Below are 43,977 nucleotides of genomic sequence, written 5' to 3'. Positions count from 1 at the left end.
ACCCCGCCAACCGTCCGGGCAACCCCGGGCGCATCCGCACCGGTCGTCGCTTCCCGCGACTCGACTACCCCGCCAACCGTCCGGGCAACCCCGGGCGCATCCGCACCGGTCGTCGCTTCCCGCGACTCGACTACCCCGCCAACCGTCCGGGCAACCCCGGGCACGGACACACCGGCCGTCGCTTCCCGCTACTCGTCTGCGCCTCGAGCCGTCGAGGCGACCTCAGGCGCGTCATGGCACGCGACCGTCGCGGCGAAGATGTCCCACTGCGCGGGCGGCGGGTGCGACGGCGAGCACAGCGCACTGCACGGCTGTGTGTTCATCTTGGCCGCCTCCATCGCGTTGGCCGCGTTGGTGCTGCTCCGCCGATTGGCGTTCGATCGCCCCGGCGGCGGTGCGGCACGACCGCGGCACTGGCGGGCGCGGCGTGCACGACCGCCGCCGTGGACCGTGCTCACCTTGGCCGAACTGGCGATTCTGCGGATCTGACAACTCCGTCGCCGCCGTGTGTCCGAACCACGGTGGCGGCGCAGTCCACTCCATCCTCAGACTTCGCACTTCGCAAGGAGCGACCCCATGTTCATCACTCGCACCCGATCGGCCCTCGTTCTCGCCGCGGCGGCCGCGGTGAGCCTCGCCGGATGCGGCGACGCCGACACCGGGCACACCACCGAGCACGGCACCTCGACCACCACCGCGGACGTCACGACCGCACCCGCCCGTGCGGCGCACAACGACGCGGACGTGATGTTCCTCCAGATGATGTATCCGCATCACGCCCAAGCCATCGAAATGGCGCGGCTGGTGCCGACGCACACCGACAACCAGCAGCTGCGTGCGCTCGCCACGCAGGTGGAGCAAGCACAGGCGCCGGAGATGCAGCAGATCACCACCCTCTTGCAGAGCTTCGGCAAACCGGCGCCCACCCCGAGCGAGGGGCACGGCGGCCACGAGATGCCCGGCATGATGTCCGCCGAACAGATGGCGGCGCTGGACGCGGCATCGGGTCCAGACTTCGACCGTCAATGGCTGACCATGATGATCGAGCATCACGCGGGCGCGATCGCCATGGCCCAGACCGAGCTGGCCGAGGGCGAGAACGCCGACGCGAAGGCGCTCGCTCAGCGGATCATCGCCGCCCAGCAGGCCGAAATAGCGCAGATGCGAGCCATGCTCGGCCAGAGCTGAACCGCTCCCCCGCGCCGATATCGGTTGGCCATCGTTATCGGCGCGGGCTCGGCGTGGCGGGTCCCCGCGACGTACCTTCGGATTGTCCGGCTCCGTTCATCCGTCCCGGCCGGACTTCCGAGGGGAGCGAGGGACCGACCATGCGACGACTCGAACGCGCGGGCCTGCTGGTGGCCGCCACGGCGGGCGCGGTGACCATCGGCGCCTGCGCACAGCAGATCTCCGGCACGGCGGAGGTCAACCGGACCGACCTGGCCGCGTACGCCTCCGAGGTCACCTCCTCCTCGGCCGCCGCCTCGTCGGCACGGGCCGCCGCGGCCGAACGCGCCACCAAGTCGGCCTGTGACGCCTTCCTGGCCGCGAACGGCAGCTCGGTACGCGCGTTCAACGACTACATCGATGCAAGCAACACGAAAGGCCGCGGCGATCCCGATACGAACGGCAAAGCCGACGCGGCTGTCACGACGCTGCGGAACAACGGGCGCTCGGTGGACCAGAGCGTGACCAGAGAAGTGCCGTCCGGGATCGCCACCCCGCTGCGCGCCTACCGCGACGACACCAACGCCTTGGCCGACACGCTGGCCCGCCGCGCCGACACCGACACTTTGAACGCCGCGATCGACCGGTTCAACGCCACGAAGAACACCGCGCTGACCGCCTGTCAGGGGCACGGCACCCGCTGAACCGTGCCGCTCGGGCTCACGCGCGTGCCAACGGCTCGCGGCACGCGCCGCCGTTCGACCGGAGCGGTATCGCCTTCTCATCGTTGAGGAATCCCGCCGTGCGGCTGTAGCATCTGGCCGTTTACTGCCACGCGGAACGGGACGATTACATGACCAGCGGTATCCGGGATACTCGTCCACCCGCCCGGAAAGGCCGCCGCCGCAGATCCGCCGAATCGGCCACGCCGACGTTCGCCGCGCTGCTGGCCGCCGCCGCGGAGCACAATCCCGACGGCGTCGCCGTGGTCTGCGACGACAGCGAGATCACCTACCGCGACCTCGACGCGCGCTCCTCGCGGCTGGCCCGCACGCTGATCGCCGCGGGCGCGGGCCCCGAAACAGCGGTGGCGGTGGCGCTGCCGCGTTCGCTCGATTCGGTGCTCGCGGTCTGGGCGATCGCGAAGTCCGGTGCGGCGTTCGTCCCTGTGGACCCGGCACTTCCCCTGTCCCGCATCAAGTTCCAGGTCATCGACAGCGGTGCCGCGCTGGGCCTGACCCAGGCCGCCCACGCGGCGACACTACCCACCGAGGTGCGCTGGCTCGCGCTGGACGATGCCGAAGTGATCGCACAGGTGGCGGCGAATCCCGCGAGCCCGATCGCGTATTTCGAACGCCCCGTTCGACTTCGCGCCACCCACGCGGCCTACGTGATCTACACATCGGGATCGACCGGACGCCCGAAAGGCGTCGCCGTGACCCATGCCGGGCTCGCCCCGCTGTGCGCCGAACTGGCCGCGCGGCAGGCGCTGGACAAAGACGCGCGGGTGCTGCACTTCGCGTCACCGAGCTTCGACGCCTCGGTGCTGGAGTTGCTGCTCGCGATCTGCTCCGCCGCCACGCTGGTGATCGCCCCACCGACCCTGTACGGCGGCACCGCACTGGTGGAACTGCTCGCACGGCAGGCGATCACCCACGCCTTCCTCACTCCGTCAGCGCTGGCCACCATCGAGCCGACCGGACTGCCCGCCCTGCGTTCGGTCATGGTCGGCGGCGAGCCGTGCCCGCCGATGTTGCCCCGGCACTGGGCGGCCGACGGCCGTCTGTTCCAGAATGCCTACGGCCCCACGGAATCCACCATCATGGCGACGCTGAGCCCGCCGTTGTCACCGGACGCACCGGGCACCATCGGGTCGGCTGTGCCGGGTATGCGCTGCCAGGTACTCGATCACCGGTTGCGCCCGGTCGGCGTCGGCGTCGTCGGCGAGCTGTACGTGTCCGGGCCCGGGGTGGCGCGGGGGTACCACGGACGCCCGGATCTGACCGGACAGCGGTTCCTCGCCGACCCGTTCGGACCGCCCGGCTCGCGGATGTACCGCACCGGCGACCTCGTCCGGCGCACCACCTCGGGCCATCTGGACTATTTCGGCCGGGCCGACGACCAGGTCAAGGTCAGGGGTTTCCGGATCGAACTCGGCGAGATCGACGCCATCCTGTCGACACAGCCCGGCGTCCGGCTGGCCGTGACCGTCGACCGCAAGACCGCCGCGGGCGAGACCACGCTGGCCGCCTTCGTCCAACCGGAACCGGGCCATGCCCCTGACCCCGCCACGCTGGCCGACGCGCTGGCCGCGCTGCTGCCGAAGTACATGGTGCCCAACACGATCACGGTCGTGGATCGGATCCCACGCACCCCGACGGGCAAGGCCGATCGGCCCGCGCTGCGCGTGCGCGCCCTGGACGAGCCGGACTACCGGCCCGCCGTCGACCTCGGCGAGGAAACGGTCGCCGAGGTCTTCGCACGCGTGCTGCGCCGAGAGCGGTTCAGCGCGGACGCCGATTTCTTCGCGGCGGGCGGCAACTCGCTGCTGGCGACGCAGGTCGCCGCGCGCCTGAGCGAAACATGGCGGCTGCGCATCCCACCCCGGCTGGTGTTCGACCATCCGACAGTCACCACCTTGTCCAAGGCGATCCGCTCGCAGCAATTCGACACCGCACGCCCGGTGTTGCGCGCACGGACCAGGCCGGAGCGTATCCCGCTGTCGCCGGCCCAGCTGCGGTTCTGGCTGCGCAACCAGTTCGACACGACGTCCTCGGTGGACAACATCGGCTTCGCGCTGCGGCTGTCGGAGCTGGATATTCCCGCCTTGCGCGCGGCATTCGCCGACACGGTCGAGCGGCACGAGTCGCTGCGTACGAGATATCCCGCCGACGCGAACGGACCGCGGCAACTCATCCTCGGCACCGAGCAGGTGGTAGACGATTTCGCGGTGGAGGAACTGTCCGACGACGCGGTACCCGACCGCGTCCGCGCCATCCTGCGGCACGGGTTCGACGTGTCGGCCGAGGTGCCGCTGCGCGTCCGGCTGCTGCGCACCCCCACCGAGTACGTCCTGGTCTGCGCCCTTCACCACATCTGCGCCGACGGATCCTCGCTGGCGCCGCTGGCCCGCGACGTCGCTTTGGCCTACGCCGCCCGTAGCGCGGGAGCCGCCCCGGCCTGGCTGCCACCGGATGTGCAGTACGCCGACTATGCCCTGTGGCAGCAGGATCTGCTCGGTTCCCGCGACGACCCCGATTCACCGCTGTCGCGGCAACTGGCGTACTGGACCGGCGAGCTGGCCGGTCTGCCCGACGAACTCGACCTGCCCGCCGACCGGCCGCGCCCGCCGGTGGCCACACTGCGCGGCTCGGCCACTCAGCGGACGGTGCCCGCGACCTTGCACCGCGACCTGCTCACCGTCGCGCGCGCCCACCGATCGACGCTGTTCATGGTGATGCGCTCGGCGCTCGCCGTGCTGCTGGCCCGCCTGTCCGGAAGCTACGACATCGCGATCGGCGTGCCGATGACCAACCGGGCCGAGCCCGCGCTCGCGGATGTCGTCGGCATGTTCGTCAACACCACCGTCTCCCGGACCAGGATCGAGCCCGCGGAGAGTTTCACCGCTCTGCTGCACCGCACCAGGGAACGGGATCTGGTCAACTTCGCGCACTCCGAGGTGCCGTTCGAGCACGTGGTCGACGCCGTCGATCCGACCCGATCACCCGGACGCCACCCGCTCTACCAGGTCGGCTTCGCCTTCCAGAATTTCACGCAGGCCACCTTGGACCTGTCCGGGCCCAGCGTGTCGTTCCTCGACGTGGACGCCGACACGGCGAAAACCGATCTGCACATCGGCGTGGTCGACATCCGCGACGACGACGGCGAGCCCGGCGAGATCATCATCCGATTCGGTTACAGCACAGACCTGTTCGACGAGCACACGGTGCAGCGCTTCCTCGACGGCTACATCCGCACCCTGCTGCGGGTCGCGGCCGAGCCCGACGCCGTGGTCGGCGACATCGACATCATGGACCCGGTCGAGCACAAACGCATCCGCTCCTGGGGCGCCGGAGCCGAGCACGACGTGCGGGCCGAGCCGCTCACCGCCGCGACGGCGCGGCAGGCCGCGGCGACGCCGGACGCGATCGCGGTGGTCTGCGGATCCGAGACGCTCACTTACGCGCGACTGCTCGAACGATCCGCGCGGCTGGCTCGCTGGCTGATCGAACGAGGCGTGGGTGCGGAGACCGTCGTCGCGGTGGCGATGCGGCGGTCGATCCAGCAGGTCGTCGCGCTGCACGCGATCGTGGCGGCGGGCGCGGCCTGGGTGCCGATCGACCCGGGACACCCGGCCGAGCGCATCCGGTACGTGCTCGAATCGGCGGCGCCCCGGTGCGTGCTGACCACCGCGGCGGACGGTTTCACCGCGGCCGAGGCTTACGACATCGACACCCTGGACCTCGACCGCTTCGGCGCGGAACCCGTGCTCGACGCCGAGCGCCGGACACCGTGGCACGCCGACCACCCCGCCTATCTCATCTACACCTCCGGGTCGACCGGCCGCCCCAAGGGCGTGGCGATCAGCCATCGGGCGATCGTGCACCAGCTCGCTTGGATGCAGGCGGAATACGCTGTCGACGCCACCGACGTCTATCTGCACAAAACTCCCGCGACCTTCGACGTGTCCCTGTGGGGCTACTTCCTGCCGCTGCGCGCGGGCGCGCGGATGGTGCTGGCCGGACCGGACGAGCATCGCGACCCGGCGGCGCTGTCCCGGCTGATCGCCGAGCACCGGGTGACGCTCACCGATTTCGTTCCCGCGATGCTCACGGTATTCGCCCAGCAGGCAACGGCGGACGAACTGTCCTCGCTACGAGCTGTTTTCGTCATCGGAGAGGCGCTGCCGCCGGAAACCGCGCGTGCCTTCGCGAACGTGACCACGGCCGAGTTGCACAACCTGTACGGACCTACCGAGGCCGCGGTGAGTATCACGCGACACGCGGTCTCGGCCGCCGATCGCACCGCGGCCGGCGTTCCCATCGGTGTGCCGGAATGGAATTCGCGCTGCCACGTGCTGGACGACCGGTTGCGGCCGGTTCCGGTGGGAGTGGCGGGCGAGCTCTACCTCGGTGGCATTCAGCTGGCCCGCGGTTACCATGGCGCGCCGGGTCTGACCGCGGCCCGGTTCGTCGCCGATCCGCTCCACCCGGGCGAACGGATGTACCGGACCGGTGACCTCGTGCGCTGGCACCGCATCGGTACCCTGGACTATCTGGGCCGCACGGATTTCCAGGTCAAGGTCCGCGGCCACCGCATCGAACTCGGTGAGATCGAAGCGGCTTTGCTGGCCGACCCTGCGGTGGGCCGGGCCGCGGTGGCGGTCAAGGGCTCCGATGCCGGTGACCGGCTGGTCGGCTACGTCGTCGCGGCGCCGGGGGCCACGGTCGACCCGGATGTCGTGCGTCAGTCGGTCGCTCGCGTGCTGCCCGGTTACATGGTGCCGTCGGCGGTGCTGGCGCTCGACGCGTTGCCGGTGAACACCAGCGGGAAGCTCGACCGCGCCGCGCTACCCCAGCCGGTATTCGCCGCACGCACCGGTGCGCAGCCCGGCACCGCACTGGAGCGCGCGGTCGCGGACGTCTTCGCCGACGTGCTCGGCGTGTCCCCGATCGGGGTGGCCGACGACTTCTTCGAACTCGGCGGGTCGTCACTACTCGCGTTCACATTGCACCAGCGGCTGTCGGAGCGGCTCCGCCGCGACGTGCCGATGTCGGCGATCCTCGCGACCCCGACCGTCGGCGGCCTCGCGGCGCGACTAGCGGGCGGGTCCGCCCCCACCGCGGCGACGCCCGAACGCGACGCCGTGCTGGAGCCGGAGATCGGCATCGGCGGATGCGAGCCCGCGCACACCGGTCCGCCACAGGAGATCCTGCTGACCGGCGCGACCGGCTTTCTCGGCGTACACCTGCTGCAAGCCCTGCTGGATCGCACCGAGGCGAGGGTGTGGTGCGTGGTGCGCGCCGCCGACGCCGAGGAAGGCATCGACCGAATCCTCGGTGCGCTGAGCCACTACCGGCTCTCCGGAACCACCGCCGCGGAGCGGATCGTCGTCGTCGCGGGCGACCTCACCGCACCGCGCCTCGGCCTCGACCCGGCCGATTACGACCGATTGGCCGACAGCATCGACGTGATCTATCACAACGGCGCGCGCGTCAATCACGTCGATCCTTATGCCCGGCTACGGCAGGCCAACGTCGAGGGCACCCGCGAGTTGTTGCGGCTGGCGACGGCGCGGCGGGTCAAGCCGTTCCACCTGGTCTCCACCATGGGCGCGGCCGTCGCCGCGACGCCGGATTCGCCGGTGGTCACCGAGGACATCCGCCTACCCGCGGGGCAGGTGTCCGGCAACGGCTACCTCGCCTCCAAATGGGCCGCCGAGGAACTGGTCCGCCAAGCAGGCGAACGTGGTGTGCCCATCGCCATCTACCGTCCGAGCACCATCTGCGGTTGCCCGGACATCGGCGTCAACAGCCCGCAGGATTCGCTGTGGAACATGGTGCGAGCCGCCGCGATGCTCGGCATGGCGCCCGACGTGGGCGAGGCGACCGTTTCCTTGGTTCCGGTGAGCTATGTGGCGGGCGCGATCGTGGAGATCTCGGCTCGTCCGCGCTCGGAAACCGTCTATCACCTGGTCAATCGGGCCCCGGTAGCGGTCGGGGAGATCCTCGCCAGTCTGCGCGCGCACGGTTTGCCGGTGGCGACGATGCCGGAGGACACGGTGCGCGCGGGCCTGGCCAGGGAAGCGCGGCGGCGCGACGCGCTCGGCGACGATTCGCTGGTGCGCGCGGCCCTGCTGAGCCACGACTTCGCCGGACTCGCCGGTCACCTCGACTGGGCCGACGAACACACCCGCGCCGCGCTCGCGGACACCGGCATGGCCTGCCCGGAGATCGACCGTGCGGTAGTGGACACCTTCGTCCGGGAGTTCATCGAGTCGGGTTTCCTGCCCCGGGATTGACGCTCCTCAGTACCCCGGCGGCACGGTGGCCCGTTCGGCGGGCGGTGCGGCGTGCCTGCGGGCCCGCACCTGCTCCAGCACGATCAGGCCCACCCCGATCAGCAGGAAGACGACCGTGATGATCGCGGCCACGACCGAGAGCCTGCCGAACCCCCAGCCGGCGAGCACCGCCGCGGTTATCGCACCCGCCGCGGCGACCAGCAGCAACCCGTACCCCGGCCAGTTCCTGGTGTCGGCCATCGTCGCTCCCGGCGGCGGCGCGGAGTCGCGCGCGATATCCGGGGCGTCATCGATCGGAGGGATCTCCCATGGGCCGTCGTCCGCTGTCACTGGTCGTTCCTCCCGCCGCGATACCGGCCGTTGTTCCGGTATCTGATGCGAAGAGGGTGCCCGGATCCTCTCCACCGAAACGCTAGCGGCGATCCGCCCCGGGTTCAGTTGTAGGACTTGGTTACTCCGTCGAGCAGGTGCTCCAGGGTGTCGTAGGTCGGGGTGGCGACGACGTCCAGCAGGTCCGGGGCCACCGGGACGTTGCGTTCGGCGACGACCTTCGCGAACTGGGCGCCGTCGTTGGTGCGGAAGCCGTGCTCGGCGGCCAGGCGCTGCAATTCCGGGTCGGTGGACAGCAGGCGCCCGAGCCGGTCACCCGCCGCGCCGAACGGCACCAGCGTGTGCCGGGACAACACCGTCGGTGACGGGTACAGCAGCGTCATCTCGGGTTTGATCTGGCCGCGCACGGTCGCCTCGACGTACTGCGCCTCGTAGATCCAGGCCATCGGCGTCGGGCCCATACCCGTGGCGAGGTAGTTGTTGAACGGGCCCTCGGTGGTGTTCTCGGTGTAACCCTGGCCCACGAAAAGCCGCGACACCGCGGGGAGGACGGCCTGCTCGGCGTTCTGCCCCTGCACGATCGTGTTGTTGTTCGCGACATAGCTCGCCGCGGCCAGATACATGGCCGCGGAGTTGGAGCTGCGCGGGTCGGTGGTGGAGATCAGGATGTTCTTGCGCACCGGGTAGGCGGTGTTGTCGGGCAGTTCGTCCCAGCGGGTGCCGTTGCGCACCAGCTCGAGGTAGCGGCGCAGGTCGAGCGTCGGCACCTGGCCGGGGCGCACCGCTCCCGCCCGGGTGAGCAGCTCGGTGATCGGCGCGAACGTCGCGACGGCCATCGGCGAGGAGAACGGCGTGTATTTCGCGGTCACGTTGCGCTGCCGCTGGATTCGCTCGGCGGCCGGTTCGCTGGACGGGAAGGCGAAATCGAATTTCGTGAGATCGATGGACGTGGCGATCTGCCGCGAACCGGCGGGCTCGACCTCGACGCGCACGCCGTTGCGCGCCAGCGCGTCGATCACCTTGGGGTCGGAGAAGAACGGCATCTTCTCCGAGCCGACCACACCGTGGACGACCGTGAGCGCCGCGGCGGGCGCGGGAGCGGCGGCGGGCGCCTCCGGAGCGGGTTGCCGCACGGCGAGAACCACGGCGATCACCGTCAGAACGACGACGGCGCCCACGGCGTACGGTGCGAAACGCTTCTTGGACGACAAAAGCTCACGGATCTCCGACAGTTTCCCGGGAGCGGCGGCGGGGGCCTGCGGCGACTTGTCCATCGGGACCGTGGTGGGTTGCACTTCCGCCTCGGGAGACTTCTCCAATTCCCGCCGCACCAACCGCTCGATCAGAATCGGGACGAACTGCCGCACCGGGCGGCCCTCGAATTTCCGCCGCGCCGCACCGACGGCGCTCTCGATATGGTCCGGAGAATAAGTCTCGGTGTAGTTTTCGACCAGCCGCTCCGTCATCTGACGGATCGCCTGTTCCTCGCGGACGGTATCGACAACCACCACAATCTCCTCGGCGTCGGGGGTAACGCGGCAGCGTCTCCGGCCTGCACCGCGCCGGCCAACACTAGCCCCATCCCTCCACCGCCGACATCCGGAACGGCTTCCCTCCGGTGAACGATTTCGACTGCGCCGGTGCGCATCCCACGTCGCCATGCACACCCGTCCGCCCAGCTCACAGGCCCGCGAACCACGCGAGCGCGGCACACACGACAGCCCGCCGACGCCACGTCCGGGCTCGAACCCGCCATGCAGAATTCAATGGGCAATATCCGAGCCGCCACCACGTGTTGTACTCCCGTTTCCCACCGCCATTGGGCCGGGCGGGCATCGACGCCGCGTTCGTCGTGCGGTCGGCTCCGCAGCACATCGACGGCACCGAAGTTACTTTCTGGTAGCACAGAGCGAGAGCTGACGATATCGTCAGCATGTTGCCGTCGAAAAGGAGCGTTATGTCTCGCGTCGCTGTGGTCACCGGTGCGTCGTCCGGAATCGGGAAGGCTACGGCCGCCGCGCTGGCCGGGCGGGGGTATCGGGTGATCGGCACCAGCCGCAATCCCGACGCCATCGGTTCGGACGCCGTGCTGCCCGAGGTCGAGTACCGCGCGCTCGACCTCACCGATCCGGCTTCGATCGAGGCCTTCGCCGCCGGTCTGGACCACGTCGACGTGCTCGTGAACAACGCGGGCGAGAGCCAGGCGGGACCGCTGGCCGAGTTGCCCACCGACGCCGTCGAGCGACTGTTCCAGCTGAATGTGCTCGGCCCGATCGCCCTGACCAAGGCGGTGCTGCCCGGCATGCGGGATCGCCGCTACGGGCGCGTCGTCATGGTCGGGTCGATGCTCGCCAGCTTCCCCATGCCCTACCGCTCCTCCTATGTCGCCACCAAGGCGGCGCTGCGCGGCTTCGCGGTCGCCGCCCGCTTCGAGGAATCCCCCTTCGGCGTCTGGATCACCGCCGTCGAGCCCGGCCAGATCGACACCGGACTCCGCGAACGCCGCACCAAGTACCTCAGCGACGACTCCCCCCACACCGCCGATTTCACGACCTTCATGGCGAAACTCGACGAAAACCAGTCCAAGGGCATCACCCCCGAAAAGGTCGCCACCACGATCGTCAAAGCGATCGAAGCCCCGCGCCCCCAACCCCTCTACGCCGTAGGCAGCAACGCCCCCGCCCTCTTCACCCTCCGCCGCCTCCTCCCCCGCACCGCCATGGAACGCATCATCGCCCGCGCCCACGGACTTTCACGCTGACAGGTTGCGGGCCGGGTGGCCCGCAACTCACCGCCGTTACAGCTACGTCATGTCGCGATCGCCCACTGCCCGTGCCGTGCAGCCAGTAGCACCGATCACGAAGCCACAGGGCTTGCCGATCTGCAATATCCGTGGTGGCGCTCACAGTTGTACGCCGAGCCACGAGGCAAACCCGGTGAGGCTGTTGGTCTGTCTGCGCTGCGCTGCCGCGATGCCATACACCGTTTCACGGACCGACGGGTGCAATCGGGTCTGTTGCGGAGCGACGCGGCGGGCACGGTTCAGGGCGTCGAGCGCCTGGTCCGGCTTGCCGATCATCAGCCACGCGCGGCTCACATCCTGCCAGTGGTGCCCCGCTCGGGGCGGTGCAATTTTGCCAGGAAGCAGAAGAGCTGAGCCTTCGTGCGCTGCTTTGCCGGGGTCACCCGCTTCGAGCGCGACGGCAACGGAGTGGATACCGACGTTCGCAGGGCCGAACAGGGTGCCGTACAGGTCGGATTCACCGCGCATTGCCGGAGCAAGACGCCGCGCATGATCGATGTGCTCTGCGGCGATATCGGAACGGGCACTCCGCGCGGCCACGATCGCGCCGCACAGGTGCCCATAGCCGCGCACCGCATTGGAGGCTTCGTCGTCACCTTCGATCTCGTCGAGCGCACTCTCTACCAACCGAAGGCCGGTGTCGTTGGAGTCGTGGTACATGAGAATTCGCGCGCGTTTGATTTTGGCTTGAGCCGCGTAGCGAGGATCGTCCGCCGATGCGGCAGCCCATTCGAGCCGATCAAGTGCGGTCGGTGCCAGATGTATGAATCCGAAGCGCCTGCATAGCCGTTCAGTAGTCACGTAGGCGGCACACAACAGCGAGAACACCGCTCCACGCTCTCCGTGGGCAGTGTTATGCAGTGCTCCATACAGTCGTCGCAGCAAGTCCGGCATACGTGCAAGCGCGACCCGACCCTTGTCGTTCCGATACGCGAGGTCCACCGCGGCCATCTCTGCGGCGAGTGCCGCGAGCGAGGGCGGTTCGACAGGGCGCACGTACGCACCCTCGGCGAGCACGGCGCGTAATTCGGCCAGCCCCTCCAGCGGCCCGTCCTTCTCGATGAGGTCGCGGTACGGGATGCCGGTCAGCCGTTCGGGTTCCACGCGCAGCACCCGCGCGGCGGCGGCCAGAAACGCCGGGCTTGCTGGTTCACGTCCCTGCTCGACCGCCTTGACCATGGCCAGGCTGTAGTTGGCGCGGTCGGCCAGCTGGCGCTGGCTCAGGCCCGCGAGTTTCCGCTCGGCCGCGATCGCCTGTCCGGCATGTGTCGAAAGGCTCATGCCTTCAGGGTAAAAGGCTATTCCAGACCTAGCCCTTGGCAGCATGAACATTTAAGAGGCTCTTCGTCAACACCCGGTATCGGGGTGATGGCGATCGACCCCTCGATACCGGGTGTAACCAAGCCGGAATCAGGAGGGGCTAGTGACGGACCAACAGGGGCCAAGGCAGGCTGTAGCTCTGCTCCACAGTGACCACGATCCAACCGAGTTCGAAGCGCTGGTGCAGCGGCACAAGCTGAGAATCGTCTACACCGTGCACACAGACGCGCAAGCCGCGTTGGCGGCGCTGATCGCAGTCCAGTACGCGCTGGAGCACATGGCCGACGCGGTGGTTGTCCCTCACCTCGGCGTACTGAGACCCGATACGCCTTGGTGGGCCGTCACCGAGATGGCCGACCTGATCACCGGCACGCGGGAATACCCGCTGGGTTCGGCGCTGCGCACAGTAGTGGGGTGGGCACCCTGATCGCGCTGGGTTACATCGTCGCTATCGGTCTGCCGCTGGTCGTACTGGCACTCGTCATACTGTGGCCCGAGCACATTCCCCAGGACCGCACGGTGGACGCAATACGCCAGCGCATCGAAGGGGAGATCCACTCGCAGAACGAGTTCTGATCCGCCTGCGTGTCGAACGGGCTAGTGGCAACGTGCGTCCGGCCCGCCACACGACGCCGACGACGCAGGGCAGGAGGCGCGGCTCGGACACTAAGAGTCTGCGAATCAGTGGAACCGGTCGGCGTTGCGATGCGTCATATCCAGTGTGTCACCACATTTCTCCGCAGTGCACAGCGCGCAGCGAACGCCGAAAGTGGCGACGTCTCAACATATTTCTCGGGGTGGAAAACTATGAAGATTCATAAGTCTATTGTGGCGACACTCACCGTAGGCGCGTTTGCGGTGGCGGGAATGATCACGAACCCGGCCGCAGCGGCCGCCGGGTCGGGGGCGTGTGCCGGGAACTTCCATGTGATCAGGGCCGTGAACGGGTACATCGAATGGGGAGTGACGTCCCAGTGCACCGGTGATGACTGGCATCCGCACAAGGTCACCGTCCAGCTCGAGACGCAGGTCGGCGACTCGTGGGTACAGGTGTTACGCAGGAGCAACCCCGCTTTCGATGAAGGGAAGCAGGTGGTTGTCATGCAGTATCACAACGATCGCTGCCGGACGAACACCACCAACAGATACCGGGCGAAGGGCTGGATCAGCGCCGGTAAGCACGCAACTTCCGGGACCTCAGAGGTGGCCTCGCTGCCCTGCGGCGATGTTGAGGGTGGGTGATAACGCGGCTAGTGCGACGCGACCGGGTGATCGCCGTTCGGTCAGCCGGTCGCCGCAATTGCCGGGGAAGCCGACGCACAGCAGAAGCAGCCTGCGCGGCACTGTTACGTTGATCTAGGGGCGATCGCAGGGCCCGAACAGATCGTTCCGCCTCCGCCAACGCGATCCAGAGGAGCACAGCCGACGATGTCACCGAGCGAGCGCACTACCGATCGTGTACTGGCCGTGTGGGCGCCCCCGGAATTCGTGTCCGACGGCAGCAACGGAATTCTGAGTTGGGTCGGACCAGCGTTGCGTACGCCCACCGGGTTGCGGCTGTCCCTCGCGGCGGAAGTGGTCGGCGATGCCGCGCCGTCGTTGCGGAGTTACCAGGTCGGGGTGTCGGCACTGGCCAACGGTGTGGCCACCGACGTGGGCTGGGGAAGCAGCTCGTCCGACACCCACGCCGGCACGACCTTCACATTGCCCGACCTCGGCCCGGATACGACACCGCTCGATATCGAGCTGACCATCGACGACGTCACCACCGACGGTCCCTGGGTGAGGCGACTGTCTCGGCCGAACGACATCGTCTACTCAGCGCCGCTGGGCGATCCACGGGGCCGATTGGCCATGCTGACGAATCCAGCTTTCGTAACCGACGAGGATGGTCCGATCGAGGCCTGGATCGGACCGATCACGCTCGATCCCAACGGCATCGAGTTCCTCTACACCGCAACCGCGCTCGACGAACGCGCACCATCCATCTGGGACTACGAGGTCGATGCCGTCCTGCGCGCCAACTTCGGAACCTCGGAGGTGGTGGCCGGCGAATCGACCTCGGCGACACGAACGATCAGAACCTTCCAGGCCCCGATCCCGGACGACATCGCAGACACGCCCTGGGACTTCGAGCTGACCCTTACCGACCACACGGCAGGACTCACCTGGTCGACCGAATTCTCGTGGAATGGACCGATGTCCTAGCGCTCGCACTGCCAGCTCCCTGGTCCAGGTCGGCACAGTAGCTCGACCCGAGGACTGCAGACGGAGGGCGTCCGCATGGGTGCGAAGGGCAGCGAGAGAAGCGATCGACCTTCGGCTCAGTAAGTGCCCCCAGTCGGACTCGAACCGACACTTGGCGGATTTTAAGTCCGCTGCCTCTGCCAATTGGGCTATAGGGGCGTCCGGGACAGCGTACCGAGTCGTACGGCTGTACCGGAATTCCGACAATTTGTCGGGGTGGCGGGGCGTCGGCCGTGGCCGGGTGCCGGACGGCGCGGTCGGGTGACCGGTGCCGGTGGCGGTTGTTCGCAGCCCGGGTTGGCAGGCGTCCCAGAGAACTAGATCGGTGGCGGCGGGCTGGTGTTAGCGTCCGCGCGTCATCTCGGCGTGTCGGATGTTCGCGGCGGAGTGTCAGCGCCGGGGTGGCAGCGGGATCCTGGCGAGGTCGGTGGCTATGTGGATCTCGCCGGAGAAGTACTTCGCCGCTTCGGCCAAGTGCTCGTCGAGGTCGCGGTAGCGCTGGGAGAAGTGGGTGAGCACCAGGGTGCGAACGCCCGCGTCGGCGGCCACCCGGGCGGCTTGGCCCGCCGTGAGATGGCCGTATTCGAGGGCCAGCTGTTCGTCGGCGTCCAGGAACGTGGCTTCGATGACGAGCATGTCGACGTCGGCGGCCAGCTCCCCGATTCCGGGGCACAGCCGGGTGTCCATCACGAAGGCGAAGCTCTGACCGGAGCGCGGTTCGCTGATCTCCGCCAAAGTGATCGTGCGCCCCTCGAATTCGACACTGCCGCGCTGTTGCAGTTCGGAGATGATCGGGCCGCGCAATCCCAGGGCGCGCAAGCGGTCCGGCAGAATGCGCCGGCCGGGCGGCTCGCTGAGCCGATAGCCGAAGGTGTCCACCGGATGGGAGAGCCGCACCGCCGTCACCGTGAACGCCGCCTCGGGCAGGTCGACGGGACCTGGGGCGAGGATCGGGCGAGGCCGCAGCTCGGCGCGGTGATAGTACGACGTCGCGTTGACCAGGCGCTCGTAGTACGCCGCGCCGGACGCCGGGAAGCAGACGTCGACCGGATGCGGCACCCGGTCGAGATTGATCCGCTGCACCACTCCGGCCAGCCCGAGACTGTGGTCGCCGTGGAAATGGGTGATCGCGATCCGGGTGAGCCCGGTGACGGTCACACCGGCATAGGTCATCTGCCGTTGCGTGCCCTCACCGGGATCGAACAGGATCGCCTCGTCGTCCCACCGGAGCAGGTACCCGTTGTGGTTTCGCTGTTTCGTCGGCACCTGACTAGCGGTCCCGAGAACAACCAACTCACGCTGCGACACGGCGTCAGGCTATCCGCCGCCCCCCCACACCCGAACTCCGGCCGCGTCCTAGGTGACGGATGCCTTCCGGAGCACGGAGTTGTGCCGGGAGTAGGCGAAGTAGACGACGAACCCGATCACCATCCACACCAGGAACCGCAGCCAGGTCTCCACCGAGAGATTCAGCATCAGCCACACGCACGCCAGCACCGCCAGGATGGGGATCAGCGGTACCAGCGGAACCCGGAATCCACGCGGCAGGTCCGGACGCGTGCGTCGCAGGATGAGCACGCCGACCGACACCAGCACGAACGCGAACAGCGTCCCGATGTTGACCATCTCCTCCAGCGTGCCGAAATCCACGAACCCGGCCAGCAGCGCACACGCCACGCCGACGATGACGGTGACCCGCACCGGCGTGCCGTTCTTACCGGTGTGCGAGAGCTTGCGCGGCATCAGCCCGTCACGCGACATCGCGAACAGCACCCGGGTCTGCCCGAGATACATCACCATGACCACCGTGGTGAGCCCGGCGAGGGCGCCGATCGAGATGATGTTCTTCGCCCAGGTCACCCCGTGGATGCCGAACGCCGTGGCCAGTGTCGCGTCGCCATGGGACAACTCGGTGTAGGGCACCATGCCGGTGAGCACGAGCGACACCGCGACGTACAGGATCGTCACGATGAGCAGCGAGCCCAGGATGCCGCGGGGCACCGCCTTCTGCGGGTTGCGGGTCTCCTCCGCCGTCGTGGCGACGACGTCGAAGCCGATGAACGCGAAGAACACCAGGCTGGCCGCGGCGAGCAGGCCGTACCAGCCGAAGTTGCTGTGCCCGGCGCCGGTCAGGAAGGAGAACAGCGACTGCCGCAGCCCCTCGCCCCGCTCACCGGGCTGCGACGGCGGGATGTAGGGCGAGAGGTTCGAGGACTTGAAGTACGTGAGGCCGACGACCAGCACCAGCGCGATCACGCCCAGCTTGATGGCGACGGCGACCGCCGACACCCGCGAGGACACCTTGGTCCCGGTCGCGAGCAGCACGCCGAGCACCGTGATGAGCAGCACCGCGCCCCAGTCGAAGTTCACCGGGCCGAAGTGCGCGATCGGAGACGTGGTGCCGAGCACCTCGCCGAGGTATTGCGACCAACCCTTGGCCACCACCGCCACGGCGAGCGCGAACTCCAGGATCAGGTCCCAGCCGATGATCCAGGCGACGAGCTCGCCGAAGGTGGCGTAGGAGTAGGTGTAGGCACTGCCCGCCACCGGCACCGTGGAGGCGAACTCGGCGTAGCAGAGCGCGGTCAGTCCGCAGGCGATCGCGGCGAACACGAAGGCCAGCGAGACGGACGGACCCGCGACGGTGCCCGCGGTGCGCGCGGTGAGGGTGAAGATGCCCGCGCCGACCACGACGGCCACACCGAAGACGGTGAGGTCCCAGGCGGTCAAATCCTTGCGTAGCTTCGAGTCGGGTTCGTCGGTGTCGCGGATCGACTGTTCGACGGACTTGGTGCGGAACAGACCGCCCCACCGAGACGAGACATCACCCGCCGAATCGGCTTGTGGCCCGGGTTTCGTCACGCGTTCTCCTTAATTCGTGCCAATTGCTTGTGTTCTGTACCCAGACGGCGAGTCAATGCACGCCTGCCATGAATTTGCTGATCCATGGTGCGATGGCGGCGACGATCAGCCCCGCACACACCATGACCGTCCCGGTGATACCGAAATAGGCGAACTCGTGACCTGGGTCATAGAACCGAGCCAAACTACCCGACACCGACGTGCCGAGACCAACCGAGAAAAAAATACAATGCCATTGTCTGAGCCCGGAAAGCCTCCGGGGCGAGTCGAGTGCACGGCCGGCGCGATGTGCCCGGCCATGACCACGACGCCGCCGTAGAAGAGGGTGAGTTCCATCCCGGGCAAACGGTCGGCGATCCAGCCGCCCAGGACGGTGGGCAGAGAGACCAGGCCGACGTAGGCGCCGACGATGCCCGCGGCCGTGTCCTTGCCCAGGCCCAGACCGCCGTCGGTCGCCGAGTAGTGCAGGTAGTGCCCGAGGATGGTGACCATCCCGTAGAACGAGAAGCGCTCCCAGAGTTCGACGCCGAACAAGTTGGCCAGCCCGATCGGGTGGCCGAACACGGTTCGTGTCCCCACTGGTTCCCGCGATGTTTTCGCTTCGACCATGCTCCGAAGATCGCATCTCGAAGCGCGCCGGGGAGGATTCGTTTGTTCTGTTCAGGCGGGCCGCGGAACCTGGACGCGGCCGGTGGTTTGCCCCCGCACCTATCGGGCACCCCGCAATCGACAGGCAAACCGGCCCGCACCCAGAAAGCGTTGAGCTGATGGTCCACGTGGAAATCACCGTGCCGACTACACCGGAGCAGGTTTTCTCCGTCCTGGCCGACGGATGGCTGTTCGCCGCCTGGGTCGTCGGCGCCACGCACATTCGCGACGTCGACGACGAATGGCCCGGCGTCGGCGCGTCGCTGCACTACAGCGCGGGCGTATGGCCGTTCACCGTGAGCGACACCACGGAGGTCGTGTCGGTGGATCCGCCGCACATGCTCGAACTAGAGGCCAAGCTCTCGCCGTTCGGCGCCGCGTGGATCCGGCTGGAACTCGTCGAGACCGCGACCGACGAGACCCAGATCCGGATGTACGAGCACGCCGAACGCGGGTTGGGCCGGCTCATGCCCAACGCGCTGCAAGAACTCGTGCTGGTGCCGCGGAACATGGAATCGCTCTCCCGGCTCGCCGATATCGCCATCGGCAAGGCGCGCCGTGCGGGTCACGCCGGAATCGGAGTCCGCGCCGGAACCGAGACGCACGCCGAGGTGAAGCTGAACGGACACGTCCCACAGACCTGACCGCGGCCACGCGACCGAGCCGGATCAGGCGATCGACAGTGCGATGCCGTCGAGGATGTCGTGCTCACTGACGATCAGCTCGGAAATACCCGCGCGCCGGGACAACTCCTCCGCCAGTACTTCGGTGATGACCGCGCCGCCGCCGATCACGTCGACCCGGCCGGGGTGCATCGGCCCCAGCGCTGCGCGCTCATCGTGGTCCATGGCGATCAGCCGGTCGCAGACCTGATGCACCTGCTCCGAGGTCAAACGAGTGAGATGCACCCGCTCCGAGTCGTATTCGGGGAGATCGAGCGCGACCGCGGCGAGCGTGGTCATCGTGCCCGCCACGCCGACCCAGGTGTGCGCCCCTTCCACCGGGACGTGCGTGAACGCTTCGGTCAACCGCTCGGTGGCGAAGGCGCGGGCGGCGGCGATCTCCTCGGCGGTCGGCGGGTTGCCCGCCAGACACCGTTCGGTGATCCGGACGCAGCCGATGTCGGCGGAGAAGGCGGCGCGCACCCCCGCGCTGTCCCCGAACACCAGCTCGGTGGAACCGCCGCCCAGGTCGACGACGACGAATGGACCCGCCGCGCTGGACAATTCGCCGATGGCGCCGGCGAACGACAGGCGCGCCTCCTCGTCGCCGGTGATCACCTCGGCTTCCGCGCCCGCGACCACCGCGCCGAGTTCGGCACGCGCCATGGCGAAGAAATCCTCCCGGTTGGCGGCGTCCCGGGTGGCGGACGTCGCCACCATCCGCACCCGGCCGACGCCCGCCTCGCGCATCAGCGCGACGTAGTCGGCCAGGGCGGCGCGGGTGCGTTCGATCGCCTCCGGCGCCAGCGAGCCGGTCGCGTCGACGCCTTGGCCGAGGCGGACGATGCGCATCTCGCGGTGCACGTCGGCCAACCGCCCGTCGTCGAGCACGTCGGCGATCAGCAGTCGGATGGAGTTCGTGCCGCAATCCACGGCGGCTACCCGGTCACTCATCACTGTGCTCCAGTCTCTCGCGCGCTACTCGGCCGGGACGCGGGCCAGTCGGCCGGAATCGCGGTGCCGCGCAAGCCGTGTTCGGCGGCCAGCGCCACCGACTCGTCGCCGAGCGGATTCACGCCCGGCCCCTTGGCCAATGCGTGGGCGATCAGCACGTGCAGGCACTTGACCCGCTCGGGCATCCCGCCGCCGGTGAAATCCGTGCCGAGCGATTCGATTTCGTCGCGTTCGGCCAGATAGCTCTCGTGCGCGGCGCGGTAGGCGGCGGCCAGCTCCTCGTCCGCGGCGAGCCGCTCGGTCATCTCCCGCATCACGCCGGCCGATTCCTGCCTGCTCGCCTCCGCGGTGAGCCGGGGATCGGTGAGGTAGTAGAGGGTCGGGAAGGGGGTGCCGTCCGGCAACCGGGGCGCGGTCTTCACAACGGCCGGGATCCCGTCCGGGGTGCGGTAGGCGATGGCGAGCACGCCGCGCGGCGCACGGCCCAGCTGCTCGGCGATGATCGCGAGATCCTGGTCGGTGGGTGCGGTCACCTATGTCCTTCCGGTGCTCGAGGTGGTGGCGCGGCGGCCTAGGGCGTCGGCTGCGGCTCGGAGATGCTGCGCCACAAATCGGTGTACCAAGGCTGGGGGTCCCTGGCTCTGGTGGGCGCGGGCGGCGGCGCGGGCGCCTCGATGCCGGGCACCTGCACGATATACGGCGTCTCGCCTGGCATCACCAGACGCAGGCGGTCCCGCGCCTCGCTGCGGATGTAGGCCGGATCCTGTTGCTGCGCACGACGATCCCGCAGCCGGGCCAGATCCGTCTCGAGTTCCTCGCGCTGCTGCGCCAGCTGCGCCGCCTCCGCGCGCTGGGTGAAATACGTGCGCATCGGCACGGCGAGGGTGAGCGCGAGCCCACACACCACCATCGCGAGGATCACCGCCTTGCCGGTGGAGAGGCCGAGAAACGTGTGGTCGTGCCTGTCGCCGGCCGAACCAGTCTTGCGCGGTTTCGGCTTCTCCGCGGGCTCCGATCGCCTGCGACCGCGCTTGGCGGCGGAGTCGGCCGGGCGCGATCCGGCGGCACGCGACGTGCGGCGGTCCCCGCGTCCGGCCGGACTGGTCCCACGCGCACGTCGCTCCGTCATCTCACGCCTCGGTCTCTACTTCGCGGTACTCCCGGGGTTCGTGCCCCAGCTCAGCCTTCGAACGCGAAGCGGGGGAACGCGACGTCCCCCGCGTAGCGCGCCGAATCACCGAGCGCGTCCTCGATGCGCAGCAGCTGGTTGTACTTGGCGACCCGCTCGCTGCGCGCCGGGGCGCCGGTCTTGATCTGGCCGCTGCCCACCGCGACGGCGAGGTCGGCGATGGTGGTGTCCTCGGTCTCGCCGGAACGGTGCGACATCATCGTCTTGTAGCCGTTGCGATGCGCCAGCTCCACCGCGTCCAGGGTCTCGGTGAGGGTGCCGATCTGGTTCACCTTGACCAGCAGCGCGTTGGCGGCGCCCTTGGCGATGCCCTCCTCCAGGCGCTCCGGGTTGGTGACGAACAGGTCGTCGCCGACGAGCTGGATCTTCTCGCCGATCTGGTCGGTCAGGGTCACCCAGCCGTTCCAGTCGTCCTCCGACAGCGGGTCCTCGATGGACACCAGCGGGTAGGCGGCGATCAACTCGGCGTAGAACTGCGCCATCTCCTCGGCCGAACGCACCACACCTTCGAACTTGTAGCCGCTGCCGGAGGTGAAGAACTCGGTGGCGGCCACGTCCAGCGCCAGCGCCACGTCGCTGCCCAGCTTCAGGCCGGTCTTGGCGATGGCCTCACTGATCAGGTCGAGCGCCGCCTTGGTGCCCGCCACGTCGGGCGCGAAACCGCCTTCGTCACCGAGGCCGGTGGACAGGCCCTTGGCCTTCAGCACCGACTTCAGCGCGTGGTAGACCTCCGCGCCCCAGCGCAGCGACTCCTTGAAGGTGGGCGCGCCGATCGGGGCGACCATGAATTCCTGCACGTCGACGCCCGTGTCGGCGTGCGCGCCGCCGTTGAGGATGTTCATCATCGGGACGGGCAGCACGTGCGCGTTCGGGCCGCCGAGGTAGCGGAACAGTTCGAGGCCGGAGGACTCGGCGGCGGCGCGGGCCACCGCCAGCGAGACACCGAGCAGGGCGTTGGCGCCGAGCCGGGACTTGTCCTGGGTGCCGTCGAGGTCGAGCAGCACCTGGTCGACGGTGCGCTGCTCCACGGCGTCCAGGCCGATGACGGCGGGCGCGATCTCGTCGAGCACGCCCTCGACCGCCTTGCGCACGCCCTTGCCGCCGTAGCGCTCGCCGCCGTCGCGCAGTTCGACGGCCTCGTGCTCGCCGGTGGACGCGCCGGAGGGCACAGCCGCCCGGGTCAGGGTGCCGTCGTCGAGAGCGATCTCGACCTCGACGGTGGGGTTACCGCGCGAATCGAGGATCTCGCGAGCTCCGACCTGTTCGATGATGGCCACGAAAAAGACACTCCTTCGGCTGCTGACACGGTATGTCTCACGGGATGGGCCGTGCGCTGCGAGCCTATCGTCCCGGCGGCGAGGCGGGTAACCGGCACTCCGGCGACCGGGAGATCACACCCGGCGGCCGATGCTGTAGCTCGCGGCCCGGTCGCGCACGGTCAACAGGTAGCTGTGCGACTGGTTGTAGGTGAGCAACGCCCGCTGCCAGCCGTGCTCGGAGGTGAGGTCGCCGCCGCTGGCGCACAGATACCTGGCTGCGGTGAGCGCGGCGTCGTCGATGTTCTGCGGATCCGCGACGCCGTCTCCGTTGGCGTCGACGCCCCAGCGCTTCCAGGTCTCCGGGATGAACTGCAGCGGGCCGACGGCGCGATCGTGCTCCGGATCGCCGTCGAGCACGCCGCCGTCGGTGTCCCGCACCAACGCGACGCCCGGCGAGCCGTCCAGCGGGACTCCGATGATCGGCGGGCGGACCGAGCCGTCCGCGCCGAGCTGCGCCCCGCGATGGGTGCCGTGCTTGCTCTCCACGCTCGCGATGCCCGCGAGCGTCGTCCACGCGATGCCGCAGTCGGGACGGGCCCTGGTCATCACGGCCGCCGCGTAGCCGTACGCCTCCAGCGCGATCGGCGGTATGCCGAGCCCATCGGCCTGCTCATCGGCCCAGCCGCGCAACTGGACGGCGGTGCGACCGGGAGCGTCCAGGTCGATCACGGGCAGCGGGGCGCCCGGGCCGGGCGGGATGCCCTCCGGGATCGGGGTGCGGTCGGTCCCGCAACCGGCGAGCCCGAGGAGCACCACGATGGCGGCCGAGACGCCGGTCTTTCGCAACACCCTTCCATCATCCAGATGCCGGCGCGGGTCCGCGGCAAGCCGGTGACCGAGCGCACTGCGTGTCGAAAGCGCGTATGACCCGCACGGTCGCCGTGTCAGACCAGCAGTTCGCTGGTCGCGCTGTGCGTCGGCGCGGTGAGCACCGTTCCGGTGTCCCCGGATTCGACGACGCAACCCTGGTCGAGGACGATCAGCCGGGGACAGTATCCGGCGACCAAGGCCATGTCGTGTGTGATGACCAGCAAGGCGGTGTCACGTTCGGACCGGATCCGATCCAGCAGCGCCATGATCGCCGCCGCGGTGGTGTGGTCCAGCGCCGAAGTGATCTCGTCGCACAGGAGCACGGCGGGTTCGGCGGCGAGGGCGCGGGCCAGCGCGACTCGTTGCCGCTGGCCGCCGGACAGTTCGTGCGGATAGCGGGCGGCCAGGTCAGCGGAAAGCTCGACGGCGGCAAGAATTTCCTCGATCCGCCACGCGAGATCCCGGCGTGCGACCCGCCCGATCCGCCGCAAAGGGCGGCCGAGCGTTTGCGCCACGGTGCGGCGCGGGTTGAGCGCGGACCGGGGGTTTTGAGTGACCAATTGAATGCCGCCCGCGCCATGGTGAATTCGCCGGTTCGCCCCAACGGCGATCGGGTCGCCACGCAGTTCGAGCGATCCGGTCGCCGAATGGTGCAGCCCCGCGAGCACGCGAGCCAAGGTGGTCTTGCCCGCGCCCGACGCGCCCACCACCGCGAGCGCCGAGCCCGCCTTCAGCGCGAGGTCGATGTCGGCGAGCACCCGGTGTCCGTCGATCGAGGCGCTGATGTTCTCGGCGCGCAGCACGACGTCGGGCGGTCGGTTGTCCGTCGAGACGGCCGAAGGCTTGTGACAGTTGCGCGCTCGCTCTCCGGTCGAGGCGACGTCCGGCGGAGGGAGAGCACTTCGCCGTTCGGCACGCACCTGTGTACCGCCCGACGGAGACGGAGGCGGGGACGCCGGACGGACCGCGCCGAGTTCGACGATGTCGTCGGCGATCGAGTGCACGAGAGCGGTGTCGTGCCCGGACAGCAAGATCGCCGCCGAACGCTCGCGGGCGAGTGCCGCCAGCTGCCCGGCGATATCGGTGCGCAGTGCGCCGTGCAGCCCGGCCAGCGGCTCGTCCAGCACCAGCACGCCGGTCCGGCGGATCAGCGCCCTGGCGAGGGCGACGCGACGCTGCTGACCGCCGGACAATTCACCGGGGCGGCGGCGAAGGTAGTCCGGCGACAGACCGACCAGCGCGAGCGTGTCGATCAGGGTGGACTCGGGCGCGCGCGGCGCGACCTCGCGTAACAGGGCGCGCACGCGCAGCAGCGGGTTCAGCGCCGACCCGGGATCCTGCCCGACGTAAGCGATATGCTGACGTCGGAAGCGTTGCAGCGCAACGCGATCGAGCGCCAGCACATCGTGTCCGGCAACCGATGCCGAGCCCGTCGTGCGCGCCGCCGCGGACGGGAGTTGCCCGAGCAGTGCGCGCATCACCGTGGTCTTGCCCGACCCGGACGGGCCGGTGAGCGCCGTGACCGTGCCCGCCGGTATCCGGAAAGTCGCGGGTCCGGCCAATTCTCGCCCGTCCGGACCCAGCACGGTCAGGCCGTCGACCGCGACGAGATCGGCCCGCACCTGCCCGGCGTCATCCGCCTCGGCCGTCCGACGCGCGCTCGTCGTGACGTTCACGTTCATTCCCGCTCCCCTCGCCCGAACGCCGACACCGCCAGGTTCACGCTCACCGCGACGATCGCGATCGCGAGGCTCGGAGCGAGCACGGCCCAGGGGTTGAGCAGCATGCCGGAGGCGTTCTCGCGCACCATGACCGCCCAGTTGCTCGCACCGAGCGTCGTGGGCAACTGGAGGAAGGACGCCGTGCTCACCAGATAGACCGCCGCCACGAAACGCAGCCCGAGCTGAGTCGTCGACACCGCGCGCAGGTTCGGGATCACTTCCCGGAATACCAGGTGCCCGAGCGACTCACCGGCGGCTCGCGCGCTCTCTACATATCCGGACGCCGCGACCCCAGCGGCGGCGGCCGTGAAGATCCGCGCGCAATAGGGAACGCCGAACAGCAGCGCCAGGACGATCAGTCCCAGGGTTCCCGCGTCGGGCCACGAGGTCAGCACGAGCAGAATCCCCAGCACCGCGGGTAGCAGGATGAACAAGTCGGTGCCGAGTTCGATCCACTGGCCGATCCGCGGGCGCAGCGCCGCGACCGCGCCGAGGACACACGACAGTCCGGTCACCGACACCGCGATCACCGCGGCCACCAGCAGCAATCCCCAACCGCCATAGAGCAACTGGCTGAGCACGTCGCGGCCGAGCCGGTCGGTGCCCAACGGCGCGCAGGCAGCGGGATCGCCGAACGGGATGCCGATCGCTTCCTCCGCCGGGTGCGGCGCCAGCGTCGGTCCCAGCGCCGCCGCCAGCGTGACCAGCAGAGCGGGCGCGACGGCCAGCCACCCGAGCCGCCACCGCGCCGGGCGCGCGATCTTCGCGGGAGCCGTCATCGCCGCCCCCGCAACGACCAGGCGCGGATGCCGTCGGCGGCGGCGAGCACGACCATGATGAGCACCCCGGACAACGCGACCACCGCGGCCACCACCGAAGTGTCCCGATCGGCCACCGAACCGGCCAGGACCGCCCCTAGACCGGGATAGTTGAACACGGTCTCCACCACCAGAGCACCGCCGAGCAGCATCCCGACCGTGGTGGCGAAGCTGGCGACTATCGTCGGCAACGCGAACGGCAGCACGTGCCGCGCCAGCACCGCACGGGCCGAAAGCCCGTCCAGCACAGCGCTTTCCACGTGCGGAGCCAGCGCGGCGTCGGACAAGGCGGCGCGCACCACCCTGGTGTTCCATCCGATCTGGGGCAACGCGAGCGCGAGCACCGGCAACACCAGCATCTCCGGTCCGGCCGGCATCCCCGACCGGCCGGTGATGGTCACGGCGGGCAGCCAGCCCAGCGCCAGCGCGAACACCAGGATCAGCACCGTGGCGATCACGAATTCGGGAACGGCCACCGCGGTGGTCGTCGTCGGCTGCAAGACGCGCGCGGCCACGCTGCCCGGACGCGTCGCCCACCACGCGCCGAGCGCGAGCGACGCGAGCACGGTCACCGCGAGGGCGATACCGCCGAGCAGCAGCGTCGGCGGGAACTTGTCGACGAGCAGGTCGTCGACCGGCCGTCCGCGCGCGGTACGTCCGAAATCGCCGGTCACGACGCCCGCGATCCAGTTCCAGAACCGCACCGCCAGGGGACGGTCCAGTCCGAGTTCGTGTTCTTTGGCGGCGATCTGCTCGGGCGTGGCCTCCCGGCCGAGGACGGCGCGGGCGGCGTCGCCCGGCAGCAGGTCCACGGCGACGAAGACGCAGGCCAGCAGCGTCACCAGCAGGATGACGCGCCGGAGCAGCAGTCGCGCGAACAGCATCACCCGGCCAGCCAGGCCTTCTCCAGCTGGACCCTGGCGAACCCGCCGAGCGTGGGCAGGTCGCGCACCCGGGAGGCGGCGATGTCGATGCCGTCGGCCATGCCCCAGACCAGGTAGCCGCCGCGCTCGTACTGGATGCGCTGCAACTCCTGATTCGCCTGCCGGTACTCCGCGTCGGTGCGCGCGGCGAGCGCTTTCGCGGTCGCGGCGTCGAATTCGGCGTCCGTGAAACCGGTTTCGTTGCGGTTCGATCCGCTCGAAAGCAATTTGCTCGCGAAGAAGAGGGTGGAGTCGTTGGTGCCCCAGGAGATCGTGTACAGCGGCGCCTTCAACCAGGTCTGGTCGTAGAAGGCGTTCGGCTCCTGGGTGACCACGTCCAGCCGGACGCCGATCTCGGCGAGCTGGGTGGCGATCACCTTCGCCGATTCCACCTCACCGGGCGCCTCGGCCTTGGTGACGAAGGGGTAGCTGCGCCCGGTGTCGAATTTCGCCTCGCGCAACAGCGCTTTCGCGCGATCGAGGTCGCGGGTGCGCTGGGCGAGGGAGGTGTCGTAGAGCGGATCGGCCGTGCCGAGAATGTCGTTGGCCACCGTTCCGTATCCGGAATGCACCTGGTTGACCAAGGCTTTGCGGTCGATGCCGAGCCGTAGGGCGGTGCGCACCCGTGCGTCGGCGAACGGGCCGTCGGAGCTGCGCATGGCGACACCGACCACCGTATCGTTCGGTCGGCGCACGACGGCCAGATCGCCGCGTCCCTCGGCGGTGCGGCCCGCGATGGCGCCGACGTTGGAGGCCAGGTCGATCTGCCCGCCGAGCACCGCGTTGCCCAGCGCGGTCACGCTTTCGAACATGGTTACCTCGATGGCGTCCAGCGGCGGCGGCCCGCCGTGCCACCGCTCGTTGCGCACCAGCCGGGCGTTGCCGCCCTGATAGGACTCCAACCGGAACGGTCCGCTGCCCACGGCCTTGGTGAAATCGGTGGTGTCCTTTTTGACCGTGAACGTCATCAGCCGCACCAGCAGCGGCAGTTGGGTATTCGGTTCGGGCACGGCCAGCACCACCCGGTTCGGCCCGTCGGCGGAGATGTCCTCCACGGCCACCGGCATCTTCGACGCGCCACCGACCGTGCGCAGCCTGCGCAGCGACCACACGACATCTTCGGACGTCACCGGTGTCCCGTCGTGGAAGGTCGCGTTCTCGGCCAGGGTGAAGCTCCAGCGCCGCCGGTCGGCGTCGGGCTCCCACCGATTCGCCAGGCGGGGAACGACGTTCGGGTTGCCGCCCGGCACGGTGAGGGCGTCGTAGACCAGGGAGGTGACGAGGAAGTCGCTGTCGTTGCTGAGGTTGGCGTGCGGATCGCGTTCGATGCGCGCCGCGGTGCCGAGCGCGCCGACTCGCAGCGTGCCGCCAGGTCGTGCGGGCCCGGACACGTCGGCGTCATCGGAACAAGCGGCCACCAGCAGCACAGCCCCCACGCCGAGACTCGACCGCAGCAAGTCCCTTCGATTCAAAACCATTGTGCTGCCCCTCTTCCTGAACCGAACCCACGGCGGTACCGCACACAGTGCCTTGATCAGGACAGGCTAGCCTAATGCGCGGCGCGACTCGCCGATACCGGCATCAAAACGGCAGTGCAAGGGCGCATCTCCCGCAAACCGCCGACCGAGCCCCGGCACGCCCACCGGACCGACTTCACCCGAGCCGAAGTTATGCGATTCGGCTATTTTTTGCCGACTCGCTTAGGTAAGCCTTGCTTCACTTCCTACAAAGGGCTACCTTCCCATACTAATCGTGAACCCTGCTTTTCCCACTGCTGCGAAGAAGGGATACCCGGTGAAAAGCGTTCTCTCCGAACGTAAGCCGCTTCACCCCCTAGACCTCGAACGACGCGAGCTTTCCCCGGAAGCGGGCCGCGCGGTGCGCGCTGTCGCCAGAGAGATATCGGTCACGCTCGATCTCGCACTCGCCGATCCGGCGGCCGCGGCGCGCACCCTCTCGGACCCCGCGCTCATCGAACGGATCGATGCGGGCGCGGCACGGCTCCCCGCCGAAGTGCGCCACGCCATGCGCCCGCCCGCCACCCCCGCGGGCGCCACAGTCGTCGGTCGTCTTCCGCTGGTGGACAACGAATTCGGACCGACTCCGCCGAACTGGCGGGAGGCGGCGCGCTGGAGCGGAGATCCGGAGCGGCGCGCGCGTTCGTTCGAACTCGACTTGGTGATGCTGCTGCTGGCGCGGAGCGCGGGCGAGCCGTTCGGCTGGCAGGGCCAGCAGGACGGCCGATTGGTCAACAATATTGTTCCCGCGGCCGGTCAGGAACACGAACAGTCCGGCGCCAGCAGCAAAGCGCTGCTCAGCCCGCACACCGAGGACGCCTTCCATCCGGAGCGCGCCCACCTGCTGATGCTCGGTTGCCTACGTAACCCGGATCTGGTCGGCACCACCGTGTCGTCGGTGCGCCGGATCGAACTGTCCACCGCGCAACGCGAACTGCTCAGCACTCCCGCACTGCCGATCCTGCCGGATGTCTCCTACGGCGACGGTCACGAAACCTACCCGGCCGCACCGATTCCGACGCTGTGGAGCATCGCGGGCGCCGACCGGCAGACGCTGCGCTACGACCCGGCGTACACACCGCTCGACGACGCCGACCCGGAATTCCGCGCGGCATATGAACAACTCGCCGCCGAGCTCGAACGCGTCTGCGTCACCGCGTCGCTCGCCCCCGGCGAGCTGTTGCTGGTGGACAACGACGTCGCCGTGCACGGCCGAGTGCCGTTCACCGCCCGGTACGACGGCACCGACCGGTGGCTCAAGCGAGTGAACATCCGGCTTCCGGAACGCCGACGGCGGGCCGAGGAAGCCGACGAGAATGGCTACGGGCAACAAACCGTAGCCCCGTTCCGGACGGCGGCCACCCCGCCGGTTCAGAGCGGCACTCATGAGCGGGATGCAGTACGACATGATCGAGGACCCCTTGAGCACGCGTGACCGAAGCACACCCCTGCGGGTGTTGAGCCGAAGCGACCTCGCCGACGTGCCGATCACACCGGCCGCGGTGGTACGCGCCGTGGAAGAGGCGTATCTCGCCCTGGCGGCGGGCGATTCGGACAATCCGCGCAAGCTCAGCGTCGCCAACCCCGACGGCTGGTCGGTCGCCTACGCCATGCTCGGCCGGGACGGCCGCAGGCGCGTGGTGGCGATGAAGACCTCCTACAAGTTCGACCCCGGCCACGATCGCAGCACGAAGCGGTACTACACGACCATCACGCTCTACGACGACAGCACCGGCGCGCCGATCGCGATGATGGACTGCGCGCGGGTCGGCGCGTTGCGCACGCCCGCGGTGTCGGCTCTGCTGGTGCGCGAGACGATCCGGCGGGGCGCGGAGAGCGTGCTGCTGATCGGCACCGGAACCCAGGGCCGCAACGCCCTTCCGCATCTGCTCGCCGCGAACCCGCAGCTGCGCAAGCTGATGGTCTACGGCACGCACCCCGAGGGCCTGGCAGCCGTGCATCGCGTGCTCGCCGAGCACCATCCGCACGCGCTGCTCGAGACCGTCACCGATCCACGCGCCGCGGCGGCCACGGCCGATGTCGTGCTGGCCACGGCGGGCCCGGCCACCGAAGTGGCGCTCGAATCCGACGATCTGGCCCCCGGTTCGGTGGCGGTGCTGGTCGGTTACGGGCTCGCGCCGTCCGCGCTGACCGATGCCGACCGCGTGATCGCGACCAGCGCCGAGCAGATGGCGCTGACCGGCACCGACATGGCCGGGCCCGACGGCACGCTGCGCACGGTGGACGCCGAGCTGCCGCAGATCCTCGATCGCCGTGCGGTCGCGCGCCGCTCCGACGACGAGCGCGTCTTCGTCTACAACAGCGGGCTGGTGCTGACCGACATCGCGGTGGCCCACGCGCTGGCGGAGCGGGCGATCGCGGAAGGCCGTGGCACGGAGGTACCGCTGTGGGACTAGCGCACGGAGGTGCACGGTGGGACTAGAACACGCGAGTGTCACCGTGGCGCCCGCGGACGAGGCGGCCACGCGCGATTCGATCAGCGCGTCACCGATGCCCGCGCATCTCGATCCGTGGGAGCGCCGCCTGTTCGCCGATCCGGACCTGCTCGGTGACCTCGCTTTCACGCTGGGCGGGCCGTTCCACGTGATGTACCCGGCGCGGGTCGGCCACAACATCCGGGCCTTCCACGGAGCTTTCGAGAGCGCCGGGGTGCAAGGTGCCATCTACTACGGCAAGAAAGCGAACAAGGCCGCGTGCGTCGCGCGAGCCTGCGCGGAACACGGTGCGGGCGTCGACGTCGCCAGCGTCGGCGAACTGACCACCGCGCTGGCACAAGGCGTGCGCGGTGCCGAGCTCATGGTGACCGGACCGGCGAAGGCGGACGACCTGCTGTGGCTGGCCGCCCGGCACGGTGCGCTGATCGCCGTGGACGATCTCGGCGAGCTCGAACGGCTCGCCGCGCTGGCGCCCGCCGACGGGCCCGCGCGAGTGCTGATCCGCGTGCTGCCCGCGGCCTCGGCCAGCCGGTTCGGCATGACCTCCGGCGAAATCGAGGAAGCCCTCGCGCTGTGCGGCGCACGCGATTCGATTCGTTTGGAGGGCTTCAGTTTCCATCTGTCGGGCTACGACGCGGTGGCGCGCGCGGAACTGGCGGGCGAGCTGATCGCCCGCTGTCTGCACGCGCGCACGCTGGGGCATCCGGCCACCACCGTGTCGATCGGCGGCGGCTTCGGCGTCGACTACGTTCCGGCGGACGCGGCGATGGAGTTCACGGCGCGGGCGGGCAGGCAGTGGTTCCACTCCGGCAAGGCCTTCGATTCGTACTATCCGTACCACTTTCCGGTGCCCGGCGCGGCCATGCTCGCGCAGATCCTCGACCACGCGGATCTCGCCGGGCGACTGCGCGACAACGCCGTGCGGCTGGCCGTCGAACCGGGGCGCGCGCTGCTCGCGCACGCGGGCTGCACCGTTTTTCGCGTCCAAGGCAGCAAGACCAGGCACGCGCACGGCCAGCCCTACCGGTTGCTCACCGTGGACGGCACCAGCCTCAGTCTCTCGGAGCAATGGTTCGACAGCGAGTATCTGCCCGATCCGGTGCTGTGGCCCGCGCGGCCCGGCACCGCGACGCCGACCAGCGTCGGGGCGGCCACCTGTCTGGATTCCGACATGCTGAGCTGGCGGCGGGTGCCGTTGCCTCGCCCCGCCGAGGTCGGCGATCTGCTGATCTACCCGAATACCGCCGGTTATCAGATGGATTCGAACGAGTCCGCGTTTCACGAACTGCCCATCCCACCGAAAGTCGTACTGCACGACGCACCCGGCGATCGCTTCCGCTGGACCCGCGACGGCAGCTGACCCGACTTCCCGATTAGAACCAGGAGACCTCGATGCCGCTCGTCACGCGCGTGACGGATCTGATCGGCCGCACGCCGCTGTTCGAGCTCGCGGCCACCGCGACCGGCACCCGCCTGCTGCTCAAACTGGAGCAGTTCAACCCGACCGGTGCGGCCAAGATCAGGATGGCGCGCGAAATGGTGCTCGACGCCGAGCGTCGCGGTTTGCTACGCAGTGGCGGACATATCATCGAGTCCACATCCGGCAACACCGGGCTCGGCCTCGCGGTAGTTGCCGCGGAACGTGGGTATCGCTTCACCGCAGTGGTCGACCATCACGCATGTAAGGACAAACTGCGCGCGATGCGGGCAATGGGTGCGGAACTGGTGTTCGTCGCCGACGAGGGCGACGACAACCTGGCCACCTCGGCACGGGAGGACCTGGCCGAGGCGATGGCGGCCGAACGGGACGACGCGTACTTCACCGAGCAGCACAACAACGACGCCAACGCGGTGGGCTACTACCCGGTGGCCGAGGAATTGCTCGAGGACGTCGACCGGGTCGACATCCTGCTGTCCGCCGTGGGGACCGGAGGTTCGCTGTTCGGCACCGCGACCCGGCTGCGCCAGCTCGGCTGCACGCCGCACGTCATCGGGGTCGAACCGGTCGGCTCGATCGCCTTCGGCGGGCCGGGCGGTCCGTACTGGCAGTCGGGCACCGGCACCCCGCCGGGCGCCACCATCGGCACCGCCGTGGACTATTCGCTGCTGGACGAGGGCGTGAAGGTCACCGACGTGGCGGCCTTCGCGACCGCCCGCGCGGTCGCCGCCGAACTGGGGCTGATGATCGGCGGGTCGGCGGGCGGCTCGGTGTACGCCGCGCTCACCCGGCTGGAGGAGTTCCCGCCGGGCTCCACCGTGGTCACCATCGTGTGCGACGGCGGGGAGAAGTACTTGGACACGGTGTTCGACGACGAGTGGATGAACGAGCGCGACCTGCTCGACCCCGGCACCGAACGCGAGATCGCGCTGCTGCTGCGGCGCTACACGCCCGCCGCCAGGAGCACGTTGGTGGAAGCGCGGTGAGGTCCGGTCGTTGGTACGGTGCGACGCTGCGCCCGCGCGGGACGACGCTCCCGCCCTCTGTGAAGGAGAACCGGTGATCGTGACGAGTTTCCGCGGCGACGGCGGGCGGCTCACCGCGCTCGCGACGCCGATCGCGCTGACCCAGCTCGCCCAGATCGCGGTATCCACCACGAACATCGCGCTGATGGGCACGCTCGGCGTGCGGCAGGTCGCCGCGGGCGGCCTGGCGATCGTGCTGTTCAACCAGATCCGCACCATGTGCGTCGGTTTGATCACCGGCAGCGGCAACCAGATCGCCACCGCCGTGAGCGCGGCGGGCAAACGCGGCGAATCACCGGATCCGGAGATCCGCGACCTGCTGCGCTCGAGCTTCGCGATCGCCACGATCGCCGGGTTGCTCGGCGGTGCGGTGCTGATCGGGCTCGGCTGGGCGCTGCCCTGGCTCGGCCAGGACCCGGGAGTGCTCGCCGACGCCCGCCCGCTGATGATGGCGCTCGCGCCGGGCCTGCTGCCGTGCCTGTGGTTCCAGGTGCTGCGCCAGTACACGGTCGGCATGCAGCGCCCGCAGGCGCTGCTGCTGGTGACGCTCGGCTCGGTGGTGCTGAATCTGCTGTTGGCGCTGGGCTTCATCCACGGCAAGGGCGGCCTGCCCGAACTCGGGCTCACCGGTATCGGTGTCGCGACCTCGCTGGTCTTCCTGATCACCTTCGGCGTGTTCTGGGTGATGGTGTGGCGCGACGAGGAACTCGGCCGCACCCTGCCCGGCACGCCGCTGCCGGTGCGGCTCACCACCGTGCGCGCCGAGCTGCGACTGGGCACGCCGATCGCGCTGACCTACGGCTCCGAGGCCGGCATGTTCTCGGTGCTCGCGCTGGTCATGGGCAGCATCGGCCCGGCGGCGCTGGCCGCGCACAACGTCGTCTACCAGATCATCTACATCGTGTTCCAGGTGGCGATCGGTCTCTCGCACGGTGCGTCGATCCTGGTCAGCCACGCGGTCGCGCGCGACGAGCATGCGCACGCCCGTGCACTGGCCTGGCTGGCGCTGCGGCACGCCGCGGTGATCGCCGCGGTGACGGGCGCGGTGTACGTGATGGCCCCCGATCTGGTGCTGCGCCCCTTCCTGGACTCCTCGGACGCCGACACCATCCAGGTCGCGCACACCCTGCTGCTGATCGGCATCGTGCTGCAATTCTTCGACGCCGCTCAGAACATCGGCACCGGCCTGCTGCGCGGGCTGAAGGCGACCAACGCGGGCTTCCGGCTCTCCCTGATCGGCTACTGGGGCGTAGGCCTGCCCGTAGCCCTGCTGCTGGCCTATCCGGCCGGGCTCGGCGCGGCGGGCGTCTGGTGGGGACTCACCGCGGGCCTGGCCACCACCGCGATCCTCATGCTGCGCCGCTACTTCGCGTTGCTGGACGAGAAGGACCGCGACCGCCCGCACCTGCTCCCGGAGACCCTCACGACCCAGAGCTGATCGGTCCCGATCGCGCTCCGGGCACCTCCGGGTCGTCGGACGGCTCTCGCGATCGCCGAAGCCGCATCGGCCGGGCCCTCGGCCGCACGACAAGTTGGGCTGAACCGGTCCGACGTGGTCCACGACGGACGCCTACCCCGTTCCGGGGCTGCCCCGGCACGCCACTCGCGGTGCCGAAGGGCGGCCTCGGAGCAGCTAGTCCAGCCCGGGACGGGGATGCCTCGAAACCCGCCGTGTACCGGCCCGACGGCCCGTCGCGGGGCAGCGCCCGCAGCGGCTTCGACCGGAGCTTCGACGCTCGGGAGCCGTGCTCGGACCGTGCGATCGCGAAGGTCCGGCGGACTCCGGGCCTGCCGGTGCCGGAACGTGCGATCGAGATCGTGGGCACCGACGACGGAAACTGGACTCGCGCCGACCCGGTTCGGCCATCACCGTCGGCGCTCCACGCGTGCGGGTTCTCTCGACAACGACCGTGGCGGAGGGTGTGTCGCGTAGCGTTGAAAACGTCGTCGGCCGGGCCGGGATGACGTGCGCGGCCCGGGATCGGGAGGTGCCGGATGCTGAGCGTGTTCTCCTCGCCGGGGCACTACGTGCAGGGCCGGGACGCCACCGCCGCGCTCGGGGCGGAGATGACCCGCCTCGGCATCGGCGGGCCGGTGCTCATCGTGGCGGGCTCCAGCGCTTTCCGGCTGCTGGCAAGCACCTGGGAGCGCTCGCTGACAGACGCGAAGATCGCCTATTCGATCCATCTGTCCGGTGGCGAATGCAGCCGGGCCGAGATCGCCCGGATCGCCCACGCCGTCGAGGAATCCGGCAGCACGGTCGTCCTCGGGGCGGGCGGCGGCAAGGTGCTCGACGCGGCCCGCGCGGTCGCCGACGACCTCGATCTGCCGATGATCAGTTGCCCGAGCACCGCCTCCAGCGACGCACCGTGCAGCGCGCTGTCGGTGATCTACACCGACGCGGGCGAGTTCGAGGCGTATCAGCTCGTGCGGCGGAATCCGGCGCTGGTGCTGGTGGACACCTCGGTCGTCGCGCAGGCCCCGGCCCGGCTGCTCGCCGCGGGCATGGGCGATGCCCTGGCGACCTGGTTCGAGGCGCGCACGTGCAGCGCCGCCCAGGTGCGCAACATGCGCGGCGGCGCCTCCACGCGCAGCGCCGCCGCCTTGGCCGAACTCTGCTATCGCACCCTGCTCGCCGACGGCGCGCAGGCGCTGACCGCCGTCCACACCCGCGGCGTCACACCGGCGCTGGAGCGCGTCGTCGAGGCCAACACCTTGCTCTCCGGACTCGGCTTCGAATCGTCCGGGCTGGCCGCGGCGCACGCCGTGCACAACGGTCTGACCGCCGCCGCGCGAACGCGCCCGTTCCTGCACGGCGAGAAGGTCGCGTTCGGCACCCTCACCCAATTGGTGCTCGAGGGCGCGCCCGCGTCCGAGATCGGCACGGTGCTGGATTTCTGCGCCGAGGTGGGTTTGCCGACCACGCTGGCCGCCCTCGGGCTGCCCGAGGCCGACGACGAGACACTGGCGGCCATCGCACAGCGTGCGACCGCTCCGGGCGAGACGATCCACAACGAACCCTTCACGGTGGATGCCGCGATGGTCGTGGACGCCCTGCGCACCGCCGACGCCCTCGGTCGGTGACCAATCCCACATCCACCCGCGTTCACCCAGCGTCCGACACCGAAACCTCACCTTCCCGCAAGCGAGTCTTCATCAACCGCCGGGAAACCTGTCCGTAACCGGCGCTATCGTGGCGACGGAGCCAAGCCAATGGCGGGCAAACCGCCAGGAGGGATTCGGTCCGGTGTCCATCACCAGAGTCGCGGAGTATCCGCGTCCGGATCATGTGTTGTTCCACTTCAGCGATACACATCTCATCGCGGGCCACGACCCCCTGTACGGCGATGTCGACGCCGACCTGCGGTTACGGCAACTGCTGGACCAGGCCGCGGCGAGCGGGATCCGGCCGACCGCGATCGTGTTCACCGGCGACCTCACCGACCGGGGCGAGCCCGCCGCGTACGCCAAGCTGAAGTCGATCGTCGAACCATTCGCCAGAAGTCTGCAGGCGCCCATCGTGTGGGTCACCGGCAACCACGACGACCGCGCCGCCCTCCGCGCCCGCCTGCTCCACGAGTACCCCACCAATTCCCCGCTGGACCGGGTGCATCTGATCGACGGATTGCGCATCGTCGCCTTGGACACCTCGGTGCCCGGCCACCACTACGGGGAGATCTCCGACGACCAGCTGGAGTGGCTGCGCTCGGTCCTGGCCGAGCCCGCGCCCTTCGGCACCATCCTGGCCATGCACCACCCGCCGGTGCCGTGCGTGATCGACCTCGCCGTCACGGTGGAACTACGGGATCAGCGCCGACTGGCCGACGTGCTGGACGGCACCGACGTGCGCGCCGTCCTCGCCGGGCACCTGCACTTCTCCACCAGCGCCACGTTCGCGGGCATCCCCGTCTCGGTGGCGTCGGCCACCTGCTACAGCCAGGATCTCGGTGTGGCGCAGGGTGGCCTGCGCGGCCGGGACGGCGCGCAGGCCTTCAACTACGTGCACATCTATCCGGACACCGTGGTGCACTCGGTGGTGCCCATCGAGCGCGGTCGCACGGTGGGCGCTCCCGCCACGCCGGAGGAGGCGCGGCAACGGCTGACGGAGGAGGGCATCGTGATCCCGCCCGCCGCGCGCATCCCGCACGTCATGCGGCGCCCTGCGTCGACTCCGGAAGCGGATGACGAGGCGGTGTACTGAGCCGTTCCCACGGCGCGGGCTCGGGGTAGTAGCGGGCCAGGAACTCCGAGACGATCCGCACCCGGTCGGACTCGGCGACCTCGGGGAAACTGCCGTCGTTGAGGCAGAAGAAGTCGACGTCGCGATGACGCGCCAGCCCGTCCAGCAATGCCAGACCGTGGTAGCTGGTCGTGTCGACGTACCGCATCTTCGCCGACTCCTGGGGCACCGCGCGCCCGGTCAGCATGGCGTAGTAGTGATACAGCGAATTGGTGACCGAGATGTCGGTGGCCGCGCGGAACCGGCTCGCGCTCGTGCGCGCGAAGTCCGCGGCGAACTCCTCCTCCATCTCCATGAGCACGCTGCGTCGCAATGGCGCGGGCGTGTGCTCCAGGTGCCGCGTGATGACATAACCGAAGCGCTCCGCCAGCAGCGCCCGGTTCACCCGGGCGGCGTTCTCGAAACCGCTGCGCCGCTCGTTGTTGCGTCCGGGCCCGATCCTGGTGTCCGCTTCGATGAATCGGCTCACGCCGCCCGGCGTGAAGAACATCGACGGACGCACCGGACGTGCGAAGAACATGTCGTCGTTGGAGTACAAGAAGTGCTCGCTGAGCCCGTCGATGTGCTGCAACTGGCATTCCACCGCGTGCGAATTGAACACCGGCAAGCCGCTGACGTCCCGGAAGTGGTCCGCCGCGGGCACCACGGTCACCTTCGGATGCGCGGTCAGCCACTCCGGCGGCGTGGAGTCGGTCGCGATGAAGATCCTGCGGATCCACGGCGCGTTCTTGTGCACCGACCGCAGGGCGTACTTCAACTCGTCGATCTGGCGGATCCTGGCGTCCGCGTCGTCACCCTCGCCGACCACGACCTGAGCGAGCATCCCGGCGCGGCGGGCGCGGAATTCCGGATCGGAGCCGTCCACCCAGGAGAACACCAGGTCGATATCGAACCCGACGTCACCGGTCTGCGGCGCGAACATGTCCGCCAGGGTGGGCCAGGTCCGGTCGAACAGCCGCACCTGCGTGCGCTGGACGTCGGCGAGGTCGAAGACCGGGCGGGTCAGCGCGTTCGAGCGCGGGCAGGTCACCGTGTCGCCGTGGTATTCCCACAGCTCCAGCTCGACATGGTGCGCCGGGTCGTGGTCGCGCCCGAGCCGGAAGACGTTGTGCCGCAATTCGACACAGGAGAACCCCGCCGACATCGCCGCGGCGGTCACCCGGCGCACCATCAGGCGCTGCGCCGCGTCGGCCGCGAGCACGAGCCGGTGCCCGCTGTCGCGCACCAGCAGGAACGGCACCTCCGCGGCGGCGAGTTCCGCGCGCAGGTAGCCGAGATCCTCGATCATCGCGGCGGACACGGCGAGATTGCTCGCCATGGCCCGCGTGACCATTTCCACCGCCCCCGAGTCCACTGCTCCCCTGTCCGTCATGACTGCCTCCACTTCCGTCGAACCACCGGTCTGAAGATTGCGTCCGGGGCACCGCGCCGAGCGCCGATCCGTCGATGCCGGGGCATCGACGTGCGAGGACCGCGCGCCTGGCGCGGTGACATTCAGAAGTGGGGAAGGGTGCCGAAGCGCGGGTACGAATTGATCACCCGGTATGTAGACGACTGGTAGACCATTTCGTTTCACCTCACTCACGGCCGGACGCGCATGGCGTCATGGATGGAAACGCTGCACTCGTGCGGGAACGATCGAATGGCACGGGTGGCAGCTGCACGCCGGACGGTCATCGGCCGACTGGAAAGTGGTCTGCCCAGGAAACTCCGGGCACCTCTACGAATGATGCAACGCGCTCGACATTCCGTCAATCGGTGCGGCTGAACCGCACCTGTCCGTGGGCTGCCCACGGTCGTGGCACACACTGGGCAATATAATTAGGATAGGCTCACCATATCATCAGAGAAAGGGTTGTGCCGGTGCGCGTCGTCATTCTGTTCGGATCCGAGATGGGCACCGCGGAGTCCGCGGCGGACACCATCGCCGCGGAGTTGCGCGGGGCGCACGACGTCTCGGTGCACGACATGACGGACTTCGACCTCGCGGATCTGGACGTCCGCGACTTCCACGTCGTCGTGTGCTCGACCTACGGCGACGGCGAGCTGCCGACCGGCGCCGAACCCTTCGCCGACGCGCTCGACCGCGACACGCCGGATCTGCACGGGCTGCGTTTCGCCGTCTTCGGGCTCGGCGACATCGTGTACGGCGACACGTTCAACCGCGGCGGCGAGATCATCGCCGAGAAACTCGCCGCGCGCGGCGCCGTGCAGGTGGGCGAGCACGCGCGACACGACGCGTCGGCAGAGGTCCGCGTGCGCGACATGGCCAGGGAGTGGGCCGCCGCGCTCGACATTCCCGCGCTGATCTCGGCCTGACCGGCGCCGGGCACGCGCCGCTGGTCACCGAAGCGCGGTCCGGACAAAGCGCCCAGCGCCAGCGCGCAAGGCGCACAGCGCCTTAGACTGCTATCAAGCGCGGCACAGCCCGCCGCGCTCGACGATCCATGAGGTGACGAAGATGGCAGCCGGAGCGAGCCCCGCCCAACGTCAGCACAACTCGACAGATCATCCCGAGCTGGACGCGCTCCCGGAATGGCCACTGGAGACGATCGGTGTACTGGTGACCACCGACCCTGCACCGCATGCGATTCCGGTGTCCTGGCCGGTGCGGGCCGGTGACCGGCGCATCCTGATCAGCCTCAAGTACGATCGCGGTTCGCTGGCGCGGTTGCGCGAACATCCCGAGGTGGCCCTGCTGATCCTCGGTGGGGGCAACGTGGCGATGTGCGCAAGGGGCACCGCACACGTGGTCGCCGAGCAGATGCCCGACGCCGCCGACTACGTCGCCGTCCGCATCGACGTCGACGTGATCGACGACCATCGCCAGTCGGCCTTCGCGGTCGTGCAAGGCATCCAGCGCACGGTGCTCGACGACGAGAGCGAGTTGCGGGCGCTGAAGGGCCGGGTCGACACCCTGAGATCCTGGGCAGACCACCAGAACTAGATCGGCCCGGCGTTCCCGGGAGCAGAGAAAGAGGCGGCACCGGCCGTGCCGCGCGGAAGGGGATCATGAGCGTCACTCTGGCCAAAGGCGGCAATGTCTCGCTGTCGAAGCAGGCCGCGAATCTCACCAAGGTGTCGGTGGGGCTCGGCTGGGACGTGCGCACCACCACCGGCGCCGACTACGACCTCGACGCCAGTGCGCTCGCCTGCGGACCGAATCTGAAAGTGCTGTCCGATCAGCATTTCGTCTTCTACAACAACCTGCGCTCGCCCGATGGATCCATCGAGCACACCGGCGACAACCTCACCGGCGCGGGCGAGGGCGACGACGAGGTGATCAACATCGACCTCACCGCCACGCCGCCGAACATCACCAACATCTTCTTCCCGGTGTCCATCCACGACGCCGACGCACGCGGCCAGTCGTTCGGCCAGATCCGCAACGCCTTCATCCGCGTCGTCGACGCCGCCACCGGCGTCGAACTGGCCCGCTACGACCTCACCGAAGACGCCTCCACCGAAACGGCCATGATCTTCGGCGAGCTCTACCGCCACAACAACGAGTGGAAGTTCCGCGCCATCGGCCAGGGCTACGCCTCCGGGCTCGCGGGCATCGCCCGGGACTACGGCGTCAACGTCTGACGGTTCGATTCGGGTTCGCCGCGCCGGTCTTTCGGCCTCGTGCTCCATCGGCATCGAGCGCCGGAGGACCCGCGCGGCACGTTTCGCCTCCGGTCGAACTCACGGGAACCGCTTCGCGATCGCCGCGGCGATCGCTTCCGGTGCGTGTTCTTGAATGAAATGCCGCGCGTGCGGCAGCTCGACTACGTCGAGATCGGTGAAGGCGGCCCGCATTCGCGGGATACAGGCGTTCGGACGGAACACCATGTCCCGCATTCCCCACACCAACAGGGCCGGCTTGTCGCCGAGCAGGACGGGCACATCTCGGGCGAGTCGGTCCAGCAGCGGGCGTGCGGCACGAATTTCCTTGGGCGTCGCGGCGAGTCCGCGTCGGGCTTCCGCGGTGGGCTGCACCGCGCGATAGTGGTCGGCCTCGGCCGCGCTCAGCTTGCGCCCCAGTTCCGCGAGCAGGACGCGCTCGACGAGGAAATTCTGTTCGAGTATCCGCCGCTGCATCGGACGGCTGCCCATGATCACGCTGAACGCCCGATTCGCCAGCGCTTCGGTCGGCCAGAACGAGGTATTGCCCAGCACGATCCCCCGCACCCGATCAGCGCGCGCGGCGCTCGCGCCCAGACCGATGGGGCCGCCCCAGTCCTGTCCCATCAGAACGAAGCCGTCGAGCCGCAGGTGATCGATCAGTTCGCCGAGGACCGCGGTGTGCTCGGGGATCGTGTAGCCGAAGCCCTCGGGACGTTCGGACAATCCGAAACCCGGATAGTCGACGGCGATACACCGGTACCGGTCGCGCAGGTCCTTCACGATGTGGCGGTAGAGGAAGCTCCAAGCCGGAGCGCCATGACAGAACAGCAGCGGCGGCCCGGCCCCCTCGTCGATGTAGTGAACCCGGCCCGCCGACGAGTCGAACCAGCGCGACTCGAAGGGGTACAGACTCTTGTCAGGAACGAAATCGATCAGCATTGGCCCCTCCCTCCGAGACAGGCTACCTCGGGTGCACCCGAGCGCGCGGTCGCCTCCACCGAGAGGCCGTCTCCGGAGCGGAAACCCCCGTGGTCGGTTGATGAAGACCGACGATTTCAGCCCAGGCGGCCGGCCGAGTGGAACGACACGAATCGCGGAGTCACCCGCAGCAGACCGGGTCGTCACAGGGGTCACCGACTTCGCTTCCGTAGGCGACCAAGTGGTGGACCGGGGCCAGGATTCGTTCGGCGGTGTCGGGGTCGAGGGGCGGTGCGGACCGGTCGCTCGGTCGTCCCCAAGTGGGCGGCGTGTCGTCGATGTCGAAACGGGGTGCGCCATTGATGAACAGTGTCCACAGCGGGTGGTCGGGGAAGCCGTTCATCCGTAGAACCCACCACTGGCCGTCGACGTGGGCGGCGACGGGGAATCTGCCGTTCCCGGTCGACTGCCATCGCGGTCGTGCGTTCAGTTCGGGGTACCGCATTCTTTCAGTTTCCCTGAATCGGACGGCCGCGCGGGAGTCCTACTCGGTTCCCTCCGGCCAGAAGGCGTGCCAATCCTCGGCGGTGAGCGGAAGACGTTCGCCGCGTTCCTTTTCCGCGCTGTCCTCCGCCGCGCGGATGGCGGTGGCGAAGGTGAGCGTCGCTTTGCGGAGGCGTTCTTCGGCGCTTTCCGGGCCACCGAGGTGCACGACGCGCAGGGCTTCTGGAACGAGGGCGGGTGGCAGGCCCGCTTTGGTGCCGCGGGAGACGATCTTCTCGGCGAGTGCCAACGCGGGCTGGGCCATGGCTATGCCGTCCAGGCAGGAACGGCGGGACTTCTCGGCGGATTTGCGTTCTTCCCAAGCGCGTTCCTGGGCGGCGATCTTCTCGGCCACCGAGGCGTCGGGATCGATCGCGGAATCCACCAGGTGCGGGCTGCGGTTGACCAGCTTGGCCACCAGCGCGGCGGCGACGTCGTCGACGGTGAATTCGCCTGCGGCCTCGGCGATCCGGGAGTGGAAGAGCACTTGCAGCAGCAGGTCGCCGAGTTCTTCCTTGATCGTCTCGGCATCGTCGTGCTGGATGGCGTCGAGCAGTTCGTAGGTCTCCTCGAGCAGGTAGGGGCGCAGCGAGTCGTGGGTCTGGGTGACCTCCCACCCACCGAAATGCCAGAGCCGGTCCATGACCTCGACCGCCCCGGCCAGCCCCGCCGCGACCACCGCGGTGTCCGTGCGCGGTGTCGCCTCCCCGTCGCGCTCCACGCCGTGAACCGCGCGATGGCGGGCGGCCCGCAGAACGGACTCGTCGCGTGTCGAGCTCATCGCGGCGCCATCTCGGCGGCGACGGTGAGGTCGACCGCTCCCTGCGCCTTCCCGTCCAACGCCAGCAACAGATCGGCGGCGAATTGCAGCAGCACGACATCGCGGACGCGCTCGGCCCCGACACTGTCCTGCACGCGCGGCAGCGGAAGCTGCACCACCCCGGACGCGGCGCGGTACCCCGCGCTCGGGTAGAGCCGCTTGAGGCGCATCTGCTTGGAATCGGGCAGGTGCAGCGGCGAGATCTTCAAGGTCGTCCCGGTGACCGCGATCTCGGTGACCTCGTACTCGCGGGCGAGCAGGCGCAGTTTGGCCACCGACACCAGACGCCCGACTTCCACCGGCAACGGGCCGTACCGGTCGACGAGTTCCTCCACGACCTGTGCGAGCGCCGAATCATCCTGCGCGGCGGCGAGTTTGCGGTATGCCTCCAGGCGCAGCCGGTCACTGGCGATGTAGTCCGGCGGAATGTGCGCGTCGACGGGCAGGTCGATGCGCACCTCCTTGACCTCCTCGGTGGTGATCGGCTTGCCGTCCGCGGCGGCGCGATACGCCTCGACGGCCTCCCCGACCAGCCGCACGTAGAGATCGAAGCCGACCCCTGCGACGTGGCCGGACTGCTCGGCGCCGAGCACGTTGCCCGCGCCGCGGATCTCCAG

General features: G+C 69.1%; 39 protein-coding genes, 1 tRNA gene and 1 pseudogene (1 of these 41 only partly in view). 20 read left to right on the top strand and 21 right to left on the bottom strand.

Features of this window, described 5'->3' with window-relative positions; genetic code table 11:
• The first annotated feature begins 258 nt into the window (after positions 1-258).
• From AB0L97_RS14175 to AB0L97_RS14160, 4 genes are all read left to right on the top strand, one after another.
• The gene (locus AB0L97_RS14175) at positions 259-489 is read left to right on the top strand and encodes a hypothetical protein (RefSeq protein WP_355078567.1); all 231 of its coding nucleotides are present in this window, start codon (positions 259-261) and stop codon (positions 487-489) included.
• Positions 490-576: 87 nt separating this feature from the next.
• Complete coding sequence (locus tag AB0L97_RS14170; RefSeq protein ID WP_364429026.1) at positions 577-1,188, top strand: DUF305 domain-containing protein; 612 nt, start codon at positions 577-579, stop codon at positions 1,186-1,188.
• A gap of 140 nt (positions 1,189-1,328) precedes the next feature.
• The gene (locus tag AB0L97_RS14165; protein WP_364429023.1) at positions 1,329-1,871 is read left to right on the top strand and encodes a hypothetical protein; all 543 of its coding nucleotides are present in this window, start codon (positions 1,329-1,331) and stop codon (positions 1,869-1,871) included.
• Positions 1,872-2,020: 149 nt separating this feature from the next.
• Positions 2,021-8,188 (top strand): amino acid adenylation domain-containing protein, encoded by a 6,168-nt coding sequence (locus tag AB0L97_RS14160; RefSeq protein ID WP_364429020.1) that lies wholly within the window; start codon positions 2,021-2,023, stop codon positions 8,186-8,188.
• 6 nt (positions 8,189-8,194) lie between these two features.
• On the opposite strand, the gene AB0L97_RS14155 is transcribed toward AB0L97_RS14160, so the two are convergent.
• Together AB0L97_RS14155 and AB0L97_RS14150 are read right to left on the bottom strand one after the other, a co-directional pair.
• The gene (locus AB0L97_RS14155) at positions 8,195-8,518 is read right to left on the bottom strand and encodes a hypothetical protein (RefSeq protein ID WP_355078563.1); all 324 of its coding nucleotides are present in this window, start codon (positions 8,516-8,518) and stop codon (positions 8,195-8,197) included.
• A gap of 104 nt (positions 8,519-8,622) precedes the next feature.
• Entirely contained in the window at positions 8,623-10,026 is a 1,404-nt protein-coding gene (locus AB0L97_RS14150; RefSeq protein ID WP_364429016.1) for a three-helix bundle dimerization domain-containing protein, read from the bottom strand.
• 449 nt (positions 10,027-10,475) lie between these two features.
• On the opposite strand from AB0L97_RS14150, the gene AB0L97_RS14145 reads away from it, so the two are divergent.
• The gene (locus AB0L97_RS14145) at positions 10,476-11,279 is read left to right on the top strand and encodes an SDR family oxidoreductase (protein WP_364429013.1); all 804 of its coding nucleotides are present in this window, start codon (positions 10,476-10,478) and stop codon (positions 11,277-11,279) included.
• 141 nt (positions 11,280-11,420) lie between these two features.
• Here AB0L97_RS14145 and AB0L97_RS14140 read toward each other — a convergent pair whose 3' ends face one another.
• Positions 11,421-12,602, bottom strand: coding sequence for a helix-turn-helix transcriptional regulator (locus AB0L97_RS14140; protein ID WP_364429010.1), 1,182 nt, complete (start codon positions 12,600-12,602; stop codon positions 11,421-11,423).
• Between the two features lie 142 nt (positions 12,603-12,744).
• Between AB0L97_RS14140 and AB0L97_RS14135 the strand changes: the two genes are divergently transcribed.
• The 4 genes from AB0L97_RS14135 to AB0L97_RS14120 all read left to right on the top strand — a co-directional run bounded on the left by AB0L97_RS14135 (position 12,745) and on the right by AB0L97_RS14120 (position 14,849).
• Complete coding sequence (locus AB0L97_RS14135) at positions 12,745-13,068, top strand: hypothetical protein (RefSeq protein ID WP_364429007.1); 324 nt, start codon at positions 12,745-12,747, stop codon at positions 13,066-13,068.
• Complete coding sequence (locus AB0L97_RS14130) at positions 13,056-13,217, top strand: hypothetical protein (protein ID WP_364429004.1); 162 nt, start codon at positions 13,056-13,058, stop codon at positions 13,215-13,217. Before AB0L97_RS14135 ends, AB0L97_RS14130 begins: the two co-directional genes overlap by 13 nt.
• A gap of 231 nt (positions 13,218-13,448) precedes the next feature.
• Complete coding sequence (locus AB0L97_RS14125; RefSeq protein WP_364429001.1) at positions 13,449-13,883, top strand: hypothetical protein; 435 nt, start codon at positions 13,449-13,451, stop codon at positions 13,881-13,883.
• A 186-nt stretch (positions 13,884-14,069) separates the two neighbouring features.
• Entirely contained in the window at positions 14,070-14,849 is a 780-nt protein-coding gene (locus AB0L97_RS14120) for a hypothetical protein (protein ID WP_364428998.1), read from the top strand.
• A 124-nt stretch (positions 14,850-14,973) separates the two neighbouring features.
• Here the strand turns inward: AB0L97_RS14120 and AB0L97_RS14115 are convergent.
• From AB0L97_RS14115 to AB0L97_RS14100, 4 genes and pseudogenes are all read right to left on the bottom strand, one after another.
• Positions 14,974-15,047 (bottom strand) — tRNA-Leu (locus tag AB0L97_RS14115).
• A 231-nt stretch (positions 15,048-15,278) separates the two neighbouring features.
• Positions 15,279-16,196 carry a ribonuclease Z gene (locus AB0L97_RS14110; RefSeq protein WP_364428995.1) on the bottom strand — a complete coding sequence of 306 codons (918 nt, stop codon included), beginning with the start codon at positions 16,194-16,196 and terminating at the stop codon, positions 15,279-15,281.
• 48 nt (positions 16,197-16,244) lie between these two features.
• A complete protein-coding gene (locus AB0L97_RS14105) occupies positions 16,245-17,750 on the bottom strand; it encodes an amino acid permease (protein WP_364428992.1) in 1,506 nt (501 codons plus the stop codon).
• Between the two features lie 273 nt (positions 17,751-18,023).
• Positions 18,024-18,359: pseudogene (locus tag AB0L97_RS14100) on the bottom strand (MFS transporter); the annotation flags it as partial.
• A 158-nt stretch (positions 18,360-18,517) separates the two neighbouring features.
• Here AB0L97_RS14100 and AB0L97_RS14095 point away from each other — a divergent pair.
• The gene (locus tag AB0L97_RS14095) at positions 18,518-19,042 is read left to right on the top strand and encodes an SRPBCC family protein (protein WP_364428989.1); all 525 of its coding nucleotides are present in this window, start codon (positions 18,518-18,520) and stop codon (positions 19,040-19,042) included.
• A gap of 24 nt (positions 19,043-19,066) precedes the next feature.
• Here AB0L97_RS14095 and AB0L97_RS14090 read toward each other — a convergent pair whose 3' ends face one another.
• The 9 genes from AB0L97_RS14090 to AB0L97_RS14050 form a co-directional block, all read right to left on the bottom strand.
• The gene (locus AB0L97_RS14090) at positions 19,067-20,014 is read right to left on the bottom strand and encodes a Ppx/GppA phosphatase family protein (protein WP_355074467.1); all 948 of its coding nucleotides are present in this window, start codon (positions 20,012-20,014) and stop codon (positions 19,067-19,069) included.
• Positions 20,014-20,547 carry a DUF501 domain-containing protein gene (locus AB0L97_RS14085; protein WP_355074468.1) on the bottom strand — a complete coding sequence of 178 codons (534 nt, stop codon included), beginning with the start codon at positions 20,545-20,547 and terminating at the stop codon, positions 20,014-20,016. Before AB0L97_RS14085 ends, AB0L97_RS14090 begins: the two co-directional genes overlap by 1 nt.
• 38 nt (positions 20,548-20,585) lie before the next feature.
• The gene (locus AB0L97_RS14080; RefSeq protein WP_355074470.1) at positions 20,586-21,143 is read right to left on the bottom strand and encodes a septum formation initiator family protein; all 558 of its coding nucleotides are present in this window, start codon (positions 21,141-21,143) and stop codon (positions 20,586-20,588) included.
• A gap of 50 nt (positions 21,144-21,193) precedes the next feature.
• On the bottom strand, positions 21,194-22,480 hold the full coding sequence (gene eno / locus AB0L97_RS14075; protein ID WP_355074472.1) for a phosphopyruvate hydratase: 1,287 nt from the start codon (positions 22,478-22,480) through the stop codon (positions 21,194-21,196).
• A gap of 114 nt (positions 22,481-22,594) precedes the next feature.
• A complete protein-coding gene (locus tag AB0L97_RS14070) occupies positions 22,595-23,311 on the bottom strand; it encodes a lytic murein transglycosylase (protein WP_364428982.1) in 717 nt (238 codons plus the stop codon).
• A gap of 95 nt (positions 23,312-23,406) precedes the next feature.
• Entirely contained in the window at positions 23,407-25,014 is a 1,608-nt protein-coding gene (locus AB0L97_RS14065) for an ATP-binding cassette domain-containing protein (RefSeq protein WP_364428978.1), read from the bottom strand.
• Positions 25,011-25,832, bottom strand: a complete 822-nt coding sequence (locus AB0L97_RS14060) for an ABC transporter permease subunit (RefSeq protein WP_364428975.1) — start codon at positions 25,830-25,832, stop codon at positions 25,011-25,013. Before AB0L97_RS14060 ends, AB0L97_RS14065 begins: the two co-directional genes overlap by 4 nt.
• Positions 25,829-26,755, bottom strand: a complete 927-nt coding sequence (locus AB0L97_RS14055) for an ABC transporter permease (protein ID WP_364428972.1) — start codon at positions 26,753-26,755, stop codon at positions 25,829-25,831. Before AB0L97_RS14055 ends, AB0L97_RS14060 begins: the two co-directional genes overlap by 4 nt.
• Positions 26,755-28,272: an ABC transporter substrate-binding protein gene (locus AB0L97_RS14050; RefSeq protein WP_364428969.1), complete on the bottom strand. Its 1,518-nt coding sequence runs from the start codon at positions 28,270-28,272 to the stop codon at positions 26,755-26,757. Before AB0L97_RS14050 ends, AB0L97_RS14055 begins: the two co-directional genes overlap by 1 nt.
• A 316-nt stretch (positions 28,273-28,588) precedes the next feature.
• Here AB0L97_RS14050 and AB0L97_RS14045 point away from each other — a divergent pair, with 316 nt between their 5' ends.
• From AB0L97_RS14045 to AB0L97_RS14015, 7 genes are all read left to right on the top strand, one after another.
• Complete coding sequence (locus AB0L97_RS14045) at positions 28,589-29,746, top strand: TauD/TfdA family dioxygenase (RefSeq protein ID WP_364428966.1); 1,158 nt, start codon at positions 28,589-28,591, stop codon at positions 29,744-29,746.
• Complete coding sequence (locus tag AB0L97_RS14040; protein ID WP_355075022.1) at positions 29,718-30,728, top strand: ornithine cyclodeaminase family protein; 1,011 nt, start codon at positions 29,718-29,720, stop codon at positions 30,726-30,728. The genes AB0L97_RS14045 and AB0L97_RS14040 overlap by 29 nt, the downstream gene beginning before the upstream one ends.
• Positions 30,729-30,744: 16 nt before the next feature.
• Positions 30,745-32,127, top strand: a complete 1,383-nt coding sequence (locus AB0L97_RS14035; protein ID WP_364428963.1) for an alanine racemase — start codon at positions 30,745-30,747, stop codon at positions 32,125-32,127.
• A 32-nt stretch (positions 32,128-32,159) separates the two neighbouring features.
• On the top strand, positions 32,160-33,191 hold the full coding sequence (locus AB0L97_RS14030; RefSeq protein WP_364428960.1) for a cysteine synthase family protein: 1,032 nt from the start codon (positions 32,160-32,162) through the stop codon (positions 33,189-33,191).
• Between the two features lie 73 nt (positions 33,192-33,264).
• Positions 33,265-34,668, top strand: coding sequence for an MATE family efflux transporter (locus tag AB0L97_RS14025; RefSeq protein ID WP_356966826.1), 1,404 nt, complete (start codon positions 33,265-33,267; stop codon positions 34,666-34,668).
• A gap of 557 nt (positions 34,669-35,225) precedes the next feature.
• Positions 35,226-36,314 carry a glycerol dehydrogenase gene (locus AB0L97_RS14020; RefSeq protein WP_364428955.1) on the top strand — a complete coding sequence of 363 codons (1,089 nt, stop codon included), beginning with the start codon at positions 35,226-35,228 and terminating at the stop codon, positions 36,312-36,314.
• 163 nt (positions 36,315-36,477) lie between these two features.
• The gene (locus AB0L97_RS14015; protein ID WP_364428952.1) at positions 36,478-37,431 is read left to right on the top strand and encodes a phosphodiesterase; all 954 of its coding nucleotides are present in this window, start codon (positions 36,478-36,480) and stop codon (positions 37,429-37,431) included.
• Here AB0L97_RS14015 and AB0L97_RS14010 read toward each other — a convergent pair.
• Positions 37,379-38,803 carry a stealth family protein gene (locus AB0L97_RS14010; protein WP_364429126.1) on the bottom strand — a complete coding sequence of 475 codons (1,425 nt, stop codon included), beginning with the start codon at positions 38,801-38,803 and terminating at the stop codon, positions 37,379-37,381. The genes AB0L97_RS14015 and AB0L97_RS14010 overlap by 53 nt on opposite strands.
• Positions 38,804-39,333: 530 nt before the next feature.
• Here AB0L97_RS14010 and AB0L97_RS14005 point away from each other — a divergent pair.
• The 3 genes from AB0L97_RS14005 (at position 39,334) to AB0L97_RS13995 (ending at position 41,058) form a co-directional block, all read left to right on the top strand.
• Positions 39,334-39,789, top strand: coding sequence for a flavodoxin family protein (locus tag AB0L97_RS14005; protein WP_356966832.1), 456 nt, complete (start codon positions 39,334-39,336; stop codon positions 39,787-39,789).
• A 142-nt stretch (positions 39,790-39,931) separates the two neighbouring features.
• A complete protein-coding gene (locus AB0L97_RS14000; protein WP_356966867.1) occupies positions 39,932-40,417 on the top strand; it encodes a pyridoxamine 5'-phosphate oxidase family protein in 486 nt (161 codons plus the stop codon).
• 65 nt (positions 40,418-40,482) lie between these two features.
• Entirely contained in the window at positions 40,483-41,058 is a 576-nt protein-coding gene (locus tag AB0L97_RS13995) for a TerD family protein (protein ID WP_355074495.1), read from the top strand.
• Positions 41,059-41,157: 99 nt separating this feature from the next.
• On the opposite strand, the gene AB0L97_RS13990 is transcribed toward AB0L97_RS13995, so the two are convergent.
• The 4 genes from AB0L97_RS13990 to mfd form a co-directional block, all read right to left on the bottom strand.
• Positions 41,158-42,018, bottom strand: coding sequence for a haloalkane dehalogenase (locus AB0L97_RS13990; RefSeq protein ID WP_364428947.1), 861 nt, complete (start codon positions 42,016-42,018; stop codon positions 41,158-41,160).
• A 160-nt stretch (positions 42,019-42,178) separates the two neighbouring features.
• Complete coding sequence (locus tag AB0L97_RS13985) at positions 42,179-42,502, bottom strand: hypothetical protein (protein ID WP_364428944.1); 324 nt, start codon at positions 42,500-42,502, stop codon at positions 42,179-42,181.
• Positions 42,503-42,541: 39 nt separating this feature from the next.
• Positions 42,542-43,183: a MazG family protein gene (locus AB0L97_RS13980; protein ID WP_364429123.1), complete on the bottom strand. Its 642-nt coding sequence runs from the start codon at positions 43,181-43,183 to the stop codon at positions 42,542-42,544.
• Positions 43,184-43,317: 134 nt separating this feature from the next.
• Positions 43,318-43,977, bottom strand: partial view of a transcription-repair coupling factor gene (mfd, locus tag AB0L97_RS13975; RefSeq protein ID WP_364428941.1) — the 3' end only. The gene runs 2,952 nt beyond the window's last position; the window shows 660 of its 3,612 coding nt (coding positions 2,953-3,612); the start codon falls outside the window, past its right edge — the gene reads right to left on this strand; the stop codon is at positions 43,318-43,320.

This window comes from Nocardia sp. NPDC051911 (genome assembly GCF_040681035.1).
Classification (GTDB): domain Bacteria; phylum Actinomycetota; class Actinomycetes; order Mycobacteriales; family Mycobacteriaceae; genus Nocardia; species Nocardia sichangensis.
This window is presented reverse-complemented; position numbering and strand designations above follow the sequence as displayed.

Coding starts and splice junctions, on each gene's coding strand:
- AB0L97_RS14175 (WP_355078567.1), top strand. CDS start 259: ATGTCCCACTGCGCGGGCGGCGGGTGCGACGGCGAGCACAGCGCACTG.
- AB0L97_RS14170 (WP_364429026.1), top strand. CDS start 577: ATGTTCATCACTCGCACCCGATCGGCCCTCGTTCTCGCCGCGGCGGCC.
- AB0L97_RS14165 (WP_364429023.1), top strand. CDS start 1,329: ATGCGACGACTCGAACGCGCGGGCCTGCTGGTGGCCGCCACGGCGGGC.
- AB0L97_RS14160 (WP_364429020.1), top strand. CDS start 2,021: ATGACCAGCGGTATCCGGGATACTCGTCCACCCGCCCGGAAAGGCCGC.
- AB0L97_RS14145 (WP_364429013.1), top strand. CDS start 10,476: ATGTCTCGCGTCGCTGTGGTCACCGGTGCGTCGTCCGGAATCGGGAAG.
- AB0L97_RS14140 (WP_364429010.1), bottom strand. CDS start 12,602: ATGAGCCTTTCGACACATGCCGGACAGGCGATCGCGGCCGAGCGGAAA.
- AB0L97_RS14125 (WP_364429001.1), top strand. CDS start 13,449: ATGAAGATTCATAAGTCTATTGTGGCGACACTCACCGTAGGCGCGTTT.
- AB0L97_RS14120 (WP_364428998.1), top strand. CDS start 14,070: ATGTCACCGAGCGAGCGCACTACCGATCGTGTACTGGCCGTGTGGGCG.
- AB0L97_RS14095 (WP_364428989.1), top strand. CDS start 18,518: ATGGTCCACGTGGAAATCACCGTGCCGACTACACCGGAGCAGGTTTTC.
- AB0L97_RS14090 (WP_355074467.1), bottom strand. CDS start 20,014: ATGAGTGACCGGGTAGCCGCCGTGGATTGCGGCACGAACTCCATCCGA.
- AB0L97_RS14080 (WP_355074470.1), bottom strand. CDS start 21,143: ATGACGGAGCGACGTGCGCGTGGGACCAGTCCGGCCGGACGCGGGGAC.
- AB0L97_RS14065 (WP_364428978.1), bottom strand. CDS start 25,014: ATGAACGTGAACGTCACGACGAGCGCGCGTCGGACGGCCGAGGCGGAT.
- AB0L97_RS14060 (WP_364428975.1), bottom strand. CDS start 25,832: ATGACGGCTCCCGCGAAGATCGCGCGCCCGGCGCGGTGGCGGCTCGGG.
- AB0L97_RS14055 (WP_364428972.1), bottom strand. CDS start 26,755: ATGCTGTTCGCGCGACTGCTGCTCCGGCGCGTCATCCTGCTGGTGACG.
- AB0L97_RS14050 (WP_364428969.1), bottom strand. CDS start 28,272: ATGGTTTTGAATCGAAGGGACTTGCTGCGGTCGAGTCTCGGCGTGGGG.
- AB0L97_RS14040 (WP_355075022.1), top strand. CDS start 29,718: ATGATCGAGGACCCCTTGAGCACGCGTGACCGAAGCACACCCCTGCGG.
- AB0L97_RS14030 (WP_364428960.1), top strand. CDS start 32,160: ATGCCGCTCGTCACGCGCGTGACGGATCTGATCGGCCGCACGCCGCTG.
- AB0L97_RS14020 (WP_364428955.1), top strand. CDS start 35,226: ATGCTGAGCGTGTTCTCCTCGCCGGGGCACTACGTGCAGGGCCGGGAC.
- AB0L97_RS14010 (WP_364429126.1), bottom strand. CDS start 38,803: ATGGTCACGCGGGCCATGGCGAGCAATCTCGCCGTGTCCGCCGCGATG.
- AB0L97_RS14000 (WP_356966867.1), top strand. CDS start 39,932: ATGGCAGCCGGAGCGAGCCCCGCCCAACGTCAGCACAACTCGACAGAT.
- AB0L97_RS13995 (WP_355074495.1), top strand. CDS start 40,483: ATGAGCGTCACTCTGGCCAAAGGCGGCAATGTCTCGCTGTCGAAGCAG.
- AB0L97_RS13990 (WP_364428947.1), bottom strand. CDS start 42,018: ATGCTGATCGATTTCGTTCCTGACAAGAGTCTGTACCCCTTCGAGTCG.
- AB0L97_RS13985 (WP_364428944.1), bottom strand. CDS start 42,502: ATGCGGTACCCCGAACTGAACGCACGACCGCGATGGCAGTCGACCGGG.
- AB0L97_RS13980 (WP_364429123.1), bottom strand. CDS start 43,183: ATGGACCGGCTCTGGCATTTCGGTGGGTGGGAGGTCACCCAGACCCAC.